This window comes from Staphylococcus sp. HMSC071G07 (genome assembly GCF_001811435.1).
Lineage (GTDB): Bacteria > Bacillota > Bacilli > Staphylococcales > Staphylococcaceae > Staphylococcus > Staphylococcus pettenkoferi.
Window position 1 is genome coordinate 1 of record NZ_KV804756.1, and the last position, 54,746, is coordinate 54,746.

At 39.5% G+C, this 54,746-nt stretch carries 72 protein-coding genes and 1 pseudogene (1 of these 73 running past the window's edge); 11 read left to right on the forward strand and 62 right to left on the reverse strand.

The window, feature by feature from the left end:
• Positions 1-41 precede the first annotated feature (41 nt).
• From HMPREF2802_RS11790 to HMPREF2802_RS02300, 6 genes and pseudogenes are all read right to left on the reverse strand, one after another.
• Positions 42-143, reverse strand: a pseudogene (locus HMPREF2802_RS11790) (family 1 glycosylhydrolase); the annotation flags it as partial.
• A gap of 18 nt (positions 144-161) precedes the next feature.
• Entirely contained in the window at positions 162-1,901 is a 1,740-nt protein-coding gene (locus tag HMPREF2802_RS02280; RefSeq protein ID WP_070502631.1) for a lactose-specific PTS transporter subunit EIIC, read from the reverse strand.
• Positions 1,902-1,906: 5 nt separating this feature from the next.
• The gene (locus HMPREF2802_RS02285) at positions 1,907-2,221 is read right to left on the reverse strand and encodes a PTS lactose/cellobiose transporter subunit IIA (protein ID WP_070502632.1); all 315 of its coding nucleotides are present in this window, start codon (positions 2,219-2,221) and stop codon (positions 1,907-1,909) included.
• 30 nt (positions 2,222-2,251) lie between these two features.
• Positions 2,252-2,767 carry a galactose-6-phosphate isomerase subunit LacB gene (lacB, locus tag HMPREF2802_RS11965; protein WP_002471312.1) on the reverse strand — a complete coding sequence of 172 codons (516 nt, stop codon included), beginning with the start codon at positions 2,765-2,767 and terminating at the stop codon, positions 2,252-2,254.
• Between the two features lie 12 nt (positions 2,768-2,779).
• The gene (lacA, locus tag HMPREF2802_RS11970) at positions 2,780-3,208 is read right to left on the reverse strand and encodes a galactose-6-phosphate isomerase subunit LacA (RefSeq protein WP_070502633.1); all 429 of its coding nucleotides are present in this window, start codon (positions 3,206-3,208) and stop codon (positions 2,780-2,782) included.
• 416 nt (positions 3,209-3,624) lie between these two features.
• A complete protein-coding gene (locus HMPREF2802_RS02300; RefSeq protein WP_070502634.1) occupies positions 3,625-4,383 on the reverse strand; it encodes a DeoR/GlpR family DNA-binding transcription regulator in 759 nt (252 codons plus the stop codon).
• Between the two features lie 157 nt (positions 4,384-4,540).
• Here HMPREF2802_RS02300 and HMPREF2802_RS02305 point away from each other — a divergent pair, with 157 nt between their 5' ends.
• On the forward strand, positions 4,541-5,275 hold the full coding sequence (locus HMPREF2802_RS02305) for an NAD-dependent protein deacylase (RefSeq protein WP_070502711.1): 735 nt from the start codon (positions 4,541-4,543) through the stop codon (positions 5,273-5,275).
• A 66-nt stretch (positions 5,276-5,341) separates the two neighbouring features.
• Here the strand turns inward: HMPREF2802_RS02305 and rpsI are convergent, their stop codons facing one another.
• The 35 genes from rpsI to rpsJ form a co-directional block, all read right to left on the reverse strand.
• On the reverse strand, positions 5,342-5,734 hold the full coding sequence (gene rpsI, locus HMPREF2802_RS02310; protein ID WP_002471323.1) for a 30S ribosomal protein S9: 393 nt from the start codon (positions 5,732-5,734) through the stop codon (positions 5,342-5,344).
• Positions 5,735-5,753: 19 nt separating this feature from the next.
• Positions 5,754-6,191, reverse strand: a complete 438-nt coding sequence (gene rplM / locus HMPREF2802_RS02315; protein ID WP_002471364.1) for a 50S ribosomal protein L13 — start codon at positions 6,189-6,191, stop codon at positions 5,754-5,756.
• A gap of 201 nt (positions 6,192-6,392) precedes the next feature.
• On the reverse strand, positions 6,393-7,196 hold the full coding sequence (truA, locus tag HMPREF2802_RS02320; protein WP_070502635.1) for a tRNA pseudouridine(38-40) synthase TruA: 804 nt from the start codon (positions 7,194-7,196) through the stop codon (positions 6,393-6,395).
• Between the two features lie 6 nt (positions 7,197-7,202).
• Positions 7,203-8,009 carry an energy-coupling factor transporter transmembrane component T family protein gene (locus HMPREF2802_RS02325; RefSeq protein ID WP_002471315.1) on the reverse strand — a complete coding sequence of 269 codons (807 nt, stop codon included), beginning with the start codon at positions 8,007-8,009 and terminating at the stop codon, positions 7,203-7,205.
• Positions 7,999-8,859 carry an energy-coupling factor transporter ATPase gene (locus tag HMPREF2802_RS02330; protein WP_002471289.1) on the reverse strand — a complete coding sequence of 287 codons (861 nt, stop codon included), beginning with the start codon at positions 8,857-8,859 and terminating at the stop codon, positions 7,999-8,001. Before HMPREF2802_RS02330 ends, HMPREF2802_RS02325 begins: the two co-directional genes overlap by 11 nt.
• Positions 8,856-9,665 (reverse strand): energy-coupling factor transporter ATPase, encoded by an 810-nt coding sequence (locus HMPREF2802_RS02335; protein ID WP_002471351.1) that lies wholly within the window; start codon positions 9,663-9,665, stop codon positions 8,856-8,858. Before HMPREF2802_RS02335 ends, HMPREF2802_RS02330 begins: the two co-directional genes overlap by 4 nt.
• A 484-nt stretch (positions 9,666-10,149) precedes the next feature.
• Positions 10,150-10,518 (reverse strand): 50S ribosomal protein L17, encoded by a 369-nt coding sequence (rplQ, locus tag HMPREF2802_RS02340; RefSeq protein WP_002471309.1) that lies wholly within the window; start codon positions 10,516-10,518, stop codon positions 10,150-10,152.
• 23 nt (positions 10,519-10,541) lie between these two features.
• A complete protein-coding gene (locus tag HMPREF2802_RS02345) occupies positions 10,542-11,486 on the reverse strand; it encodes a DNA-directed RNA polymerase subunit alpha (protein WP_049407669.1) in 945 nt (314 codons plus the stop codon).
• 76 nt (positions 11,487-11,562) lie between these two features.
• Positions 11,563-11,952, reverse strand: coding sequence for a 30S ribosomal protein S11 (rpsK, locus tag HMPREF2802_RS02350; RefSeq protein WP_002471279.1), 390 nt, complete (start codon positions 11,950-11,952; stop codon positions 11,563-11,565).
• 23 nt (positions 11,953-11,975) lie between these two features.
• Positions 11,976-12,341, reverse strand: coding sequence for a 30S ribosomal protein S13 (gene rpsM / locus HMPREF2802_RS02355; RefSeq protein ID WP_002471272.1), 366 nt, complete (start codon positions 12,339-12,341; stop codon positions 11,976-11,978).
• Positions 12,342-12,363: 22 nt separating this feature from the next.
• Positions 12,364-12,477 carry a 50S ribosomal protein L36 gene (gene rpmJ, locus HMPREF2802_RS02360; protein ID WP_002471372.1) on the reverse strand — a complete coding sequence of 38 codons (114 nt, stop codon included), beginning with the start codon at positions 12,475-12,477 and terminating at the stop codon, positions 12,364-12,366.
• Between the two features lie 31 nt (positions 12,478-12,508).
• A complete protein-coding gene (gene infA / locus HMPREF2802_RS02365) occupies positions 12,509-12,727 on the reverse strand; it encodes a translation initiation factor IF-1 (protein WP_002471350.1) in 219 nt (72 codons plus the stop codon).
• 165 nt (positions 12,728-12,892) lie between these two features.
• On the reverse strand, positions 12,893-13,543 hold the full coding sequence (locus HMPREF2802_RS02370) for an adenylate kinase (RefSeq protein WP_002471357.1): 651 nt from the start codon (positions 13,541-13,543) through the stop codon (positions 12,893-12,895).
• A gap of 17 nt (positions 13,544-13,560) precedes the next feature.
• Positions 13,561-14,853 carry a preprotein translocase subunit SecY gene (gene secY / locus HMPREF2802_RS02375; RefSeq protein ID WP_049407667.1) on the reverse strand — a complete coding sequence of 431 codons (1,293 nt, stop codon included), beginning with the start codon at positions 14,851-14,853 and terminating at the stop codon, positions 13,561-13,563.
• Positions 14,853-15,293 (reverse strand): 50S ribosomal protein L15, encoded by a 441-nt coding sequence (gene rplO, locus HMPREF2802_RS02380; protein WP_002471248.1) that lies wholly within the window; start codon positions 15,291-15,293, stop codon positions 14,853-14,855. The genes secY and rplO overlap by 1 nt, the downstream gene beginning before the upstream one ends.
• 16 nt (positions 15,294-15,309) lie before the next feature.
• Complete coding sequence (rpmD, locus tag HMPREF2802_RS02385) at positions 15,310-15,489, reverse strand: 50S ribosomal protein L30 (RefSeq protein WP_002471339.1); 180 nt, start codon at positions 15,487-15,489, stop codon at positions 15,310-15,312.
• 16 nt (positions 15,490-15,505) lie between these two features.
• Positions 15,506-16,006 carry a 30S ribosomal protein S5 gene (gene rpsE, locus HMPREF2802_RS02390; protein WP_002471257.1) on the reverse strand — a complete coding sequence of 167 codons (501 nt, stop codon included), beginning with the start codon at positions 16,004-16,006 and terminating at the stop codon, positions 15,506-15,508.
• Between the two features lie 21 nt (positions 16,007-16,027).
• Positions 16,028-16,390 (reverse strand): 50S ribosomal protein L18, encoded by a 363-nt coding sequence (gene rplR, locus HMPREF2802_RS02395; protein ID WP_002471319.1) that lies wholly within the window; start codon positions 16,388-16,390, stop codon positions 16,028-16,030.
• 31 nt (positions 16,391-16,421) lie between these two features.
• Complete coding sequence (gene rplF, locus HMPREF2802_RS02400) at positions 16,422-16,958, reverse strand: 50S ribosomal protein L6 (RefSeq protein ID WP_002471299.1); 537 nt, start codon at positions 16,956-16,958, stop codon at positions 16,422-16,424.
• Positions 16,959-16,982: 24 nt separating this feature from the next.
• The gene (rpsH, locus tag HMPREF2802_RS02405; protein ID WP_002471330.1) at positions 16,983-17,381 is read right to left on the reverse strand and encodes a 30S ribosomal protein S8; all 399 of its coding nucleotides are present in this window, start codon (positions 17,379-17,381) and stop codon (positions 16,983-16,985) included.
• A gap of 31 nt (positions 17,382-17,412) precedes the next feature.
• Entirely contained in the window at positions 17,413-17,598 is a 186-nt protein-coding gene (locus HMPREF2802_RS02410) for a type Z 30S ribosomal protein S14 (protein ID WP_002471303.1), read from the reverse strand.
• Between the two features lie 20 nt (positions 17,599-17,618).
• Positions 17,619-18,158, reverse strand: coding sequence for a 50S ribosomal protein L5 (gene rplE, locus HMPREF2802_RS02415; protein WP_002471285.1), 540 nt, complete (start codon positions 18,156-18,158; stop codon positions 17,619-17,621).
• A 24-nt stretch (positions 18,159-18,182) separates the two neighbouring features.
• Positions 18,183-18,500, reverse strand: coding sequence for a 50S ribosomal protein L24 (rplX, locus tag HMPREF2802_RS02420; RefSeq protein WP_002471259.1), 318 nt, complete (start codon positions 18,498-18,500; stop codon positions 18,183-18,185).
• A gap of 37 nt (positions 18,501-18,537) precedes the next feature.
• Positions 18,538-18,906, reverse strand: a complete 369-nt coding sequence (gene rplN, locus HMPREF2802_RS02425) for a 50S ribosomal protein L14 (protein WP_002471341.1) — start codon at positions 18,904-18,906, stop codon at positions 18,538-18,540.
• A 29-nt stretch (positions 18,907-18,935) separates the two neighbouring features.
• A complete protein-coding gene (gene rpsQ / locus HMPREF2802_RS02430) occupies positions 18,936-19,199 on the reverse strand; it encodes a 30S ribosomal protein S17 (protein ID WP_002471371.1) in 264 nt (87 codons plus the stop codon).
• Between the two features lie 25 nt (positions 19,200-19,224).
• Positions 19,225-19,434: a 50S ribosomal protein L29 gene (gene rpmC / locus HMPREF2802_RS02435; protein ID WP_000644737.1), complete on the reverse strand. Its 210-nt coding sequence runs from the start codon at positions 19,432-19,434 to the stop codon at positions 19,225-19,227.
• Positions 19,424-19,858, reverse strand: coding sequence for a 50S ribosomal protein L16 (gene rplP / locus HMPREF2802_RS02440; RefSeq protein ID WP_049407661.1), 435 nt, complete (start codon positions 19,856-19,858; stop codon positions 19,424-19,426). Before rplP ends, rpmC begins: the two co-directional genes overlap by 11 nt.
• 2 nt (positions 19,859-19,860) lie before the next feature.
• Entirely contained in the window at positions 19,861-20,514 is a 654-nt protein-coding gene (gene rpsC, locus HMPREF2802_RS02445) for a 30S ribosomal protein S3 (RefSeq protein ID WP_002471267.1), read from the reverse strand.
• A gap of 23 nt (positions 20,515-20,537) precedes the next feature.
• Positions 20,538-20,891 carry a 50S ribosomal protein L22 gene (gene rplV, locus HMPREF2802_RS02450; RefSeq protein ID WP_002471313.1) on the reverse strand — a complete coding sequence of 118 codons (354 nt, stop codon included), beginning with the start codon at positions 20,889-20,891 and terminating at the stop codon, positions 20,538-20,540.
• A gap of 28 nt (positions 20,892-20,919) precedes the next feature.
• Entirely contained in the window at positions 20,920-21,198 is a 279-nt protein-coding gene (gene rpsS, locus HMPREF2802_RS02455; RefSeq protein ID WP_002471283.1) for a 30S ribosomal protein S19, read from the reverse strand.
• Positions 21,199-21,264: 66 nt separating this feature from the next.
• Entirely contained in the window at positions 21,265-22,104 is an 840-nt protein-coding gene (gene rplB / locus HMPREF2802_RS02460; RefSeq protein WP_049407659.1) for a 50S ribosomal protein L2, read from the reverse strand.
• A gap of 31 nt (positions 22,105-22,135) precedes the next feature.
• Positions 22,136-22,411 carry a 50S ribosomal protein L23 gene (gene rplW, locus HMPREF2802_RS02465; RefSeq protein WP_070502636.1) on the reverse strand — a complete coding sequence of 92 codons (276 nt, stop codon included), beginning with the start codon at positions 22,409-22,411 and terminating at the stop codon, positions 22,136-22,138.
• Positions 22,411-23,034, reverse strand: coding sequence for a 50S ribosomal protein L4 (rplD, locus tag HMPREF2802_RS02470; protein WP_070502637.1), 624 nt, complete (start codon positions 23,032-23,034; stop codon positions 22,411-22,413). Before rplD ends, rplW begins: the two co-directional genes overlap by 1 nt.
• A gap of 26 nt (positions 23,035-23,060) precedes the next feature.
• Entirely contained in the window at positions 23,061-23,723 is a 663-nt protein-coding gene (gene rplC, locus HMPREF2802_RS02475; protein ID WP_070502638.1) for a 50S ribosomal protein L3, read from the reverse strand.
• A gap of 27 nt (positions 23,724-23,750) precedes the next feature.
• Positions 23,751-24,059 (reverse strand): 30S ribosomal protein S10, encoded by a 309-nt coding sequence (rpsJ, locus tag HMPREF2802_RS02480; protein ID WP_002471362.1) that lies wholly within the window; start codon positions 24,057-24,059, stop codon positions 23,751-23,753.
• Between the two features lie 359 nt (positions 24,060-24,418).
• Between rpsJ and HMPREF2802_RS02485 the strand changes: the two genes are divergently transcribed.
• Positions 24,419-24,799: a hypothetical protein gene (locus HMPREF2802_RS02485; RefSeq protein ID WP_070502639.1), complete on the forward strand. Its 381-nt coding sequence runs from the start codon at positions 24,419-24,421 to the stop codon at positions 24,797-24,799.
• Between the two features lie 186 nt (positions 24,800-24,985).
• Here the strand turns inward: HMPREF2802_RS02485 and HMPREF2802_RS02490 are convergent, their stop codons facing one another.
• Both HMPREF2802_RS02490 and HMPREF2802_RS02495 read right to left on the reverse strand, forming a co-directional pair.
• Positions 24,986-26,320, reverse strand: a complete 1,335-nt coding sequence (locus HMPREF2802_RS02490) for an NCS2 family permease (protein ID WP_002471265.1) — start codon at positions 26,318-26,320, stop codon at positions 24,986-24,988.
• 105 nt (positions 26,321-26,425) lie between these two features.
• On the reverse strand, positions 26,426-28,564 hold the full coding sequence (locus HMPREF2802_RS02495; protein ID WP_070502640.1) for a DNA topoisomerase III: 2,139 nt from the start codon (positions 28,562-28,564) through the stop codon (positions 26,426-26,428).
• A 131-nt stretch (positions 28,565-28,695) separates the two neighbouring features.
• On the opposite strand from HMPREF2802_RS02495, the gene HMPREF2802_RS02500 reads away from it, so the two are divergent.
• Entirely contained in the window at positions 28,696-29,571 is an 876-nt protein-coding gene (locus HMPREF2802_RS02500) for a GNAT family N-acetyltransferase (RefSeq protein ID WP_070502641.1), read from the forward strand.
• A gap of 63 nt (positions 29,572-29,634) precedes the next feature.
• Here the strand turns inward: HMPREF2802_RS02500 and HMPREF2802_RS02505 are convergent, their stop codons facing one another.
• Positions 29,635-30,543 (reverse strand): AEC family transporter, encoded by a 909-nt coding sequence (locus HMPREF2802_RS02505; protein ID WP_002471359.1) that lies wholly within the window; start codon positions 30,541-30,543, stop codon positions 29,635-29,637.
• Between the two features lie 186 nt (positions 30,544-30,729).
• Here HMPREF2802_RS02505 and HMPREF2802_RS12095 point away from each other — a divergent pair, with 186 nt between their 5' ends.
• Positions 30,730-30,900, forward strand: a complete 171-nt coding sequence (locus tag HMPREF2802_RS12095) for an SE1832 family protein (RefSeq protein WP_002471302.1) — start codon at positions 30,730-30,732, stop codon at positions 30,898-30,900.
• Between the two features lie 52 nt (positions 30,901-30,952).
• A complete protein-coding gene (gene mspA / locus HMPREF2802_RS02510; RefSeq protein ID WP_002471288.1) occupies positions 30,953-31,270 on the forward strand; it encodes a membrane stabilizing protein MspA in 318 nt (105 codons plus the stop codon).
• Positions 31,271-31,724: 454 nt separating this feature from the next.
• Here the strand turns inward: mspA and HMPREF2802_RS02515 are convergent, their stop codons facing one another.
• Positions 31,725-34,820, reverse strand: coding sequence for an efflux RND transporter permease subunit (locus HMPREF2802_RS02515; RefSeq protein WP_070502642.1), 3,096 nt, complete (start codon positions 34,818-34,820; stop codon positions 31,725-31,727).
• 416 nt (positions 34,821-35,236) lie between these two features.
• On the reverse strand, positions 35,237-36,490 hold the full coding sequence (locus tag HMPREF2802_RS02520; RefSeq protein ID WP_070502643.1) for a lipid II:glycine glycyltransferase FemX: 1,254 nt from the start codon (positions 36,488-36,490) through the stop codon (positions 35,237-35,239).
• Positions 36,491-36,615: 125 nt separating this feature from the next.
• Here HMPREF2802_RS02520 and HMPREF2802_RS02525 point away from each other — a divergent pair, with 125 nt between their 5' ends.
• Entirely contained in the window at positions 36,616-36,867 is a 252-nt protein-coding gene (locus tag HMPREF2802_RS02525; RefSeq protein ID WP_070502644.1) for a hypothetical protein, read from the forward strand.
• 3 nt (positions 36,868-36,870) lie between these two features.
• Here HMPREF2802_RS02525 and HMPREF2802_RS02530 read toward each other — a convergent pair whose 3' ends face one another.
• Positions 36,871-37,623, reverse strand: a complete 753-nt coding sequence (locus HMPREF2802_RS02530) for a VOC family protein (protein ID WP_070502645.1) — start codon at positions 37,621-37,623, stop codon at positions 36,871-36,873.
• 213 nt (positions 37,624-37,836) lie between these two features.
• Between HMPREF2802_RS02530 and HMPREF2802_RS02535 the strand changes: the two genes are divergently transcribed.
• Positions 37,837-38,274 (forward strand): MarR family winged helix-turn-helix transcriptional regulator, encoded by a 438-nt coding sequence (locus tag HMPREF2802_RS02535; protein ID WP_070502646.1) that lies wholly within the window; start codon positions 37,837-37,839, stop codon positions 38,272-38,274.
• On the forward strand, positions 38,275-39,489 hold the full coding sequence (locus tag HMPREF2802_RS02540; protein ID WP_002471262.1) for an MFS transporter: 1,215 nt from the start codon (positions 38,275-38,277) through the stop codon (positions 39,487-39,489).
• A 320-nt stretch (positions 39,490-39,809) separates the two neighbouring features.
• Here the strand turns inward: HMPREF2802_RS02540 and moaA are convergent, their stop codons facing one another.
• Genes moaA through glp form a run of 6 tightly spaced genes read right to left on the reverse strand, consistent with a single transcriptional unit; the run spans position 39,810 to position 43,865 of the window.
• The gene (moaA, locus tag HMPREF2802_RS02545) at positions 39,810-40,832 is read right to left on the reverse strand and encodes a GTP 3',8-cyclase MoaA (protein ID WP_002471338.1); all 1,023 of its coding nucleotides are present in this window, start codon (positions 40,830-40,832) and stop codon (positions 39,810-39,812) included.
• 17 nt (positions 40,833-40,849) lie between these two features.
• The gene (gene mobA / locus HMPREF2802_RS02550) at positions 40,850-41,452 is read right to left on the reverse strand and encodes a molybdenum cofactor guanylyltransferase MobA (protein ID WP_070502647.1); all 603 of its coding nucleotides are present in this window, start codon (positions 41,450-41,452) and stop codon (positions 40,850-40,852) included.
• Positions 41,453-41,455: 3 nt separating this feature from the next.
• On the reverse strand, positions 41,456-41,689 hold the full coding sequence (moaD, locus tag HMPREF2802_RS02555) for a molybdopterin converting factor subunit 1 (RefSeq protein WP_002471294.1): 234 nt from the start codon (positions 41,687-41,689) through the stop codon (positions 41,456-41,458).
• Positions 41,689-42,138 carry a molybdenum cofactor biosynthesis protein MoaE gene (locus HMPREF2802_RS02560; RefSeq protein WP_049407632.1) on the reverse strand — a complete coding sequence of 150 codons (450 nt, stop codon included), beginning with the start codon at positions 42,136-42,138 and terminating at the stop codon, positions 41,689-41,691. Before HMPREF2802_RS02560 ends, moaD begins: the two co-directional genes overlap by 1 nt.
• Positions 42,139-42,609, reverse strand: a complete 471-nt coding sequence (gene mobB / locus HMPREF2802_RS02565) for a molybdopterin-guanine dinucleotide biosynthesis protein B (protein ID WP_070502648.1) — start codon at positions 42,607-42,609, stop codon at positions 42,139-42,141. It lies immediately after the preceding gene.
• Entirely contained in the window at positions 42,606-43,865 is a 1,260-nt protein-coding gene (glp, locus tag HMPREF2802_RS02570; RefSeq protein ID WP_070502649.1) for a molybdopterin molybdotransferase MoeA, read from the reverse strand. Before glp ends, mobB begins: the two co-directional genes overlap by 4 nt.
• Positions 43,866-43,911: 46 nt before the next feature.
• Between glp and moaC the strand changes: the two genes are divergently transcribed.
• Complete coding sequence (gene moaC / locus HMPREF2802_RS02575) at positions 43,912-44,415, forward strand: cyclic pyranopterin monophosphate synthase MoaC (RefSeq protein WP_256277920.1); 504 nt, start codon at positions 43,912-43,914, stop codon at positions 44,413-44,415.
• Between the two features lie 65 nt (positions 44,416-44,480).
• Here moaC and HMPREF2802_RS02580 read toward each other — a convergent pair whose 3' ends face one another.
• Positions 44,481-44,996, reverse strand: a complete 516-nt coding sequence (locus HMPREF2802_RS02580) for a MogA/MoaB family molybdenum cofactor biosynthesis protein (protein WP_002471298.1) — start codon at positions 44,994-44,996, stop codon at positions 44,481-44,483.
• 22 nt (positions 44,997-45,018) lie between these two features.
• Positions 45,019-46,020 carry a ThiF family adenylyltransferase gene (locus HMPREF2802_RS02585; RefSeq protein ID WP_070502651.1) on the reverse strand — a complete coding sequence of 334 codons (1,002 nt, stop codon included), beginning with the start codon at positions 46,018-46,020 and terminating at the stop codon, positions 45,019-45,021.
• Positions 46,021-46,229: 209 nt separating this feature from the next.
• On the opposite strand from HMPREF2802_RS02585, the gene HMPREF2802_RS02590 reads away from it, so the two are divergent.
• Positions 46,230-46,793: a choline uptake/conversion transcriptional regulator CudC gene (locus HMPREF2802_RS02590; RefSeq protein ID WP_070502652.1), complete on the forward strand. Its 564-nt coding sequence runs from the start codon at positions 46,230-46,232 to the stop codon at positions 46,791-46,793.
• A gap of 78 nt (positions 46,794-46,871) precedes the next feature.
• On the opposite strand, the gene HMPREF2802_RS02595 is transcribed toward HMPREF2802_RS02590, so the two are convergent.
• The 7 genes from HMPREF2802_RS02595 to HMPREF2802_RS02625 form a co-directional block, all read right to left on the reverse strand.
• A complete protein-coding gene (locus tag HMPREF2802_RS02595; RefSeq protein WP_070502653.1) occupies positions 46,872-47,510 on the reverse strand; it encodes an ATP-binding cassette domain-containing protein in 639 nt (212 codons plus the stop codon).
• Positions 47,511-48,182, reverse strand: a complete 672-nt coding sequence (gene modB / locus HMPREF2802_RS02600) for a molybdate ABC transporter permease subunit (protein WP_070502654.1) — start codon at positions 48,180-48,182, stop codon at positions 47,511-47,513.
• A 12-nt stretch (positions 48,183-48,194) separates the two neighbouring features.
• A complete protein-coding gene (gene modA, locus HMPREF2802_RS02605; RefSeq protein WP_070502655.1) occupies positions 48,195-49,034 on the reverse strand; it encodes a molybdate ABC transporter substrate-binding protein in 840 nt (279 codons plus the stop codon).
• Positions 49,035-49,272: 238 nt separating this feature from the next.
• The gene (locus tag HMPREF2802_RS02610; protein ID WP_070502656.1) at positions 49,273-50,364 is read right to left on the reverse strand and encodes a helix-turn-helix domain-containing protein; all 1,092 of its coding nucleotides are present in this window, start codon (positions 50,362-50,364) and stop codon (positions 49,273-49,275) included.
• A gap of 193 nt (positions 50,365-50,557) precedes the next feature.
• Positions 50,558-52,051: a UDP-glucose--hexose-1-phosphate uridylyltransferase gene (galT, locus tag HMPREF2802_RS02615; protein WP_070502657.1), complete on the reverse strand. Its 1,494-nt coding sequence runs from the start codon at positions 52,049-52,051 to the stop codon at positions 50,558-50,560.
• Entirely contained in the window at positions 52,051-53,058 is a 1,008-nt protein-coding gene (galE, locus tag HMPREF2802_RS02620) for a UDP-glucose 4-epimerase GalE (protein WP_070502658.1), read from the reverse strand. The genes galT and galE overlap by 1 nt, the downstream gene beginning before the upstream one ends.
• Positions 53,059-53,158: 100 nt before the next feature.
• The gene (locus HMPREF2802_RS02625) at positions 53,159-54,319 is read right to left on the reverse strand and encodes a galactokinase (protein ID WP_070502659.1); all 1,161 of its coding nucleotides are present in this window, start codon (positions 54,317-54,319) and stop codon (positions 53,159-53,161) included.
• Between the two features lie 251 nt (positions 54,320-54,570).
• Here HMPREF2802_RS02625 and fdhD point away from each other — a divergent pair, with 251 nt between their 5' ends.
• Positions 54,571-54,746: the 5' end (the start) of a formate dehydrogenase accessory sulfurtransferase FdhD gene (fdhD, locus tag HMPREF2802_RS02630; RefSeq protein WP_070502660.1), read on the forward strand. The gene runs 622 nt beyond the window's last position; only the first 176 of its 798 coding nucleotides appear in the window; it begins with the start codon at positions 54,571-54,573; its stop codon lies beyond the right edge, outside the window.

Genomic DNA, 54,746 nt, shown 5'->3' on the forward strand with positions numbered 1-54,746 from the left:
CCTTTTTGTTAAAATTATACTATAAATTCAGCTTTGCAACAGAACCCGACACGTCCTTTACCGTCTATGCGAGTTGCACCCTCAGCTTGATACGCAGCTGTAGCCCCACCAAATATAAAGTCCTCTGGAAATCGTTCTATCATCTCTATCTCTCCTTTGAATTAATTAAATTGTTTTTGCACAAATTTTAGAGCTTCTTTACCGTTTCTAGTTAAATTAATGTATTCTACACCTTGCGTTTTAGCTAATTTAATACCTAAGCGATCGGTGTCGCATTTAATATCCTCATAGTTGGATGCGACTTGTGGTGCGAGAATGACAAGCTGATAGTCTTTCATAATATCCATATATGCACCGTAACTTCCTGCCGCTGCAGTGATAGGTTGATGGTATTCTGCTGCTGCTTTGTTTAAAGCATTTGTTAATAGACCACTCGTGCCCCCACCTGCACAAAGAACGAGGACATTGGTTTCTTCTTGAATAGATGAAGTGTTTGCGGCAACCGCTTCATGCTCCTCATTTAATTTCTCTGTTGCTTGTTGTTGGTTACTCATGATTTGTTCTGCTTTTGTCGTGTCAAAGTTTGCTTTCACTTTTTCTTCTAACGCTTTCGTTGAGGCATTATCAGCATTCTCTTGTTCTTCTAAATAGATACCTTTGTCGTATACTTTTAAGAAAGGATAGTAAATCGTAACGTCTACAAATATCAGAACTGCAGCAAGTACGAAGGACCATACGCCAAATCCAGTACCCATGATGATACCTAGAGGCCCTGGCGTCGTCCACGGTAAGTTCACACTAAAGCTATTCATACCTAATACGTCAACGAAGAATTTGAAAATCCAGACGTTGGCAATCGGCGCAAAGACAAAAGGTATAAAGAAAATAGGGTTTAAGACGAGTGGCGCACCAAACAGAATAGGCTCATTCACTCCGAAGAATGTAGGAACGACTGAGGCTCTTCCAATCGCCTTATTACGTTTCGATTTCGTCAACCACATAAACATGAATGGTACGACAAGTGTGGCTCCCGTACCTCCTAATGTAACGATAAACATTTGTGTACCTGAGGTAATAACTTTATCTGCATGCATGCCTGCGTGTAAAAGTTTGAAGTTCGTTTCAATATTTGCATAAGTAATCGCAGCAATAGCTGGTTCTACTATAGACGGACCATGTATACCGACGAACCAGAAGAACGCAAAGGCACCAAAGATAATTGTGATACCAATCCAGCCATCCGCAGCAGTAAAGAGTGGTTCAAATAATTTAAGAATAGCTTCAGCTACTGTAGTATGGATGAATGAGTGAATGAGTAAATCTAAACCATAGAGTATAAGGATAACGATAGAGAAAGGTATGATATCCTTAAACACTTGAGAAATATTAGGAGGTACCTCTTTAGGCATCTTTATCGTGATGTTCTTCTTCATACAGAAATTATAGACAGCTACTGTGATAAACGCTGCTAAAAATGCTGTTAATAAACCTTTCGTACCCATAAAGGCGTTTAAATACCCGCCCTCTTTAGCTTGTTCAGCAGAAAGTAGCAAAAATCCACACATAGCAGCTAACATGATGGAAATAAAGTTCAGTTGCTGGTTCGCTTTAAGCTTACGATTGTAGGAGTCTGTCAAAGACTTCGCCGTCGTTCCAGCTACCAGAATAGCTACTAACCCCATCGTGTAATTGTAGGGCTTCATCAAGATGCCTTCCATATGTTTAGACCATGTGAAACCGAAGATATTTGGTACAAAAGCGATGAGTAAGAATAAACTAGAGAATAAGATTACTGGCATCGCTGCAATAAAACCGTCTCTGATAGCTCTTAAGTAAATATTTCTTGAGATCTTCTCAAAGAATGGCTTTGCTTTCTCAATTTGTGCAATCAGTCTGTTCATGCTGTTCACCGCTCTCTTTGATATAGTTCAATAATATGCGTCATTAAATCTCGAATGGCAAGCGTCGTCATCAAGTGATCTTGACCGTGCATCATTGTTACACTATATGGAATATCATTACCTTGTGCTTCGTTCGCTAACAATTCCGTTTGTGCATTATGCGCTTTAGTGATGACTTGATTTCCTTCTTCTATGAGTGACTCAGCTCCTGCAATATCTCCAGCTTTAGCAGCTTGGAGTGCCTCCAGAAACTTAGATCTCGCTTCACCTGCATATGCGACAATTTCAAAACCTAACATTTGTACGTCTTCTTTTTGCATCTTTATCACCCTTTTAAAGTTATTCAATTGTCAATCTGTGTATTCGCCGTTGTTCCACTTTTCCAACAATGAATCAAAGACATGAGCGTCACTATTATACTCACGTACCTTATCCAATTCAGTCATCTTATCGATCAATAGCTGGTTCTCAGGCGTCGGTTGATACTCCGCTGCAATAAATGCATCAATTAAATCGAACAGCAATAATTCTCCAACGATTCGACCGCCGAAACCTATAACATTTGCATTCAGCTGTTCTTTAGAATAGCGTGCAGTCATCAGGTCTTTAACTAATCCTGCTCTCACACCAGGCACTTTATTCGCAGCATTCGTTATGCCTACACCGGTTCCACAAATACAGATTCCAAGATCCGCTTCGTGATGGACGACCGCCTCGCCGACCTTTCGACCAAATATAGGATAGTGCGTGCGCGCGAAGTCATACGTTCCTACATCGATAACTTCGTGACCTTGATCTTTCAAGTATTTAGAAACATTCATCTTCGTATCTGTGACAATATGGTCACAGCCAATCGCAATCTTCATAATCATCTTCCTTTAGCACATTTGATTTAACATATCTACTCTGATTTGGTGTCGTCCTCCATCATACCCTGCTGTTAAAAATGCTTCGACGATGTTGATGGCTAACGTATCACCCACAATTTCACTACCTAAAGTGATGAGCTGACAGTTATTATGTGCACGTGTCATATATGCTGAGCGTTCGTCTGAAACTTCAGCAGCAATAATACCCGGAATTTTAGTAGCTGTAATAAAGCTCCCTACTCCATAGGCATCGATCGCTATAGCTAAAGCATCCTTATGTTGCTTCAAAGCTTGAGTTACGGATAACGTCGCATCTACAAAATCCAGCTCTTGCTCACGCGTAGCATCCACAACTTCATAATCTTGTTGCTTTAAGTGCTTAATGAGTAAATCTTTCAATCTGACACCTGTATTGTCAGAACCAATAACTACAATCATGACGATTCCTTCCCACTTCGAATATTAATCAATGATGAAAGCGCTTTATTTGATCACTTTTAGTATAAACATAAACAAACAATAAATCAACACAAAACAACATAAATAAACATTAAATGCTTACTGCTGTTGAATGAGACTAAAACTTGAACTATTGAATTGAGTCTAGAATCTGCAACTACGTAGATTTTTATCGTGAAATTCTGGGCACTATACATATCTATGAAACATAAAAAAGTAGAACAGCAACACTTTATTTGTCACCATTCTACTTATTCATCCTTCTTAACTTTTTCATTTTATCCAGCTCGCTAGCACTATACCCATCTCTACCTATCGTCGCATCGTCGCAATAAATCCATTACTTTAAAGTTTCAGTATTTTCCGTACCATAACAGCCAACTTCAAAATAAAGCTTAATAATAAACCTTCTTATTGTAATCCATCAAATAATCAATGGCATCCTTGCGTAGCGCATCCGTATATATACCTGTTACTTCTGTAATATCACAGAACTGATTGAAATCCTCTTTGAAGACTTTAGAACTATCTACAAGCAAATACGTTTCAAGCGAATGATTTAACGCGAGTTGTTGCGTATAAGCTTCCTCGACTGAAGACGTCATCGCATAGCCATTGTTCACCGCATTACTGCTAAAGAACATCTTATTAAACTTCAGATTACTCAATATTGTATTCGTCATCTCCCCTACGAAAGATTGGGTAATGTCACGCATAGTGCCACCTAGTAGGAAGACTTTAAAATCAAGTGATTTCTTCTTATTTAGAATTTCGAATACTGGCAAGCAATTGGTAATGACGGTTAACTTCTGATGATCAATTTCTTCGGCCAGAATTTCAATCGTTGTACCCGGTCCTAAGAAGATATTGTCCCCTTCTTCAATAATCGCAGCCGCCTGATGGGCAATGGTTCTTTTTTCCGTCACATGTTCCGTATGTTTCTCCTTGTGAGAACGCTCTCTGTACTGAGTTAAATCGTTACTGCGTGCGCCTCCGTATATCTTCGTTAGCACACCTTGTTCTTCAAGTTCACTCAAATCTCGTCTCACTGTCATATCCGATACATTTAAATCCGCGACGATTTCATTTGTCGTCACAGACCCTTTTTTATTTATTAATTTCGTAATTTCTTCGAGTCGTTCAAATTTATTCACATCAATCCCTCGCTCTGCGTATCAGCGTTCATTATTGTCCTATCAATATGTCATACTATACCATACTCTAAGTCATTTTTCTTAAATAGGTAAAATGTCTCATATGTATTATAATAAAGGTAATAACTCTGATAAATATCAAATAGAGGTGTTAATGATGACAGATCAAATCACTAAATTGAAGACGATTATCGATGAATCAGAACGTATCGTGTTCTTCACAGGCGCGGGTGTGTCCGTAGCTAGCGGCATTCCGGACTTTCGTTCAATGGGTGGTTTATTCGATGAGATTTCCAAAGATGGCTACTCCCCAGAGTACTTGCTCAGCCGTGATTATTTAAATGCAGATCCAGAAGGCTATATTAACTTTACGCACAAACGCTTACTCATGTCGGATAAAGCGCCTAACCCTGTCCATGAATGGATTGCACAACTTGAAGATGAAGGACGTGCGCTAGGTGTCATTACGCAAAACATCGATGGTTTGCATAGTGATGCAGGTAGTCATAATGTCGATGAACTACATGGTACATTGAATCGTTTCTACTGTTTAAATTGTGACGCTGAATATACGAAAGAAGAAGTTATGGAGAAGACACTAAAAGCGTGTGAGCGTTGTGGTGGACCTATTCGTCCAGATATCGTACTTTATGGAGAAATGCTCAATCAGGAAACGATTAGTCGCGCATTAAACAAATTAACATCTGCTGACACACTTGTGGTATTAGGCACTTCTTTAGTGGTACAACCTGCAGCTGGACTGGTTTCCAACTTCCAAGGTGACCATTTTGTCATTATTAATCGAGATGAAACACCTTACGACAATTCAGCAGACATAGTCATCCACGATGATATAGTAGATGTCGTCGAAGCATTAAATGATAAATCATAATTTCAATATCAAGATAAAAAAACACTTCCCATCGCTTTGGGAAGTGTTTTCGTATCGAACCACAAATTAACGTTTTGAGAATTGTGGAGAACGACGTGCTTTTTTAAGACCTGGTTTTTTACGTTCTTTCATACGTGGGTCACGAGTTAAGAGACCTGCGCGTTTTAAAGAACCTCTGTATTCAGGGTCTGCTTCTAATAATGCACGAGCGATACCGTGACGGATAGCTTGTGCTTGTCCAGTGAAGCCACCACCATGAACGTTAACTAATACATCATAGTTACCTTTAGTTTCAGTTACATCAAATGGTTGACTTAAGTCTAAGATTAAAGATTCGAATGGTAAGTAATCGCGTACGTCACGTTCGTTTACTTTGATGTTACCTTCACCTGGTACTAAACGAACACGTGCTACTGAGTTTTTACGACGGCCTGTGCCTCTATATTCAACTTGTGCCAATGTAATTTCCTCCTTCTAATTAACCACGTAACTCGTAGTTTTCTGGTTGTTGTGCAGCGTGTGGATGTTCAGCGCCACCATATACAAATAATTTCTTGCCTTGTTTTTCACCTAAACGTGTGTTTGGTAACATACCTTTGATTGAAGTTTCTAATAAACGTTCAGGGTTATTTTTTCTTAATTCACCAGCAGTGATTGATTTAATACCGCCTGGGTGATTTGAGTGATGGTAGTAGACTTTATCTTTGTCCTTTCTACCAGTGAATTGAATTTCTGAAGCGTTGATGATGATGACATAGTCACCAGTGTCAACGTGTGGTGTGTAAGTTACTTTATTTTTACCGCGTAAAATAGCTGCTACTTCTGAAGAAAGACGACCAAGCGTTTGTCCAGCCGCATCAATAACATACCATTTGCGTTCAATATTTGATTCGTTAGCCATAAATGTTTGACGCATAATATTGTCCTCCTAGTAAATAAATGGTTATCTCATTAAATGTTGTTACGATTTAAAGCTTAGATTTCATTTATTAATTACTGTTAGTTCTACCTGCTTCTATATCTTGTAACACAATAAGTTTCCGGGGCTTATCGTGGGGTGATATAAAACAATACCGTTAATAATCGTATAATTTATAACCCATTTTGTCAATGTCATTCAGTCATTTTCTAATGATTTTTTTCGATGTATACGTATATCTTTGCCAAAGTCTTGTATTAAGGATTCTGGCGATAAATAGACTTTTTCTAAATACAAACCTGCTGCCGGAGCAGTAAATGGCATCTGGTTACGATCTTTAGCTTCTAATAGCCGCGGCACATCTTCAGGACGTTTCTTACCTTGCCCAACTTGGAGTAAAAATGCGACCAGTACACGGACCATATTATAAAGAAAGCCTGAACCTGTCACGACATAATCAAAGCCGTCATCAGTGACTTCTACTCGGCTTTCATAGAGTGTTCGCACTTTACTTTCGACCTCTGTCTTTTGAGAACAAAAGCCTGTGAAATCATGCGTGCCAACGAAAGCTTGTGCCGCTTCTTGCATCGACTCAATATCCAGCTGATAAGGGATGTACGTTTTTAGTCCACTTTGAAAGGGATCTTTGTGTGCGCCTTGATAGATCTTGTAGCGATACGTCTTCCCTACACAATCATAACGGCAGTGGAAGTCATCACTCACAAACTGAATATCGTGCACGTAAATATCATCTGGCAAAGCACTATTCATCGCATATTGCCACTTCTCAGGTGTGATATTTAACTCCGTATCAAAGTGAAAGTATTGATTTAACGCATGCACACCTCGATCAGTACGACTTGTCGGATGTATGCGCACATGACGCTTGTGCATACGTTTCAATATCTTTTCAAATTGTTGTTGAATCGTACAACCATTCTGTTGAATTTGAAATCCTAAATAGTCACGACCCATATACGCTATATTGACTAATACACGCATTAGTAATTACACTCCTAAGTATTTTAATCCAAATAGAATAAGTGCGATTGGAATGATCGACAGTAGGAAGCAAGTATCCTTGAATTTCCAGTGGAGTCGACGGTAGTTGGTACGTTCTCGATCAACATCATACCCTCTCACTTCCATCGCGATCGCTAAATCTTCTGCTCGCTGAAATGCCGAGATAAATAGCGGGATTAATAAAGGTACGAAAGCCCGCAACCGTGTGATGAGACTTCCTGAACTGATTTCAGATCCACGAGATTTCTGCGCAAGAATAATCTTGTCTAACTCTTCCATTAACGTCGGTATAAAGCGTAAAGCAATCGACATCATCAGACTCAACTGTTGCACGGGTACTTTGACCAACTTTAATGGCGAAAGTAGTTTATCAAAGGCATGAGTTAAATCTAACGGGCTTGTAGACAATGTTAAAATGGTTGAAATCATCATGATGAACATCAATCGCAGCACAATGTAGATTCCTTCAATAATCCCATTGGAATCAATCGATATCATGCCCACTTGAGCTAAGCGTGTACCTCCCTTAGTAAGAAAGAGGTGCATCACAAAGGTGAGCGCTAAAAATATCCACAATGGAGTTAGCCCTTTTACTATATACCATGGTCGAATCTTCGCAAGCTGCATGGCTGTAAAGATCAGCAGGAATAGCCATAGATAAGTCGCAACCGAGTGAGCGAAAAAGACGAGTATAATAAACAGAAAGACAAAGATAAACTTCGCGCGTGGATCTAAACGATGAATGAGACTGTCTAACGGTAAATAGCGGCCGAGTATAAATTTATCTTTCATGCTGCCACTCCTTATACATCGCTACAAATTCTTCTTCAGTTAAAGCTGTACGTTCAAATTTCATTTGATGACGCTGTTCAACCTCTCTCTGAAGTTGAACGATATCAGGCAACTCTAAATGGAGCGATTCAACTCTAGTTGCGTCGCTAAACAACTCACGTGGTGTCAATGTCTCAACCACTTGACCCTGTCGCATCACTTTGACCTCATCTGCATATTGAGCTACATCATTCATCTCATGTGATATCAGAATGATCGTCTTGCCTTCTTCTTTCTGTAGCCTTTTAATCAATTGCATCACTTGCAACTTACTATGTGGATCTAGGCCTGCAGTAGGTTCGTCGAGTATGATCACGTTAGGATCCATAGCTAATATTGAAGTTAATGCGATCTTGCGCATTTGACCCCCAGACATCTGGAACGGCGAGCGCGCCATAATATCTTCCTGAAAGCCAAACTCTTTGAATAAGGCTTTCGCCCGCTTGAGCACTTCTTCTTGATCCATCTTGAAGTTCTGCGGACCAAAGCGAATTTCACGTTCTACATTGTCTTCGAAGAGTTGAGATTCAGGAAATTGGAAGACCATTCCTACATGTTTGCGAATATCTCGTAAAGCTTTGTCTTTCGTCTTCGCGGTAATACGCGTGCCATTGACATCGACTGACCCTTTAGTCGGTTTCAGCAAGCCATTGATATGTTGGATAAGTGTGGACTTTCCTGAGCCTGTATGTCCGATGATCGCGTAATATTTACCTTCGTCAAACTGTGTAGTGACGTTTTTTAATGCGACAAACTCATGAGGCGTCTTTGGTTGATACACTTGCTCTACTTCTTGAAAATGAATCATCATAACATCTTCACCAACTCGTCATAGGTCACATATTGAGTCTCATGCCCTATAGCTTTATAAATACGCATCGCAAAGGGCAAATCGAGACCAATGTGTTCTAAATCATGTTGTGAATCAAAAACAGATCGAGGTGATCCTTCTGTATAAACGCGCCCTTGATCAATCACGATCATATAATCAGAATCAACGACTTCACTTAAATCATGTGTGATTGAGATGATCGTTACATTCTTCTCTGCCTGTAGCCTTTTAATCAATGAGAGAAGCTCATTGCGACCTTCAGGATCTAGCATAGAGGTTGCTTCATCTAAAATAATGACGTCCGTGTTTAGAGCAAGCACGCCTGCAATTGCGACGCGTTGCTTCTGTCCACCAGATAACGCGGAGGGTTCGCTGTCTTTGTATTGAAGCATATTCACATCTTCCAACACCTGTGGAACGATTCGGTGCATCGTTTCGTAATCTGTCGCATGATTCTCCAAACCAAACGCAACATCAAATTCAACAGTGGAGCCGACAAATTGGTTCTCAGGATTCTGAAAGACAATTCCAATATGTTTACGTAACGTTTCTAATTCCATATCGGATATCGGTTGTTGATTGAAATAGATCTGCCCTTCTTGAGGATGTTCTATTCCCATCATCAGTTTAGTCAAAGTTGACTTGCCTGATCCATTATGTCCCACTATGGACGTCCATTTGCCACGTGGGATATCAAAGTTAATATGTTCTAATATTGCGGGTCCTTCCTCTTGATATCGAAAGGAAATATCTTCAAACGCGATTACCGAATCGAAGCTTTCCATGCTTTGAACCTCCGTTTATCTTGCACTTGCTATATATTGTACACGAATTACCCTTTAGTGTATATGACTAGACGATGGACGAGTCCGTGTACGAATATGTTGGGTTACATTCTATTCTGTCAGACTAACTCACTTCCACTATCATTAAAGTTTACCAGTCTGAAACGATTTAACCCGCAGATGATGTTGTGAGTCATCCACGGGTTATGTCGATATGTTTCACTATACCTGAATTATGTATGAATAAGCTCATTAAATAGATTGATGAGCTCATTACCTGACTGCTCTATAACGATAAAAGGTTTCGTTATATATAGCTGAATATAAAAAAGCGCGCACCCCATCATGAGTTCACGCTTAGTTCAAATTTAGTTGGATGGGGTGCTCTGAGCTAGACAATATTTGTATGTGGCAAACATTATCATTGCACTCATTTGCTTTAAATATAGTAGTTAGTGTATTTAAAGAATCGTTTCTATCTTAATTATACGAGTTCGATGATTACTGATTCAGCACCATCACCACGACGAGGACCTACTTTAAGGATACGAGTGTATCCGCCTTGACGTTCAGTGTAACGTTCAGCGATTTCGCCGAATAATTTTTGAAGTGCAGTTTGAGTTGTTTCATCTTCGTTTAAGATTTTAACGTTGCGTAATGTTTTAGCAGCGTTACGACGAGATGCTAAATCACCTTTTTTACCTAAAGTGATTAATTTTTCTACGATTTTGCGTAATTCTTTTGCGCGAGCTTCTGTAGTTTCAACACGCTCACTTACGATTAATGAAGTCGCTAAGTCGCGAAGCATTGCTTTACGTTGATCAGAAGTGCGTCCTAGTTTTCTGTAAGCCATGAGTTAACCTCCTTTATTCTATATTAATCTTCTTTTCTGAGTCCAAGTCCTAAATCTTCGAGTTTGTATTTAACTTCTTCTAGAGATTTACGACCTAAGTTACGTACTTTCATCATATCTGCTTCAGATTTATCTGCTAACTCTTGAACAGTATTGATGCCTGCACGTTTAAGACAGTTATAAGAACGTACTGATAAGTCTAATTCTTCGATAGACATTTCAAGTACTTTTTCTTTTTGGTCTTCCTCTTTTTCAATCATGATTTCAGCATTTTGTGCTTCATCAGTTAATCCTACAAAGATGTTCAAGTGTTCAGTCATAATTTTTGCTGCTAATGAAACTGACTCTTGTGGCGTAATAGAACCGTTAGTCCAAACATCTAGTGTGAGTTTGTCGAAATCACTGCTTTGTCCAACACGTGTATTCTCTACTGTGTAGTTTACACGTTCAACTGGAGAATAAAGTGAATCAACAGGAATAACTCCAATTGGTAAATCACTAGTGTTGTTTTGTTCTGCTAATGCGTAACCTCTACCCTTGTTTGCAACTAGACGGATTTTTAAATGACCACCGTTAGAAACCGTTGCAATCTTAAGATCAGGATTTAGTATTTCAACATCACTATCATGTGTAATGTCGCTTGCAGTTACTTCGCCTTCATTTTTAACATCGATTTCTAGCGTCTTATCTTCTTCAGAATAGATTTTTAAAGCTAGTTTCTTGATGTTCATAATAATTGTTGAAACATCTTCAACTACATTATCGATTGCTGAGAACTCGTGTAATACGCCTTCGATTTCGATATATTTAACGGCTGCACCTGGTAATGAAGATAGTAGGATACGACGTAAGGAGTTTCCTAGTGTAGTACCGTAGCCACGTTCAAGTGGTTCAACAACGAACTTACCGAATTTAGCATCTTCACTAATTTCAATTGTTTCAATTCTAGGTTTTTCGATTTCTATCATTTAATAATATCCTCCTCGAATACGTCGACTTATTATTTACTGTTGCTCAGTGCCCTCGGACAATAACAATCAAAAATTATACGCGACGACGTTTTGGTGGACGACAACCGTTATGTGGAACTGGAGTTACGTCACGGATAGCAGTAACTTCTAAACCAGCTGATTGTAACGCACGGATAGCTGATTCACGACCAGGTCCAGGACCTTTAACAGTTACTTCTACAGTTTTTAGACCATGTTCCATTGCAGATTTTGAAGCTGTTTCTGAAGCCATTTGTGCAGCAAATGGTGTTGATTTTTTAGAACCTTTGAAACCAAGTGCACCTGCTGATGACCATGATAATGCATTACCGAATTCGTCAGTAATAGTTACGATTGTGTTATTGAATGTTGAACGGATGTGCGCTACACCGTTCTCAATATTCTTTTTGACTTTACGTTTACGAGATACTTGTTTACGTGCCATTTATATTCTGCCTCCTTTACCTATTATTTTTTCTTATTAGCTACAGTCTTAACTGGGCCTTTACGTGTACGAGCATTGTTTTTAGTCTTTTGACCACGAACTGGTAAGCCACGACGGTGACGGATACCACGGTAAGAAGAGATTTCCATTAAACGTTTAATGTTTAAGTTTTTCTCACGACGTAAGTCACCTTCAACTTTGTAACCGTCTACTACTTCACGGATACGACCTAATTCGTCATCTGTTAAATCTTTTACACGAGTATCTGCTGAAACGTTAGCTTCTTCAACAATTTTGTTAGCAGTTGAAGTACCGATACCGTATATATAAGTTAATGAAATAACAACTCGTTTTTCACGAGGAATATCGATTCCTGCAATACGTGCCATATTTGATTACACCTCTCTTTTATTATCCTTGTTTTTGTTTGTGCTTAGGATTGCTACAAATTACCATTACTTTACCTTTACGTTTAATGACTTTACATTTTTCGCAAATTGGTTTTACTGATGGTCTTACTTTCATTTTTATACCTCCCTATATTATGGAGTGACGATTATTTATAACGGTAAGTGATTCTACCTTTAGATAAATCGTACGGAGACATTTCAACAGTTACTTTGTCACCAGGTAGAATACGAATATAATTCATTCTAATTTTACCACTCACATGTGCTAAAATTTCATGACCATTTTCTAATTCTACTTTAAACATTGCATTTGGTAAAGTATCTAATACTGTACCTTCAAGTTCGATTACATCTTGTTTTGCCATCGGTTACTTCCTCCTTTTGCAATAGTTCATGATCTTGGATGGATAATACTGTGTTAATGAAATTTCTTTCATTTTAAAAGTGCTAAGTGTCAGCACTTAAACATCAAGAATGTACATATCGTCACTCTCGTAAAGATTAAATGAGTCTAACTTAACTTTCACACATTATTTTAAATCATCTAAGATTTGAATCACATCTGAAGTGACATCATCGATATCTTTAGCTCCGTCAATATTTTTCAATACACCTTTTTGATCATAGTACTCTAAGATCGGTTTAGATTGTTTAATATTGACTTTCAGACGATTTGAAACAGTTTCAGGGTTGTCATCTTCACGTTGATATAATTTACCGCCATCAAGATCACATACACCTTCAACTTTCGGAGGATTGAACACAAGATGATACGTAGTACCACATTTTTCACAAATTCTGCGACCAGTTAGGCGATTCATCAATTCCTCTTCTGGAACTTCAATGTTGATCACAGCTTCGATTTCACGATTTAAGTCACTCATAATGTCGTTGAGTGCTTCGGCTTGATCAATTGTACGAGGAAATCCATCGAGTAAGAATCCTTTCTTAGCATCGTCTTCAGAAAGTCTTTCTTTAACGATACCAACAGTCACCTCATCTGGTACTAATTCGCCACGATCCATGAATGACTTCGCTTTCTTACCAAGCTCAGTTTCTTCACGAATCGCTTTACGGAACATATCACCAGTAGATATATGAGGGATTGGATATTTCTTTACGATTTCACTCGCTTGAGTTCCTTTTCCTGCACCAGGTAAACCCATTAAAATGATATTCATAAGTGCCCTCCTACAGATTATCTACGACCAAAGCCTCGATATTCTTTCTGACTCACTTGTGCTTCTAGACTCTTCATCGTTTCAATAGCAACACCGATAACGATGAGTAAGCTTGTACCACCGACCTGGATGGATTGTGGCAAGCCCATAAGCTTCGTCGCTAGGATTGGTAATATCGCTACGACTGCTAAGAAGATAGAGCCAACGAAAGTTAAACGATACAAGACTTTAGTAATATATTTTTTAGTTTGTTCACCAGGACGAATTCCTGGAACATAACTTCCTTGTTTCTTAAGGTTGTCAGCCATCTTTTCAGGGTTAACTTGAACGAAAGCATAGAAATAAGTGAATGCGATGATCAAGATAATATAAACTATCATTCCGATATTATTTGATGGATTGGCTACACTTGAAACTTTCTGTGCCCAATCTGCATCAGGGAAGAAGAGCGTTAACGTTCTAGGAAGTAAGAAGAACGCCATCGCAAAGATTACCGGAATAACCCCTGCAGAGTTGACCTTTAAAGGTAAATACGTTGCTTGTGAACCTATTCTTTGTGCTGATTGTTTCTTCGCATACTGAATTGGCACTTTACGTAAAGCTTGTAGTACGTAAATCGCACCAATAGTTAATAGTATCAAACCGACGATAAGACCAATAACTTTCAACCATGCCATTGAGACATCTTCAGCGCCTACAAAGGCTTGTTGATAGAATTGGTTAATTGACGACGGTAATGTTGACAGGATACCGGCGAAGATAATAATTGAAATACCGTTACCAACACCAAATTGAGTGATTTGTTCACCCAACCACATAAGAAACGCAGTTCCAGTCGTTAATACTACTGCAATGAGTAGATAACTCATGATGCTTTGATCAATGAGCAAAGCACCTTTCAAATAGTTATTGAACTGGAATGCCATACCAATAGATTGAACGAAAGCAAGTATAACGGCGAAATAACGAGTTACGTTCGTTAATTTCTTCCGCCCTACATCACCTTGTTTTGCCCACTCTGAGAACTTAGGAACAATGTCCATTTGTAATAACTGCATAACGATAGAAGCAGTGATATATGGCATAATTCCCATCGCAAAGATTGAAAAGTTCTTCAAGGCGCCGCCACCGAATGTATTTAACAGATCAGTGACACCTTGAGAACCTTGTTGCTGATCAAAGGCATTAGGGTTTACGCCCGGTGCTGGTATATAAGTACCAATTTTGAAAATAACTAACATCGCGAGAGTAAAAAATATTTTATTACGAACTTCTTTAGTCTTGAAGAAGTTCACGAGCGTTTGAAACATTAAATCACCTCGTGTACTCCGCCTTTAGCATCAATTGCTTCTGCTGCAGAAGCAGAGAATTTATGAGCTTTCACTGTTAATTTTTTCTCTAGTGAACCTTTTCCTAGGATTTTAACACCTGATTTCTCGTTCTTCACTACACCAGATTCAACTAAAAGAGCAGGAGTTACTTCAGTACCATCTTCAAATTTATTGAGTTGGTCTAAGTTAACAATAGCATACTCTTTGCGGTTGATGTTAGTGAAACCACGTTTAGGTAAACGACGGAATAGAGGTAATTGGCCACCTTCGAAGCCTGGTTTGATATTACCGCCTGAACGTGCTTTTTGACCTTTTTGTCCACGACCACTTGTCTTACCATTACCTGTAGCTGCACCACGACCTACGCGGTTGCGTTCTTTACGAGAACCTTCTGCTGGTTTTAACTCATGTAATTTCATTTCGGCACCTCCTTAATTATTTTTCTTCAACAGTCAATAAGTGACTTACTTTGTCGATTTGACCACGAATTGCTGGGTTGTCTTCAACAACTACTGTAGAGTTAGTCTTTTTTAATCCAAGTGCTTCAACTGTTTTGCGTTGAGTTTCTGGACGACCAATCACACTACGACTGAGGGTAATTTGTAATTTAGCCATAACTTATATTCCCTCCTTAATTGTAAAGTTCTTCAACTGATTTGCCGCGTAATTTAGCAACATCTTCAGCGTTTTTAAGATTTTGTAAACCGTTAATTGTTGCACGCACCATGTTGATAGGTGTGTTTGAACCTAATGATTTACTTAAAATGTCAGTGATACCTGCTAATTCAAGTACGGCACGAACTGGACCACCAGCGATTACACCAGTACCAGGAGCAGCTGGTTTCATGAAGACATTTCCTGAACCATAGCGTCCTGTGATTGTGTGAGGTGTAGTACCTTCAACACGAGGAACTTCGATAAGTTCTTTCTTAGCATCTTCAACAGCTTTCTTGATCGCTTCAGGTACCTCTTTAGATTTACCAGTACCGAAACCTACGCGACCATTCTTGTCTCCGACTACAACTAATGCAGTGAAACGGAAATTACGTCCACCTTTTACAACTTTAGCAACACGGTTAATCGTTACAACGCGTTCTTCAAATTCTTTAGTTTCTTCATCTCTGCGAGCCATTTAAGTGTCCCTCCTTTTAAATTAAAATTCTAATCCGTTTTCACGTGCAGCTTCTGCTAAAGCTTTCACGCGTCCGTGATATAAGTAACCTCCACGGTCAAATACGATTGTAGAGATTCCTTTGTCTTGAGCTCTTTTAGCGACTGCTGCGCCTACTTTAGAAGCCATTTCAACTTTAGAACCTGATTCGTTAGCAAGTTCTTTATCTTTAGTTGAAGCTTGTGCTAAAGTTTCGCCTTTAACATCATCGATAACTTGAGCATAGATGTGTTTGTTTGAACGATAAACGTTTAAACGAGGCTTCTCAGCTGTACCAGATAATTTAGTACGAACACGAGCATGTCTTTTTAAACGTACTTTGTTTTTATCAATTTTGCTGATCATGTCAATACTCCTTTCTATAGAGTGTTATTTATTATTTACCAGTCTTACCTTCTTTGCGGCGAACGTATTCATCTTTGTAGCGAATACCTTTACCTTTGTAAGGTTCTGGAGGTCTTACTGAACGGATGTTTGAAGCAGTAGCTCCAACTAATTCTTTAGAAATACCAGATACCGTCACGTTTGTGTTCTTTTCAACTGAGAAGCTGATACCGTCTTCAGCTTTGATTTCTACTGGGTGAGAGTAACCAACGTTAAGTACTAAGTTCTCACCTTGCATTTGAGCACGGTAACCTACACCAACAAGTTCAAGAGACTTGCTGAAACCTTGTGATACACCAAGTACCATATTGTTGATTAAAGCACGAGTTGTACCGTGTACTGTTCTGTCTTCTTGAGAATCAGTAGGTCGGATAACTTCTAATGCGTTATCTTCTTGTTTGTAAGTCATTCTCTCACTTAATGTTTTTGATAATTCGCCTTTAGGACCTTTAACAGTCACTGTATTGTTGTCGATAGAAACTGTTACGTCATTAGGGATTTCGATTACTTTTTTACCAACACGACTCATGTTATCGCACCTCCTTGTTAATTATTACCAAACGTAAGCTAGGATTTCTCCGCCGATATTACGTTTTCTAGCTTCTTTATCTGTGATAACACCTTCTGATGTTGATACTAATGCAATACCTAAACCGTTTAATACTTTAGGAACTTCATCAGCTTTAGCGTAAACACGTAAACCAGGTTTAGAAATACGTTTTAAACCAGTGATTACACGTTCGTTGTTTTGACCATATTTTAAGAATAAACGAATAACACCTTGTTTATCGTCTTCTACAAATTCAACATTTTTGATGAAACCTTCATTTTTTAAGATTTCAGCGATTTCTTTTTTGATATTTGATGCAGGTAACTCTAATTTGTCGTGACGTACCATGTTAGCGTTACGCACGCGAGTGAGCATATCTGCAATTGGATCTTGCATTGTCATTGATTGTTGCCTCCTTTCAGACTTGTTTGTATTACCAGCTTGCTTTACGAACGCCAGGGATTTGGCCTTTGTAAGCTAATTCACGGAAACAAATACGGCATAATTTGAATTTACGATATACAGAATGTGGGCGTCCACAACGTTCACAACGTGTGTATTCACGTACTGAGAACTTCTGTTTTTTCTTTTGTTTAGCTACCATTGAACTTTTAGCCATTTAATTAGCCTCCTTTAGAGTTATTTTTGAAATGGCATACCGAATTGAGTTAATAACTCACGAGCTTCTTCGTCAGTGTTAGCAGTAGTAACGATGACGATATCCATTCCACGTACTTTGCTTACTCTATCATAATCGATCTCAGGGAAGATAAGTTGTTCTTTAACACCTAATGTGTAGTTTCCACGACCATCAAATGATTTTTTAGAAACACCGTGGAAGTCACGTACACGTGGTAATGAAACTGAGATGAGTTTATCTAGGAATTCGTACATTCTTTCACCGCGAAGTGTAACTTTCGCACCGATTGGCATACCTTCACGTAAACGGAATGTAGCGACTGATTTTTTCGCTTTAGTTACTAATGGTTTTTGACCAGTGATTTGTTCTAACTCTTCAACAGCATTGTCTAATACTTTAGAGTTTTGAACAGCGTCACCTACACCCATGTTCACTACAATTTTATCAATTTTAGGTACTTGCATTACTGAACTATAGTCGAATTTTTTCACTAAGTTCTCAGTAACTTCTGAGTTAAATTTTTCTTTTAAACGGTTCAAAGTGGATCCTCCTTTCACTAATTATTAATTATTAGATTTGATTTCTTCGCCAGATTTCTTAGCTACTCTGACTTTTTTACCATCTACAAATTTGTAACCAACACGTGTAGGTTCATTTGTTTTAGGGTCTAATAATTGTACGTTAGAAACATGGATTGCTGCCTCTGTTTCTAAGATTCCACCTTCAGGATTGAATTGAGTTGGTTTTTGGTGTTTCTTGATTACGTTCACACCTTCAACTACGACACGGTCATGTTTAGGTTGAGTTTCAAGTACTTGACCTTCTTTACCTTTGTCCTTACCTGCGATAACTTTTACGTTGTCACCTTTTTTGATATGCATGTGGGCACCTCCTTAGTGTTAATTGATTAAGTTAAAATTATAGTACTTCTGGAGCTAATGAAACGATTTTCATGAAGCTACCTTCGCGTAATTCACGTGCAACAGGTCCGAAGATACGAGTACCACGTGGGCCTTTGTCGTCACGAATGATGACACATGCATTTTCATCAAATTTGATATAAGAACCGTCTTTACGACGAACGCCTGATTTAGTACGAACTACAACCGCTTTAACAACGTCACCTTTTTTGACAACGCCACCTGGTGTAGCATTTTTAACAGTTGCAACGATAATATCGCCGATGTTCGCAGTTTTACGACCAGATCCACCTAATACTTTGATAGTTAGTACTTCACGCGCACCAGAGTTGTCTGCAACCTTTAAGCGACTCTCTTGTTGGATCATAGTTAAACCTCCTTTATCTCAATGTTTTATTAAATAATTACTGATTCTTCAATAATTTCTACTAAACGGAAACGTTTTGAAGCTGATAAAGGACGAGTTTCTTGGATTTTAACAGTGTCCCCTAATTTAGCTGAATTGTTTTCGTCATGTGTTTTATATTTTTTAGAGTATTTTACACGTTTGCCGTATAATTTGTGTGTTTTGTAAGTTTCAACAAGAACTGTGATTGTTTTATCCATTTTGTCAGAAACGACTCTTCCAACATAAACTTTACGATCATTTCTTTCGCTCACTTTTGTAACCTCCTCTTTCATTTAATTATTGATTAGCCTTACTTTGTTCAATCTCTCTTTCACGAGCGACAGTTTTTAAACGCGCAATAGTTTTTCTAACTGTGCGGATACGTGCAGTTTCTTCTAATTGACCTGTAGCTAACTGAAAGCGTAGGTTAAAAAGCTCTTCTTTGGAAGATTTGATTTGTTCTTCGATTTCTGAAGTGGTTAAGTCTCTAATTTCCTTAGCTTTCATTTGTTTCACCACCCAATTCTTCACGTTTTACAAACTTAGTTTTAACTGGAAGTTTGTGACTTGCTAAACGTAATGCTTCGCGTGCTACTTCTTCGCTAACACCTGCTACTTCGAATAAGATACGACCTGGTTTTGCAACAGCGATCCAACCATCTACTGAACCTTTACCAGCACCCATACGTACTTCTAATGGTTTAGCAGTGTATGGTGTATGAGGGAAGATTTTGATCCAAACTTTCCCGCCACGTTTCATGTAACGTGTCATAGCAATACGAGCTGATTCGATTTGACGAGAAGTAATCCAAGATGTTGTTGTCGCTTGGATACCGTACTCACCAAATGTTACATAGTTACCGCCTTTAGAACGTCCAGTTGTTTTCGGACGATGTTGACGACGATATTTTACACGTTTTGGTAGTAACATTATTATTTTCCTCCTTCACTAGTGTTCTTAGTAGGAAGAACTTCTCCACGATAGATCCATACTTTGACACCTAACTTACCGTAAGTTGTGTCTGCTTCAGCATGTGCGTAACCGATGTCAGCACGTAGTGTATGAAGTGGAACAGTTCCTTCTGAGTATTGTTCTGCACGAGCGATGTCAGCTCCGCCTAAACGACCTGAAACTTGAGTCTTAATACCTTTAGCTCCTTGTTTCATAGCTCTTGAAATCGCTTGTTTTTGTACACGACGGAATGAAGCACGATTTTCTAATTGGCGAGCGATGTTTTCAGCTACCAATTTAGCATCTAAATCGATTTTTTTAATTTCAACTACGTTGATGTGTACTTTTTTATCAGTTAAACCATTGATTTGGTTACGTAATTTTTCAATTTCTGAACCGCCTTTACCGATTACCATACCTGGTTTACCTGTATGGATAGCAATGTTAATACGGTTCGCAGCACGTTCAATATCCACGTGAGATACTGAAGCCTCTTTTAATGCTTTATCAATAAATTTACGGATTCTTAAGTCTTCATGTAATAATGAAGCAAAATCTTTCTCTGCGTACCATTTTGCTTCCCAGTCACGGATGACACCGACACGAAGTCCGATTGGATTAATTTTTTGACCCACAGTGTTCCCTCCTTAAAGTATTATTAAGCTTCTTTCGCTTCTTCTTTACCGTCACTTACGACGATTGTGATATGGCTTGTACGTTTGTTGATCGCACTTGCACGACCTTGTGCACGTGGACGGAAACGTTTAAGCGTTGGTCCTTCATTAGCATATGCTTCTTTAACTACTAATTCGTCAGTGTTCATGTCATAGTTATGCTCAGCATTTGCTAAAGCGGAATTTAATAATTTTTCTACGACTGGTGATGAAGCTTTGTTTGTTAGCTTTAAGATAGCAAGAGCTTCCCCAGCACTTTTTCCTCTAATTAGATCTAATACAAGTCTAACTTTACGAGGTGCGATTCTAATTGTTCTTGCAACCGCTTTTGCTTCCATTGGATTGTCCTCCTCTACTTGTTAGATATTATCTTCTTGTTTTTTTATCGTCTGCTGCGTGACCTTTGAAAGTACGAGTTGGTGCGAATTCACCTAATTTATGACCAACCATGTCTTCGACAACATATACAGGTACGTGTTTACGACCGTCATGTACTGCGAATGTGTGACCGATAAAGTTAGGGAAAATAGTTGAACGACGTGACCAAGTTTTGATTACTTGCTTTTTGTCATTACCGCTTTGCGCTTCAACTTTTTTCATTAAGTGATCATCGACAAAAGGTCCTTTTTTAATACTACGAGCCATTTTGGCGCCTCCCTTCTTATTATGGCGTGCAGCGATTACGCCGCACACACTAATAAGTTTTTAGAATTATTTTTTCTTCTTCTTACGTCTACGAACGATAAATTTATCTGATGATTTTTTACCGCGACGTGTTTTCTTACCAAGCGTTGGTTTACCCCAAGGTGACATTGGAGATGGCATACCGATAGGAGCACGGCCTTCACCACCACCGTGAGGGTGATCGTTAGGGTTCATTACAGAACCACGAACTGTTGGACGGATACCTTTCCATCTTGAGCGACCTGCTTTACCAACGTTAACAAGTTCGTGTTGAAGGTTACCAACTTGACCAATCGTAGCACGGCAAGTTGAAAGGATCATGCGTACTTCACCTGATTTTAAGCGGATAAGTACGTATTTACCTTCTTTACCAAGTACTTGTGCGTTTGCACCTGCTGAACGAGCAAGTTGTCCACCTTTACCTGGTTTAAGTTCGATATTGTGAATTACTGTACCTACTGGAATAAATTGAAGTGGTAATGCGTTACCTACTTTGATATCTGCATTTTCGCCACTTTCTACTTCTTGTCCTACTTTTAAGTTTCTTGGAGCAAGAATGTAGCGTTTTTCACCATCAGCGTAAACAAGTAATGCAATGTTTGCTGAACGGTTTGGATCATATTGAATTGAATCAACTTTAGCAGTGATTCCATCTTTGTTACGTTTAAAATCGATAACACGGTATTGACGTTTATGTCCGCCACCATGATGGCGTACTGTCATTTTACCTTGGTTGTTACGTCCCGCTCTTTTCGGTAGCGGCTGTAATAATGACTTTTCAGGTTTAGTCTTCGTAATTTCAGCGAAGTCTAACGTAGTCATATTACGACGACCATTTGTTATTGGCTTATATTTTTTAAGAGCCATTGTCGCTTACCTCCTTATTGGTAACTTATTTTTAGTTGAATAGATCGATTGATCCTTCTGATAATTTAACGATAGCTACACGGCGTTTGTTTGTGTAACCTTGATAACGTCCCATACGTTTTTTCTTAGGTTTATAGTTAATGATATTAACTTTGTCTACTTTTACATCGAAGATTTCTTCAACTGCAATCTTAACTTGTGTCTTGTTAGCAGTAGTCGCAACATCGAATGTATATTTATTTTCTGCCATTGCTGCAGATGATTTCTCAGTGATTACGGGGCGCTTAATAACATCTCTTGCTTCCATTATCCGAGCACCTCCTCAACTTTTTTCGCAGCTGCTTCAGTAATGATTACACTGTCAGCGCTTGAGATATCTAATACGTTTAAACCTTCAGCTGTAGTAACTTGAACGCCTGGGATGTTGCGTGCTGATAATTCAACGTTTACATCTTCGCCTTCAACTACTACTAATACTTTCTTAGGTTGTTCTAAATTAGTAAGTACGTTTTTGAATTCTTTAGTTTTTGGTGCATCAAAGTTGAATACATCTACTACTGTGAATCCATTTTCTTGTACTTTGTAAGATAATGCTGAACGTAAAGCTAAACGACGCATTTTCTTAGGCATCTTGTAACTATAACTTCTTGGTGTTGGTCCGAATACGATACCGCCACCGCGCCATTGTGGAGCTCTGATAGTACCTTGACGTGCACGTCCTGTACCTTTTTGTCTCCATGGTTTACGGCCACCGCCTCTTACTTCAGAACGATTCTTTACAGAGTGCGTACCTTGGCGTAATGAAGCGCGTTGTAAATTGATAGCTTCGAAAAGAACATCGTTGTTTGGTTCGATTGCAAATACTGCATCATTTAATTCAACTGAACCTGATTTAGATCCGTCTACTTTTACTACATCATAATTAGCCATTATGCATTTCCTCCTTTCGTCCGTTATTATTTATTACCTTTTTTAATTGAAGTTGTGATTTCTACGAATCCTTTTTTAGGTCCTGGTACGTTACCTTTAACTAGGATTACGTTATTGTCAGTATCAACTTGAACTACTTCTAAGTTTTGTACTGTTACTGTATTGCCGCCCATGCGACCTGGCATTTTTTGACCTTTGAATACTTTAGATGCGTCAGATGCCATACCTACTGAACCAGGTGATCTGTGGAAGTGAGAACCGTGTGAACTTGGTCCACATCCTTGGTTATGGCGTTTGATAGCACCTTGGAAACCTTTACCTTTAGATACGCCTGTTACATCAATTACATCGCCAGTTTCAAATGTATCTACTGAGACTTCTTGACCTACTTCGTATTCATCAACGTTAACGTTTCTGAATTCACGAATGAAGCGCTTAGGTGCTGTGTCAGCTTTTTTAGCGTGACCTTCAGCTGGTTTGTTCGCAAATTTGTTTGATTTACGTCCTTTTTTGTATCCTTGTTTATCTTCGAAACCTACTTGGATTGCGTTGTAACCGTCAACCTCTTCAGTTTTCTTTTGAAGGACAACGTTTTGTCCTGCTTCTACTACTGTTACTGGGATTAAGTCACCGTTTTCTCCGAATACTTGTGTCATCCCAATCTTTCTTCCTAAGATTCCTTTGGTCATCGAAAGTCCACCTCCTATAGTTATCTATTATAATTTAATTTCGATGTCTACACCTGATGGTAAGTTTAAGCCCATAAGAGCGTCTACTGTTTTTGGTGTAGGGTTTACAATGTCGATTAAACGTTTGTGTGTACGTTGTTCGAATTGTTCACGAGAATCTTTGTACTTATGCACCGCACGGATGATTGTATAAACTGATCTTTCAGTTGGTAATGGGATCGGTCCAGAAACATCTGCACCAGAACGTTTAGCTGTTTCAACAATCTTTTCTGCTGATTGATCAATAACTCGGTGATCATAAGCTTTTAATCTGATTCTGATTTTTTGTTTTGCCATAATTTACCCTCCTTATTCGTCTACATTTAAGTGATAGACTTCTCCACGAAAACTATCTCACACAACGCCATGGCAAAGCGGCCGGGTGTGTCAGTAACCTTTCGCTTCATCGCGTTTTCTAAAAGTCCAACATTAGATATAATACACGAAATGCGTTGATTTATCAAGCTTTCGCTTACCTTTAATTAAACTTTTTGTCTAACACATACCCTGTTATTGTACTGTATATTAGAGCGCACTTCAACACCTTTTCCAGGATTTTTTCTAAGATTCACCTTATCAGACTTCGTATCGCTCTAATATTCTTTTTTAATATGGTATATTATATGTAAGAATATTACAAAGGTGGTTAATCATTAATGAGAAATGGTGTGCGATTAACACTAATTATACTCAGTATTATCCTTATTATAGATGAATGCGTGTACGGTATCCCATTTTTAGGAGGACTCATTATCGTTCACGGTGGCTGGTCCCCACTCTTCTTTAACGCATTCTTGTATGCAGTCGTTCTTATTATATTACTTGCTGATCGTCAGAATTCAATAAAACCTATGGCAATCATTCCATTTATTGGTCTTATCGGTTCGATTATTGCGATTATCCCTATCGTAGGGCTGATTACACACTGGATTCTATTCTTCTTGATGATTTTCTTCCTATTTATTGTGTTCTCAGCACCTGTTTATATTCCGAACCGTCATGCTAAGACAATTTATAATGATGAAAAGCATCATTAATTAAGATTATCAGCTCTTAAGATTTGAACTTTAAGATGAAAGTCACTCATTCAAAACATAAAGTTAGAGGCTAAGATAAAGTTAAAGAGATTTTGTTCACATATACTATTCTCTTTTACTGTCTCAGACGAAAAAAAATAGGGTTTAGGTTCAACAACAAAGTTGTTAGACCTAAACCCTTTTTATTTATCCATGCACAAACACGAAATAAAGAATAAAGAGAATCATGAGTACATACATAATCGGATGAATTTGCTTATGTTTTTTAGTGATCAACATCGTGATCGGATAGAAGATAAAGCCACATGCGATCCCTGTCGCAATGGAATATGAGAGTGGCATCATGATAATCGTCACAAATGCTGGCACTGCAATCTCAAACTGTTTCCAATTGATTTCAGCAAAGTTAGCTGCCATAAGCACACCTACCACTACAAGTGCAGGTGTCGTTACTGCACTCGTAACGACGGCCATTAATGGACTAAAGAAGATCGCTAACAAGAAACAGAATCCCGTAACTACACTTGCGAAACCTGTACGTGCACCTACTGCTACACCTGAACTTGACTCAATATAAGAAGTCGTTGTTGTAGTACCAAAGATAGCACCTACGATAGTCGCTAATGAGTCAGAGAACAATGCACGTCCTGCACGTGGCAGTTTGTTGTCTTTCATTATGCCTGCTTGCGTTGCTACTGCTACGAGCGTACCTGCTGTATCAAAGAAATCAATAAATAAGAACGTCAGGATGACTATTAAGAATTGGACTGAGAACAATTGTCCTGGATCCTTAAATGCATCAAATGCCGCACCAAAGGTAGGTTCGATACTAGGAATTTTACCTACGATACTCGTTGGTGTATGTATCTGACCTGTGATCATTCCTGCAATCGAAGTAATGACCATACCGATGAATATCGCACCAGGTACTTTCAAGGCATATAGAATGACCGTAATGATAATCCCAAAAATCGCTAGTAGGACGGCTCCATCTGTAAGTTGCCCTAAAGTAACGAGTGTGGAATCGTTCTTAGTGATAATCCCAGAACTCTGTAAACCGACGAAAGTAATAAATAAACCTATACCTGCCGATACCGCCATCTTCATCTGATAAGGGATGGCATTGATAATAATCTCACGCAAACCGGTCACTGTCAGTATCGCAAAGAAGATACCGGAGCAAAGCACGCCAGTCAAGCCGACTTGCCAAGGAATGCCCATCGTTAAGACTACGGTAAAAGCAAAAAAGGCGTTCAGCCCCATACCAGGAGCTAGACCTATTGGATACCTAGCAATTAGCCCCATAAATAAAGAACCGACAAAGGCAGCTAAGGCTGTCGCCACGAAAATAGCGCCTTGGTCCATCTTCATGCTGTCAGATACACCTTTAACGCCAGCAAGGCTCAACACTTGTGGGTTCACCGCTAAGATGTAAGCCATGCTGAGAAAGGTCGTTAATCCACCGAGAATTTCTCTTTTGAAGTTCGTCCCATGTTCTTGAAAACCAAAGTATTTTTTCACTGTAAGTTCTCCTTTTATTACACAAATACTCTAACAGTTTAATACTAAAATATTGATATTACAATAACCGTCAGCAATTTTTCTAAGATTTTAAACTGCTTCTAACTATAATTTCAAATCTTTGAGCGCATCTGCGAACGGGTTATTCTGCATCGATTCATCTTTCCCCATATATTTCTTCATATCTTTCTTAGATACTCGGTCTGTTTTTTTATTTTTATGACGTTGATCCATCTGTGCTTGTGTTTCACTATGACCACAGACACAACGATAAACGGCTTGCTTCCCTCTACCAAAGCGCGTCAATTTCTTCTTACAGTTCGGACAACGCGCATTCGTCTTCTGTTGCACATTCTTCTTCGTCTTACAAGCCGGATCTGGGCACGCTAACATCTGACCATGTTTCGTCTTCACTTTAATCATAAACTTCCCACATGTCGGACATTCAGTGGTAGTTAGATTATCGTGTTTATATTTTTGCTCGCTGGCCTTAATCTCAGCAACGATCTCTTGAGTGAAAGCTTTCATTTCCTTCATGAACTGACCTGCATTGTAATGACCACGCTCAATTTGGCTCAACTTATCCTCCCACTCCGCTGTCATAATCGGAGAAGTTAACTGTTGAGGTGCCAATTCAAGAATTTGTTTTCCTTTGCTAGTAACCTTAATTTTTCCATTATTTTGCGTAATGGCATTCATGTTAAATAATTTCTCTATAATATCTGCACGCGTCGCTACTGTACCGATACCTCCAGTAGATTTCAACGTTTCAGCATGCTTCTTGTTCTGTACATCAATATATTTCTGAGGATTCTCCATCGCTTTTAACAAACTACCTTCGTTAAAGTATTCAGGCGGCTCAGTATGATGGGTGTGAATATTATAGTCTGTGACAGAATAATCTTTCCCCTGAGTAAAATGCACAGTGGACGACGAAACCGCTTTATCTCCCTGACTGACTGCTTTATACCCTAACTCCTGAGTCACACGCTCTTTGAAAACGAAAGGATGCTCACCAATTTGTGCAGTAACTGTAAGCTGGCTATAGCGCTCTGGTGGAAGTAAGTTCTCAACGAAACGTTCAGCCACGAGCATATAAAGCTTCTGTTCTCTCGCCGACAAAGCATTCAGATCTACACGCACTTCAGTAGGAATAATCGCGTGGTGATCTGACACCTTGCTGTTATTAATAAAACGGCTCTTCTGAGTGTAATGCGTTTGACGACAAACTTTCGCATGCGGTTTCAGCGACGTTGGCATCACCGCTTCTAAACGCTCCTTTAACGTACCCAGCATATCATCCGTTAAATAATTTGAATCTGAACGAGGGTATGTGACTAGTTTGTGACGCTCATAGAGATTCTGAAGCGTATTCAATGTTTCTTTAGCTGTGAAACGATAACGTTTGTACGCTGCTTCTTGTAAATCCGTTAAACTAAATAAATGTTGCGGATAAGACTTCTTCTGTTTCTCATTCACTTTGACAACCTTCGCCTGCTGCCCTTTCAATTGTTGAATGAGTGATTGCAACTGCTTTTTATCCGAAACGTTGCGCGGTTGTTCACATTTGAAGTCTGCTCCGTTAATGCGCGCGCTTAACGTGAAATATTCTTGAGGTTGAAAGTGATTAATCTGTTCTTGTCGTGTTTGAATGAGTTGAATCGTAGGTGTCTGAACACGACCGAGTGAAAGTTGTGCATCGTATTTCGTAGTCAGTGCACGTGTCGCATTGATACCTACAATCCAATCCGCTTCGCTACGAGCAAGTGCCGCACGATACAATGAATTATATTTGCGCCCATTCTGTAAATGTTTGAACCCCTCTTGAATAGCTTTACGTGTTACAGAACTTACCCATAGACGTTTGATCGGCTTTTTATTGTTAACTTTATCCAGAATTAAACGTGCTACAAGTTCTCCTTCACGTCCTGCATCTGTCGCGATAATAATCTCTTTCACATCTTTACGCGTCAGCAAAGATTTCACCGTGTTAAATTGGTGTTTCGTCTTCGGTATAACGACAGATTTCATATGCTTAGGGATGATAGGTAAATCTTGTAAACGCCATTCTTTCCAACTCTTATCGTACTGTTCTGGTGTAGCATTCGTCACAAGATGCCCTAGCGCCCATGTAACGATATAATGTTTATTCTCGAAGTAACCTTTACGCTGTTGATCGATATGTAAAGCCTGTGCAATATCTTTACCTACAGAAGGCTTTTCTGCTAATATTAATGATTTCATAACTCTTTCCTTTCTCGTCTAGTTAGTCTATTGTAACACGTCGATTTGATACGTTAGCCGTTTCTACATATAATAAGGTTAAGTAAGAACCCAAGATTACGCAATATCAAACTCATACGGAGGCCATTGATATGAATATAATTCAACTCACTGATACTCAGACCATACTCAACTTTATTGAACATGCAGATTATAACAAGACGTCATACCTTTATAAACTTCCTCAAGAACATGCGCACATCAATCAAATGCTTGAACAAGCGATAGACAATCCAGGTGTCTTTGCGTTAGTCGAAGATGATGACATCAAAGCCGTCCTCTTTGCTTTTACATATGATACCCAACGCTTTAAAGTCATCGGCCCTATCGTTCAAACAGGTTACACTTTGTCGATTGAAGATCAAGATGCTCTGTTTAAGCACATGTATCAAGCGCAACCACCTGAAGCGAATTTCAATTTCTCTTATGAAGCGCAAACACAAACGTATGCACGTGAAATGAAAGCGATGGACGTCGCTTACAACTTTACGGATTATTACTTAGAAGCTTACCCTGAACAATCCGAAGCACTCGCATCATCTCATCCTACAATTACTGAATATCACAAGGCTTACTTTAGAGCGTTTCGCAAACTACATGACAAAGCTTTTAAGCGAGCAGAAATGAGTGCAGAAGACATCGTAGACGCATTGGATGAACATAATCGCTTGTTTATCTATATGTCTGAAGGTTTGTTAAAAGGGTACGTTTATCTTCAAGTGAATCCTAACAATCGCATCGCAGAGATCAAATATTTCACGAGTCATCGTGATTACCGTTTTAAAGGTATTGCGTTTGACTTATTGAAATATGTCTTACATTTTGCTTTTACACACTATGAGCTGAAAAAAGTCTACTTTAAAATTCGGAGTAAAAATAGTAAGCTGGTCGAACGCTTTAACGAACTTGGTTTCGTGGTTAATAACGAGTATAAAAAATTTAAATTCGTCGCTAACAATCTTCAATAACGACGTAGAAAAGGTCGGAAGCAGGACGCCTACACCTGTACTTCCGACCTTTATTTTTAACCGTCAAACTGCGATGGCCTGATAGAGATAGAGGATAATAATGCTGATTAATATCGTACTATTCGACGCCATACCGATTAACGGCAAAGTCTTGTATCTAAACTGAAGTGCATATGGGATAATTGCTACGCCAACAGGTAACAACCAAGCCACTTGTAGCGTCGATTTAATCATCGGATCGCTCACTGGTAAGAAGAAGTGAATGAGCAGTCCTGCGATAACCCCGAGTGCATAATGGCAAAGGATATACTTCCAGGCAAGCGGTAAGAAATGTTTCTCGATATTAAAGTTCAACATTAAGCCTAATAATATCATTGAAAGTGGCATGTTGGCCTTTCCTAGTACATCAAAGAACTGAATCATCGCGGAAGGCAAATGGATGTTACACATATTTAAGATAAACATCACCACGTAAGTTACGAGTGGAACAGATTTAACTAAGCTGATCACGAGTTGTTTAAAGCTAAACGGCTGACCATTGCTACTGTAATGACTGCCCACGAGATACGTGATACCAAACATCACAATGGCGCCACCAATATCAGCCATACCGAAGTAAATGAGCCCTTTGTCAGGCCAAATCGCTTCCACTAATGGATAAGCAAAGATACCAATGTTGAGTGATGCAATCATCATCCCCATCGTTCCTCGCACCTGCTTATTATGTTTCATGAACAGCCAGAGCATAATCCCTTTCGCGATCACACCATAAAGAATCATCATAATAGGCAGAATAGATAGTGAAATATCTAAATCGGCGCTATTCAGATTAACGATAACGAGTGAAGGCAAGGTCACATTGATTACGAGTGTGGCAAGCACTTGACTATCGTTCGCTTTAAAGAAATTCATGCGTTTCAAGAAATAGCCGAGTGCAATTAAGACGATGATTATAATAAACTGAAGCGTCACACTATCCCTTCTTTCAGACATCAGAAATTACCATACTGATTTACTTTAACACAGATGACAGTTAGTTTAGAAGCAATCTATTTCATGTTATAATCATGGAGAAATGCTTAGTCTCAAATGATTAGCAATTAGCGTTACAAGTTATATGAGAATGATTTAATTATCACTGAGTAAAGGAGTATCTTTATGGATTTAAATTCACAATTAGAAGAATTGAAATACGATTACGTTCGTTTGCAGAACGATTTAGATAAACGTGAATCTGTCGGACTTGAAACAGATCCACTCATCAAACAGTTAGAGGACATTGAGCAACAAATTTCAGATGTACGTGCTAAGATGAGAGAAGAACAATAATCTTCAAACGTCGATTCTAACGTTTGCATCACTTAAGAAAGGATATCACCCCATGCAACTTTACTTGATTCTATTACCTATTTTATATTTAATCGTTGCTTACATTAGCATCTTTAAGATGAAGACCATCTTCACTACAATATTGCGCATTATTATGGCTTTATTATTACTATTTGTCGTTGCGCTCACGACGGTTTCATTCCCAGCGGCCAACTGGTGGGTCTTCGTCGTCTTATTCTTACTAGTGGCGAATGTGGAAATCACTGGTTTCAAACATAGTAAACACGATAAAAAGGGTGTGCGTTTACTCAACACTCTCACTGTCATCCTTTTCGTGATTTACTTGATCTTAACGATTGTAATGTATTAAAAATGAGTGACAGCAATTGGACTCACTCGTGCTTAGTGAAATCACATTCAACAAGAGCCTGGGACAACATTGAAACTTATTAATTTTCAATGTTAAAACACAGATAAAATAGATAAATCACTAAGAAACCCATTAGCTACCATATATTTTTACAATAAATCTTAATATATTATCTCATTAGCTTCTTGTTAGCTTCGAGATTGTGGGTAATTTTTAGTCAATCACTCACAATTCGTTCTAGCAAGGAGCTTTTTTAGTCCTCTTTTTTTAAAACCTCAAATTCAACTTCAATCTATCACTCCTTTTAAAAAACCGTCCACCACTCGGACAGTGGGTGCTCAACGTCACCACGGCTGTTGATAATAACCGCTGGCGTCACACACTACTCCGAGCAATGAGCGGTAATGATTTGTCATATGAAATTGTTCTTCAACTAGTTCGTGACCACAATCACTTATTTATCACGAGGTTTCACTATCTTGTCTTTTAATGTGAACAGAATTTCATAAATAACTGGTACTACTATTAAAGTTAATAGTGTAGATGAAATGAGTCCACCAACGACTGCAGCTGCTAAGCCTTTAGAAATCAATACGGAACTGTCTTGACCGAATAATAGTGGTACTAACGCTCCGATTGTGGCTAAAGCAGTCATTAAGATTGGACGAATACGTGTGCCACCCGCTTCTAATAACGCTTCTTCTGTCGTCATACCTCGTTGTTGATTGTTCACTACACGATCGATTAACACAATCGCATTAGTAACAACAATACCAATCAGCATCAACATACCAATCATCGTGGATACTGAGAATGTCTCACCTGTAATGAGTAACGCGATAATCACACCGATAATCGTATATGGTAATGAGAAGAGAATCGTAAACGGTGCAAGTGCCCCTTTAAATGTGAGGACGAGCACAAGATAAACGATGATAATTGCTGCAATCATTGCAATAGAAAGTTGCGTAATCGCATCTGTAATATCATCCGTTGACCCACCAACGTCTATGCTGACATCTTTCGGCTTATCAATCTTATTAACTTTCTGAATGATATCATTCGATACGCCACCCACGTCTTTATTCGTTATCTTACCAGTCACAGAAGTCATGTAATCGCCTGACTCTGTTTCAAGTTTATTTGGTGTCTTACCTTTTTCTAACGTCGCAATATCACTCAATTTCACGACTTTACCTGTAGGTGTAGGAAGACTGATGTTCTCAAGTTTCTCTTTAGTCCAATGTGTTTCTTTGTCTTGTTTGACTTTGACATTGATAGACTTGCCACCATCTTTAACAGTTGTTAGCGTCTCTTCTGGCGCATTCTCGTTCAGTGCGAGCGCAAGTTGTTTCGCTTTGATGCCGTTATCAGCTGCTTTGTTGTGATCGACCTTCACCTGATACTGTTCGTACGTTTGAGATAAGTCTGATTTCACATTAGCGAGCGATTTCTGTTGTTTCATCAATTTCTCAACTTTAGCTGACGTCGCTTTAATTTTATCTAAAGATTCACCTTTAACTTTAACCTCTAAACTGTTGTTGTCGCCGCCAGTTCCCAAATCTTGGTTCTTCCACGTACCTGGTTGTTTAAAATGCTCGATGTGTTTCAACACTTTATCAGGTTCTTCATCAAAGTGAGGGGTATTCTTATCGTACTCAACCATGATCGCTAAGCTGTTGGTACTTCCCGTCGGATCAGTTGGTGTTGCTCCTCCTACTGAGTACTGTACCGTCTTCACTTTATCTTTGTTATTTAAGTATTTCTGAACTTGTTCTGCATGATCAAGCACACCCTCTTCGGTTTCACCGGGTTCAGGAGTATAAGTTAAAGCAAGGTATTTATCTTCGCCTGTAGAAATAAAGCTCGTTCCAATCCGTGTGCCACCGAATGCAATTGTTAATACTAATACAAGTGTACTTACAATAATCACAATCCATTTATGGCTGAGAGACCAAGAAAGCACTCGACGATAACCTTTACTTACTGAGCCTAGGGAAGATTCAAATGCTTGCTTACGCACACCTTTTTTAAATAAAGTCGCACCTAAAGCTGGCACAATCGTAATTGATACGAGCAGTGACGCCAATAAACTGAACGCGATCGCAATCGCGAACGGTCGGAACATCTCTCCAACTGAACCCGTCACAAAGGCTAAAGGTAAGAACACGACAATCGTCACAAATGTTGACGACATAATCGGTTTAAACACTTGTCGTGTCGCATCAATTATCAGATGCTCTCCTCGTGCTTCCTCATCTGGTTTCGTCAACCGTCGATAAATATTCTCGACGACCACGATGGAGTCATCTATCACACGACCAATTGCAACAGTTAAAGCACCAAGCGTAAGGATGTTAAGCGAGATATTGCATAGTTTCATCGCTACAAGTGCTATTAACAAGGACATCGGAATAGACACGATAGAGATGGCTGTCGTACGAATATTTCTCAAGAATAAGAGAATAACGATAATCGCGACAATTGTACCTATCGCAGCCTTTTCAACCATCGTATAGATAGAATCTTGAATCGGTTTCGCTGTGTCCATGACTTTCGTTGCTTTCAAGCCAGGATTATCTTTCGTAAATTGTTCAATCTTCGCTCTGACATCAGATGCGACTTGTACAGTATTCGCATCTTGTGCTTTCGTTACTTGAACGTTCACTGCATCTTTACCATTCGTTCGAGAAATGGAATCACGCACGTCGCCCTCTTTGACATCCGCTATTTCAGACAACGGCACAGTAGAAGTCTCACTCTTCTTAGAAGCGCTAGAGCTTTGCTCGTCAGAACTTTGTCCTACATCTAAAGGAATCTTCAATTGCTTGAGATCATCGACTGAACGGAACTGCCCGTCGATTACGATGGACTTCTCTTTCTTATCAAACTGGAAGAGTCCAAGAGGTGTTTCATCGGACGAATCTTTGATATAGTCTTGAACGCTTTGTGCATCGAGCCCTTTCTCTTGAAGTGCTTTGTTTTTAAATTTAATCGCAACTTCGCGTTGAGTTTGACCATTCGTTTGCGCGTTCTGAACACCACTCACAGTCTGTAACTTCGGAATCAAATTCTCTTTCACTTTCTTAGTCACATCGTTGAGATCGTTATCTTTATTTGTAAAAGAGTAAGCTACAACCGGGAATGTATCCATGTTGTTACGGACGAGCTCAGGTTCTTTGACCTCGTCTTTAAATTTAATCTTATCTATTTCTTTCTTGAGATCATTCTCTGCCTTGTCCATATCAGTGCCATTCTCATATTCTACCGTAACCATTGAGGCATTGGCTGTTGACTGTGCACTGACGTTAGATACTTTCGACATTGACCTCACTTGTTCATCAATCTTATCACTGATATCTGTCTTAATCGTCTCTGGCGTTGCACCTGGTTCCGTCGTTTGAACTGTGATCATCGGTTGTTCAACGTCTGGAATCAGCTCTAGTTTCATCTTCACACTAGCGTACACGCCGCCTAATATGACGAGCAACACCATTAGGAAGATTGCAAATTTGTTTCCTAATGAGAACTGCAGTAATTTCTTGATCATCCGTTATGTAACCTCCAACTTCTATGTATTACTTTAAATTTACCACAACTCCGCGTTAAAGAGTATAGCGGTTATACAATTGCATACGCGTGTTCATATTTATTTTTGTTAAGGGCTCCTTTTGTGTAAAAGTGGTTATAGCTTGGCTTTTCTAACATATTAAAAAGAGCTAGCTAAGAGATGGCTAAGTCGATCTCTTGGCTAGCTCAGTAAAGTGTGTAGTTATGAGTGAATTTAATGTTTGAAAATGGATTTAATATCTAAAGAATCATTTTTCAATGTTATGACTCTCGCTTGGGAGAAGTTTCGAAAACGTAGCGTTTCCCCGTGTATGAAGAGCTAGAGTTCAAGAAAGCGATAATCATCTCGAACTCAGACAACTATTGCGTAAAGCTACACCCTATTATCAACCGCAATTATTTCTTACGTTTTAATTTACGTGATAATTTAATCTTCGCGTTTGTGAGTTTCGGTTTAAGGTTCTCAATTGCAAGATATAGTGGTTTATTTAAGACGTAGTCAAATTCACCAATCTTCTCGCTTAAGTACGTACCCCAAACCTTTTTAAACGCCCACAGGCCATAATGATCTGAATCTTTATCAGGATTGTTGTCTGTACCGCCGAAATCATATGTTGTTGCACCATGTTCACGTGCATATTGCATCATTGCGAATTGCATGTGATGATTCGGCAAGAAATCGCGATAGTCGTTGGAAGAAGCACCGTAAAGATAGTAAGATTTCTCACCACAGAACATGAGTAGCGCACCAGAAAGGTAAACACCTTCAGGATGTTGCACCTCTAGCTCTTGCATATCCTTATACAAGTCTTCTGTCTTCGCAGTCTTGTTCTGATTGTCGTTCAATTTATTCTGCGTCTTCTTGTCTTGTTTCTTATTCTGTAACTTCTCGCGCTCTTGACGAAGTTTCTCTAATTCCTCACCTAACTCTTGTAGTACAGGTTTAGGTTCGAGTTTAACGAGGAACAGTTCTGCATCGCCATCTGGGTGTAAGGCATCATAGATATTCTCGAAATAACTGACATCACGTGTAAGGAAACCATCACGTTCACCCGTAATCTTCATCAATTCAGCGAACGTCTTTAAGCCGTCGCGACTCGCACGTTCTACTTTCGTGCCGCGTTTCAATGACGTACGCACTTTAGAACGGTTACGACCTTCAAAGCTTTGGATAAGCTCTTTGTCAGACTTGTCAATTGGCGTAATCATCGTCATTCGCGGTTGAATATAGTCTTTAGATAATCCTTCTTTAAAGCCTTTATGTTTAAAGCCAAGTGCTCTCAGATGACGTAAAGCTTCAATGCCGTTATTGACTTCTACATCTGGGTCAATCTTAATCGCATACGCTTTCTCACGTTTCGCAACTTTAATCGCTTCATCACGGAGCGCTTGTAGAGCTGATTTATTCGTATAGTCTGTTACGAAACCACGCGAAACGTAACATAACGTGTAGGGCAGTTTAGGTATCTTTTTAAACAATAGCTGACCTACCCCTTTAACTTCTCCATTCTCACCTACAGCGATACGTTTCGAATACCAACCTGTTAATTTCTTCGTCTCACCCCATTGTGTGAGCTGCAGTAAGTCGCCATTGGGATGAGATTTCACGAACGCATCATGTTCTTGATTTGTGATATTCATTCTTTCCATCAATTTAAATGTCTCCTTTGTATCTGAACCAGTAACTATTATTATACTTAAAAAAGCCTGCGCTTTCACGTACGAGGTTGTGATTTGTTATTCTAAATATAACATGTTAGACAGAGGAGTAAATTATGCGAATCATCATACTTTCTATCTTAGCCATCATCAATATGATCTTTGTCGTGCAAGCCTTCACGCATCCATTAACGATTAATAACTTTAGTTTAAAAGTCATGCTCGTCGTATTCTCACTCGTCATGACCATCGTCTTTCTCCTTATTCGCACAACGCGTTTGACGACTTGGTTGAGCGTCATCATTCTTATTATCACATTAGTTCATACAGGGATCATCGCTCACACAGCTTATACCTATATCTATTGACGACTAGACGAAGCGATACTCTGCTCCACGTATAATAAAGGAATACGGTGAAGTCGTCTCTTCATCACGTATCACTATGGATTTGTATGACGAACGCTCTCCATCAAAGATACGATAGACGACCTCATCGTCACCTATCTTCAATTCAGTGAAGTCTTCGTTATCTTCTGAGACCTCCATCTGGTACCATTTCTGCCAACGTGCCACCGTCACAGCTCGATCCGTACTTTCAATATTTATAGATTCGATAGTAAAATGATCCTGTCTTAACGGCGCGAGTTGTTCTGCTCGCTTATCCGCATCTTGATCCCACTGAATAAAGAACGGCGGTTTAACCAAGTAATCATTGTCAGCAATATACAATAACCGCCAAGTCTTCTTATCACCTTTCTTATTCTCTCTGTCCATCTTGATAGGACCTATCACCTCAACGCCATTCGCTTCCAAGCGTTGCTTTTCTTTCTCGATGTCATCCGTTTCAAATGCGAGTGTTTTAAAGCCTTGTCTAAACCCATCTTGTACAATTTTAGACGGGAAAGACACACGACCTTCTTCTGATTTAACGATTTTTTGTAACTGTTCAATTTTATAAATATCTAACAACTCAATATAAGCATTTGATAAGTAAACCAAGCGATTGTGTGTACCTAGTCGTTCATGTTTACCCCCTGAGTGAATCTTCAATACATCTCCAGGGAAATTAAAGTTTTTCAGACGTTGCACATAGTGGATCATGTGATCTAACTTTAAAGTCATCCTACCCCTCCATCCTATTTCCTGCTCTCTTAACTTTATTGTACGCTAACTTGTCATCTAGCATAACAGAAACCGCTCTATATTGCTTTCTAGATGGTGTTGTATTAAAAAAATTACTGCTAGCCTATTGAAATTCCTCTTTTTACGTCGTATACTATATAAGTCGATTTTAGTTAGCAAAGCTAACCATTTTAAAAATATAAGGAGTGCGTTATGAACAATTCAGACTTATTTAATAGCATCACGTCAATCTATCGTCCGTATGTTAAATTCTGTCGCCCTATCTTTGAAAAGCATGAACTTTATAACGGTCAATGGCTCGTCCTGAAAGATATTGCATTGCATGCGCCGACAACGCTCGTTCAGATTTCTCAGCGTAGAGCAATTGAAAAGCCAACTGCGCGTAAGATCCTTAAGGTATTAGCAGAGAAATCCTTATTGGAAGTTACGCCAGGTACCGATCGTCGTCAAAAATGGCTGACACTTTCTGACAAAGGTCAGGCACTCTTTGATGAAATTTATGGCGAAATTGCTCAAATACAAGAACGTCTCATTAAAGAAACAAATTTACCGACAGAAGATATCGAAACGACGATGCGCACGTTAACTACGATATACGAACAAATACATTCAATAGAGGAGGAATCTTAATTGCAACCAACCGATCAACTTAAGACACCTATTTGGACTAAGAGTTTCAACATCAACTTCTTAACTAACTTCTTAGTCTATCTCAGCATGTATTTACTCATCGTTATCGTCGCAAGCTATACAGTTGATGTTTATCATGCGTCAACGAGTATCGCTGGACTGGTAACAGGACTCTTTATCATCGGTTCACTTATCGGCCGATTCGCTACAGGTAAATACGTCAATCAATTGGGGCCGAAGAAGACACTCTTAATCGGTCTAGGATTCTTGCTCATTACGCAACTCTGTTACTTTATTGAAGGTTCACTCACTTTCCTTATGTTCACCCGTCTTATCAACGGTATCGCTACAGGTGTGACTACTACAGCGACAGGTACAATCGCTGCTTACGTGACTCCGCCTGAGCGTAAAAGTGAAGGTATCAGCATGTTCTCACTCAGTTTAGTTATCGGAACTGCTGTCGGACCATTCTGTGGACTCTTCTTATCTAATCTTTATCCAATTGAAGTCTTGTTTGGTCTTTGTCTTGCATGTGGTATCGTAAGTTTCGTCACTTCATTCTTTATTAAAGTTGAATTCGATACAACATCTAAAGAAGAAGACAAAGAGGACAAACAACCAGCCAAGAAAGGCTTTAGCTTAAGTCACTTTATTGCGAAAGAAGCAGTGCCAGTGGCGATTTTAATGGTACTTTCAGGTTTGACTTACTCATCTATTTTATCTTTCATCAAAGATTACGCGCAGGAAATTAATCTTGTAACGATTTCAAGTTACTTCTTTATCTTCTACGCAATTTCATCTCTTGTTACTCGTCCTCTCGCTGGTCGTATGATGGACGAATATAACGAGAATGTCGTGGCTTACCCGTCATTCATCTGCTTGATCTTAACGTATGTATGTCTGTACTTTACTTCAAGCAGTTGGTTACTCGTAGTAGCTGGACTTCTCTTAGGTGCCGGTTACGGAACTATTTCTTCTATTATGCAAGCTGTAGCGATCAAAGTGTCACCACCTGAGAAATACGGTGTAGCGACATCCACTTACTTTATCGGCTTGGACCTTGGTTTAGGTATTGGACCTTACTTGCTTGGTTTCTTAATCAACGTTATGTCCTATGCACAACTATACGGTCTTATGGCTATCGTCGCATTATTCACTACTGTGCTTTATTTCCTCTTACATGGACGTAAAGCTAAACAATATGAGGTCGAATAAGCTTTCGATTTAGTTAAAATAATAAAAACAACCCGCGAATGATTGAGATATAATCTTTCTTCTCGTAATCATTCGCGGGTTCTTTAATTTATACTATAAGTAAACTCCATTAAGGTTCCAGTTTCGTTGAATGTAGCCCCCTAGGCAAACGAAAGTCGTTCAACTAAAACAAAGGTATAACCACTTTTTATCTTATTCATATATCATAATTTAATCAACTACGCGGTAGCTGTCTGAATTCATAAAGGCTTTCGCTTGTATGAACTCTAGTCAGCCTCGCTGAGGCAGAACAACGAAATCATAGATTTCTGTTCTGCTCCCTATCCACCTATATAATTCATATTAATCTTCTTACGTTTACGGTTCGCAACAGTCTGTTCTGTTCGCTCATCAGAATAACGATTATCACGAATATGCCACAACGCTTTAAACTGATCCTCCAACTCTTGATCAGTAGCACCATTACGCATCAATGCTTTCACGTTAAAACCATCGACTTCACTAAAGAGACAGCCATAGAATTTACCGTCAGAAGACAAGCGAGCACGCGTACAAGTTGAACAGAAAGATTCTGAGACACTCGTAATCAAACCGAATTTCGCTCCATTATCATTGTGACGGTAGTATTTCGCTACTTCGCCATAATACTTCGGTGGGACAGGTGAGATATCAAATTCAGACTCAATCATCTGCAACATTTCATCTTTCGAAACCACTTTACTAAAGTCCCAGCCGTTATCATTGCCGACGTCCATAAACTCAATAAAGCGGATCTCTATATCTTTATCTTTAAAATATTGCACCATAGGCAAGATTTGATCATCGTTCACACCTTTTTGAATGACCACATTGACTTTTACATGGAAACCAATACTTACTGCATAGTCAATTTGTTGCAATATGGTAGATGCTTTAATGTTACGATTATTAATCGCTTGAAAGACTTCATCTTCGATCGCATCTAAGCTGACGTTAATTCGACGTAAACCAGCGTCATACAGTTTTTGTCCATGTTTTTTCAATAATAAGCCATTGGTCGTTAAACCAATATCTTCAATTCCATCAATATGATTTAACCGCTCAATCAGTTGATACAGATTCCGTCTGAGTAAAGGCTCACCGCCTGTAATGCGGACTTTCTTCACACCTAACTTAGTATAAATCCGTGTGATTCGTTCCATCTCTTCAAACGTGAGAAGCTCATTCTTAGGTAGAAAGACATAGTCATCACCAAATATTTCTTTTGGCATGCAGTAATCACAACGGAAATTACACCGATCCGTTACTGATAATCTCAAATCTCGTATCGGTCTGCCTAACTTATCTGTGATTTGTGCTACCATGCGTCTCCCTCCTCTTCTTAATCTAATGCTTCTCGTAACTGTTCCAAATCTTGTTGATAATTAATATTCCAAAACCAATATGGTGGTTGAGGTATCTCTTCAACATCCATCCATGCCGTTGAAACCTGTTTGTATAGATGTTTCATACTGAAATCGTCTGATTCCAATACCTCTTGCAACTGCGGCTGCACACTAGAATGATAGAACGCCAGTGTAGGAATCGCGTACTTATCATCCTGATATCCGACTATGTCAACGCCATCATTTTTAACATGCTGTTCAAATGACTCGTAAAGATGTTGAATCGCTTCAACCGTCACCATAGGCGTATCGACAGACACAACAAACAACGCGTCAGGCTGTGAACCATACTGAAACGCTGAGTAGATACCGGCTAACGGCCCTTTATCTTTGTGCGCGTCTATATCTGTCACCACATGTTCCGCCTCAAACTCATGAGCTAACTGTGCGTTCGTACTGATGAGGATATCATCAAAGCATTCCGTCTTCTTCAACGTTTGTATGAGCCTTTGGTAAAATGTGTCTCCATTAATCTTCGCAAAGGCTTTAGGCGAACCGAAACGCTCTGAATGGCCTCCTGCTAGAATGACTGCTCGCATACATCAACCTCCACTTACTGGTGGTATCAGTGCCACTGTATCATTTGGTTGTACAACGTCATCATCTCGTACAAATTCTTCATTTACCGCAATTTGAAAGGCTTTATCTTGAATTTCAGGATGACGGTCACTTAAATCCTTTTTAAAATCACTAACCGTTAAGTCATAACTTAAATCGATATCTTCATGATCCATATTTAATATTTCTTTAATTTCAGCAAAGTATAAGATTCTCATTATTGATCACCCCTCGTCGCGTCGTCATGATAACCACGTTGGTGCCCTTGCCATTCTGCACCGTCTTCCCAAATTTCTTTCTTCCAAATCGGTACAACTTCTTTGATGCGATCGATTGCATATTCATTTGCCGCATACGCATCTTTACGATGTGGCGAAGAAACACTGATTAATACTGCAATGTCTGAGATTTGTAATGGACCTATACGATGAACGATGGCTGTAATCGTTCCTGGCCAACGTTCTTCGATTTCTTTCCCAACTTGCGCGAGTTTCTTCTCTGCCATCGGAACGTAAGCCTCGTACTCTAAATACTCCGTCTTCACACCTTTCGTCCACTCGCGGACATGACCTGTAAAGACCACTACTGCACCTTGGTGTGGTGTCACTACGAAATCGCGATATTGTTCTGTTTGGATAGGCTCAGTCACCACTTCATATTGTTTCATTTACTTCAATCCCTCTAATTCCTTTAATAACCATTGGTCAAAGTGTTGTAATTCTGGATCTGTATCCCAATTGAGTTGATATTTCACTTCTGTTAATTGACTCAATTCTTCCATATCTGCCGCTTCACGTGCGACGATAATCTTTGGATACGCTGCTTGTTTAAATCCTTCGACTAGGATGAGTTGACAATTTATTGTAACAGATTGATTGATGATTTCTGAAAGATTTTGTTTCGTACTGCGCGTAACTGTTTGTTGATAATCGTTACCTTGTACGATACTTTGATCTGCCCCTGCACGAAAATGTTTCATGTGATCTACATTCGCTTCTTGAAGTGCTATATCTTCTCCTTGGTGACCATGATGTTTAACCGTTGCGACAGCTAGTCCTAGTGACTTAGCTTGTTTCACGATATGTTGCATCAAAGTCGTTTTTCCAGAATTTTTATAACCAACGACTTGAAGAATCATAAACTAAGGTCCTCTTCATAAGCGTGAGATTCAGTTAAAATCACGTTGACAGTATAGCCTTTCTTGAAACCTCTCGTACCTTTCGGCAACACAATCATCGCGTTGCTATGCGCGATGGATACGACCGCACCTGATTTATTGAAACCAGCAGGAGTGACTGTCATCTGTTGACCATCAAGTGTTGCTTCTGCTCGGATAAAGCGGGTAAATGGATTCGGTTTGCCAAAGTCTTCCATCAATGTTGCTTGAATCACTTGAGGATAATACGCTTTCGCACCCATCATCTTATTCACAGCAGGTTTGACGTAAAGTTGGAAACCAGTGAAGCATGCAGACGGATTACCTGAAAGTCCGAAGAGATATTGACCGTTCGCCACAGCGACTGTCGTTACACTTCCTGGACGCATGGCAATTTTATTAAATAAGACCTCTGCGTCAATCGCTTTATAAATTTCTGGTAGGTAATCGAAATCACCGACAGATACGCCCCCTGTCGTAATGATAATATTGTGCTGTTTCATCGCACCTTTCACCGCTTCAATACTACTTTCGAGATCATCCTCTTGAATTTGATACGTCTCAACTTCCAAACCAAGTTGCTGACTCAGTGAGGCAATCATTGGTCCATTAGAGTTACGAATCTTGCCTTCTTCAAGTTCGTCATCTACATTAAGCAATTCACTACCTGTCGCTATCACACCAACGCTTGGCTTCTCATAGACAGGCACTTCACTATAGCCATACGTAGCAAGCACTGCAATCGCACCTGGATTAATACGTTGACCACGTTCGAGCACTACGTCACCGATTTGGGTTTCTTCACCTTTTCGCGCGATATTGTCTCCTGCTTGGAATGGCTTACGAATTGTGAAACTTCCTTCGCTTTCCACTGTTTGTTCCAGCATAACGATAGCGTCCGCACCTTCAGGAACTTGCGCCCCTGTCATGATACGTACAGCTTCTCGTTCTCCAACGACTTTCGAAGATACTGAACCCGCACCGATGTGATCGATAACTTTAAATTCAAGGCGGTTATCCCCACTCGCGCCTTCTGTATCTTGTGCTCGCAATGCATAACCATCATACGGAGATTTATCGAAGCGTGGAATTTCATATGTGGCTACGATATCTTCTGCTAAAATGTACCCCGTACTATCTGCTAATTTCACTTGGCGTGTCGGCATCGTGATATCTTGTTGAACGACACGGTGAATCGCTTCACTTACTGGAATCGGTGTTCTTTTTTCTACTGACATTTGAATCAGCTCCTTCTCTTTTCAATTCGTGATATACTAAACTCGCATAAGGAGGTATAACACGTCTGATTTTACACATCTTAATGACCAAGGACGTGCAAAGATGGTCGACGTCTCACAGAAAGACGTGACGAAACGCACAGCAACTGCACACTCAAGTATTACAGTGAATCATGAAATTTATCATCAAATCGTTAACAACACTGCTAGCAAAGGAAATGTACTCAACACCGCACAAATTGCGGGTATCATGGTTGCCAAGAATACAGCAGATATCATCCCGATGTGCCACCCACTACCACTCACTGGCATCGACATTCACTTCAACTGGCTTACAGATAACGATCAATATATCTTAAATATTGAAGCTACCGTTAAGACGACAGGTAAGACGGGTGTTGAAATGGAAGCACTTACTGCCGCTTCCGTTACAGCACTCACAATTTATGATATGACGAAAGCCGTCGATAAAGGAATGATTATCGGCGAAACCTATCTTGAAGCTAAATCTGGCGGTAAGAGTGGAGATTACACGCGTTCAGATTCATAATATAGAACGAAAGCCCAGCTTGCATGAAGCGATGTCACTCATGAGCTGGGCTTAACTTATACATGCTAAGATTTCGTAGCTTCAGATACGAAATGATTCAATTCAGGTTTAATAAGTCTGTCCATAGCTAATTTCACTGCTCCAGTAGAGCCAGGCAAACTGAAGATAAGTTGGTGTCCACGTTCACCAATTGTACCTGCTAACGCTCGAGATAACATCGCGCGTGTACCTACATCTTCTGTGTAACTCAAGTATCTAAAGAGCTCTCCAAAGCCTTCAATTTCTTTGTGTAACAACGGTCGAACCGCTTCAATCGTCACATCACGTTTAGCTATACCTGTACCTCCTGTAACGATGATGGCATCGATATCCGTATCTTCCCATGCTTTAATTTGTGCTTGAATTTGTTCAATATCATCTTTTACGATTTGATAATTCTTTTTAACTACACGTACATCACTCGTACCCAATGCCTCAAGGACTTGTTTACCGCCCTTGTCTGTCTCAAAATCACGTGTATCTGAAACTGTGAGCACTGCACATTCAATCGTGCGCTCGAGTTGTTCATGTTGATGTGTCATATCAATCACTCCCCTTTGTTGATTAACCAAACAACTGTCCAATCAGTGTCGCTGCTTGGTTTGGATCTCTCATGCCATGTATGAGCATTCGGCCACCTGTAAAACTAATGATGCGATGACCTTTAAACTCAAACATGAGCATGTAATCATTCTGTTTATATTTTATACCTTTGGTTCCCAGAAATTGCGCAATCATTTCCTGGGAAATATGTTGGTTGTAATATTGGACGGTATCTCTACCGCAAAGGACTGCATATTGACGTTCAGCTTGTTTGAGATAAGGGTACGTAGGGTTGGAACCACACGTTTGACAATTCTCGCGATGCATTCGGCTGAAACCAATCGTATGATGACTGCCTTCCCAAATATCTCCAAAGGTCAATTGTGGTGCTACTTCTTTATTTGTGAGCAACTTCAATGCATCACGAATTTGTAAACTCGTCGTCATCGTCACAGCGGGTTGAATCACTCCTACCGTGTCACATGTCATACTAATCGAAGGAAGGTTCGGCATCACACAGTTGAAACATGGTGTCTGGCCTGGAATAAATGCAGCTTCTGTATATGTGCTTTGCACTACTGCACCATAAATCCACGGTATGGATTGTTGATAAGCAAAGTCGTTCAAGCGCTGTCTCGTTTCAAAGTTATCTGTCGCATCAATAATCAAATCCACCTCTTTGCCATGCTTATCTAAGAAGATTTGATCTACATGCGCGATATAACTGTGAATTTGAATATCACTTCGAATTGCATCTAATGCTTTCTGAGCTGCAACGACTTTCGGCAGTGCAGACTGAGCGTCCAATTCAGTGAACAGCGTTTGTCTTTGCAAGTTACTATATTCGATATAGTCTCTGTCCACTATCGTTAGCTCACCCACACCTGAACGAGTTAAACCTTCAGCTACATGTGTGCCTAAAGCCCCCATACCTACGATGAGCACATGCGATTGAGCCAGTTGTTCTTGACCTTCGCTCCCTATATTTTTATACAAGATTTGTCTAGAATAACGCGTCTCCATTACTCCTTACCCTTTCTACATCACTTACTGTTCTTATTATAGGTGTTCGAACGTGAACTCACAAAGGATTGACTTAACTTTCTCATTGTAAAATGATTCAGTTAATATTGTTAGGTTTGTTCAATAAAAATTTAATTAATTTTACAAATGGATATATAATCGTGCGTGTTCATGGTACAATGAAAGTAATCGTATTTGGAGGTGTAGGTATGCCACGTTCTACAAATTATCAACAAAAGCTGGCCCATGCGAAAGATCATGTCATTAACTCAATCGGTGAGACGATGGACCTTTACGGAATGAACCGTAGTGTCGGTAATCTCTACGGTACTATGGTGTTTGGTCAACAAGCCATGACGCTCGACGAAATGCGTACTGAGTTACAAATGAGCAAGCCAAGTATGAGTACCGGTGTGAAGAAACTACAAGAGTTTGATGCTGTGAAACAACAATTTATACGTGGTAGTCGCAAACAACACTTTGTAGCTGAGAAGGACTTTTTTACTTTCTTCGCTAACTATTTCTCTATGAAATGGAATCGTGAAATCAAGCTTAATATGGAAGCGATACGTAAATCTGAAGATGAAATCGAGACGATTCTCGAAGCAAATGATGTCGATGAAGACACGAAAGAACAAGCGCAAATCATCTATGACCAAATGGAACACTCTAAGCGCTATTATGAGTGGTTAAGCGACTTAAGTGAAGCACTCACTTCAGGTAAGATCTTCGACTACTTCCCTATTCCTGAAGAGGAAGAGCACGATAAATAAGCGATGTTTAAATTAATAGATAATCATGATGACCTACAGATGAACAAACCGTTCATCTGTAGGTTTTCTAATGATCAATTAATTCCTTTTGATATTTGATTTATCGTTCATTTCGCTTATTGTTAGCACTTCATCTGCTAAGCTTTCTGCTTCGTAATTGGAATGTGTCACGAAGATAATTGGGATATGCCACTCATGAAAGATACGTTTCACTAGTGCTATGCCCTCTTCTTTCGTCTGATCATCTAGACTAGAAAAGGGTTCATCTAACAATATGAGATCTGGTTTCGTACTCAAAGCACGTGCCAAAGCTACACGTTGAGATTCCCCACCTGATAAGGTCATCGGATATTTATCTTTCAAATGTTCAATATTTAACTCTTTCATCAACTTACGTATGTGATCATTCATATCAGAAATAAAGGTCAAGTTACGATGCACCGTCATATTAGGAAACAATTGATAGTCTTGGAAGAGATAACCTAAATTACGCTTTTGAATCTTCACATTCACACCTTGCTCAGTATCTGTGAGCACGCGGTTATTAATTTGTATCTTCGCTTTGTCAGGATGCTTCAAACCTGCAATAAAGTTAAGCGCAGTTGTCTTCCCTATTCCTGACGGCCCTTTTAACGCATAAATCTTCGGTTCTTCATCATCGATATTAATATCGATTAAAGCGCGATCAAGTTGGTGTTGTAATTGAATCTTCAGCATCTATTCCACCTCCCGGTAACGGTCGCGATTGAGCAAGTTGATGGTACTGATGACCACTACAGCAAAGGCGACTAAGACGAGCACCCATAGCCATGCTTGATTCTCCTTGCCCTGTTCAACGAGGAAATATATTTCGAGTGGTAACGTATTCGTTTTATTAGGGATATAACCTGCAACCATTAATGTTGCACCAAACTCACCAATCGCTCTCGCGAAACTCATCATAATCCCAGAGAGAATAGAGCGTTTAGATAACGGTACGACGAGACGATAGAATATCTTACGTTCGCTTGCTCCCATCGTACGTGCAGTGTTCAACATCTTGCTATCTATACCTCGAAAGCCTTGCACCGTATGTTGGTACATAAGCGGAAAACTAACAATGACAGATGCAATTACTGCACCTGTCATCGTGAATACTACCGGGATGTGTAAGACATTCGAGAAGAATCGTCCCACTACGCTATGAGGCGAGAAGATGATAAGTAAGATGAAACCCATAACAGTAGGGGGTAACACAATAGGTAGTACAATAATACTTTCGAGAATTCTAGCAATGATGCCCTTTCTTTCATATAACCATTTAGAAACGAGGACACCGATAATTGTTACGATAACTGTACTGATTAACGCAACTTTAATCGAAATCCAGAATGGTGTGAAGTCAGGCATTGCTACAACCTCCTAAGCTTCAAATTCGTATTTTTTCAAGATTTCTTTTGCTTTGTCTGATTTTAAGAAGTCCATCCACTCTTTCGCAAGTTTCTTATCAGAAGTTGCACCTGCTTCATAAGTGATTGGTTTGTCTAGTTTCGCTTCGTTAATTTCTTTAACGTTGCTCTCACCATTTTTTTGGTCTTGCGCTAAGTCTGTTTTGTAAACATAACCGAGTTGCGCATTACCTTTTTTCACGTAATTTAATACTTGGCGAACGTCTTTCGCATACACTAAGTTAGATTTAACATCGTCGTATAAGTTGTTAGCTTTCAAGTATTTTTCCGCATATTTACCAGCTGGTACAGATTTCGCTTCACCAACCGCTAATTTGTCATCTTTTTTAAGGTCTTTAACTGATTTGTAGTTACTATCTTTGTCTCCGATTAAGACAAGTTTATTTTTCGCATAATTGTATGTATCATGCGCTTTATCTTTATCTTTCAACATATCTACGTCTTTCGTGTTCGCTGACATGATAACGTCAGTTGGTGCACCTTTTTCAATTTGTTGTCTTAAGGCACCTGAACCACCGTAGTTAAATGTAATGTTTGCGTCTTTGTGATCTTTCTTAAATTCTTTCTCTAAATCTTTAGACGCGTCAGTTAAACTAGCTGCAGCTGCAATTTGCAATGCATTCTCGTCATTTTTGTCTTTCTTGTCTTTATCATCTTTCTTATCTTTATGTGATGATGTTTGGTGTGAGTCATTTGAACTCTTTGAATTTTTTGAGCTATCGCCTGAGCCAGAACAGCCCGCAAGTACTAGGCATAGCGCAAGTAGTGAAACTACTAGAAATCTAAGTTTCATGCATATCCCTCCTCGCAAGCTATTATATACCTATTTGACACAAGATAAAAGTACTATCGCACAATATTTTCTGAAAATAGACCATATTAGGATAATGGATTATAAAACGCTAACAAATCCCCTTACTTCAGTAGTTAAGAGACTTTAAATTATTCTTATTCATTAGGGATATGACTAATATATTAAGTATACTTAACATATTTCCCACATGATTAACTACACATGAACATCACTTTGATTACTTACTTTTACGATAAATCCGCTTTAATTGACTCACTATCTCTGCGTAGTTCTTAAGACTTTGAAATTGAGGACAGTCAATAATTATATTCATATAATGTTCTATCGTCTCCTCATAATCTAAAGATAACTGTCGCCCCACAGGAAAATGCTCGAACCAAGGTTCAACAGCATCAAAAAAAGAATCCGTTCGAAAAACGAAATGTTCAACTAATTGCTCGTAACAATTGATATAGCACTTTAAAAAGCGTTGCGCTTCTTTCGGGTTAGTGTCTATATAATATTGTGCAAAGTGATGATATAGTGGCATGGCAAAAAATGGAAATAGTTTATCGATATTGAAGGCGATATTTAAATGTTCATATTTGCGCGCTAACTCCTCGACTGATAAATGATGTAATTCTTGAGTCACAAGTAGTAGAAATTCTTGTACCATCAAATTTAAATTCTGATACATATCCGATTGGAGTACACTTGTGGCCTTCTCATTATTTTCTTGAACTAAATAGGCACTCCCTAATAACAAGTTCTCTCCCAAATTCACTTCATAGTCGGAGAGATGCTCAATGATTTGATTGAAGTCTCCGTTAACATACCAAAACGTAACTTTATAGCCATACGTTTTACGCAATAGAGAAGTACTCGTGCAATTTGTTTCAATAATATGCACAATTTCAAAAGCAAGCGCAATCGCTTTCTCGCGTATGTTATCTTCCTTAAGACGTTGTATATTACTACTCATCACACCTAATAACGCAACGAGAAAGTCATAATCGTGACTCGCGGTATGAAAGTGTGCTTCAATCGATGAAACAAAGTCTTCTTTACTACGGCTCAATTTATCTATCAAATCAGAAATAATCGCTCGCGTTTCCTCACGTGAGTACTTGGATGTGACATTGAGCATCTCATCAACACTTGTGTTAAACAATCTCGCGAGTATAGGTAGGTGTGTAATATCGGGCAGTAAGTGACCTGTTTCCCACTTTGAAATTGTCGTTTTCGTTGTCTTTAAATGATGCGCTAATTGTGTTTGATTCCAACCTAGTCGCCGTCTTTCTTGTCTAATTCGTTTAGCCAGATGTTGCATGTCTAACCCTCCTCAAACACCATATTAACTCACTCTAACGGTTAAGCGAAGTTCTTATTTAGCAACTTTAAGAAACAAAGTTTCCGAACAAGAAACATCTCTTAATTTCATTTTTCAACATGCCCTCTTTAACATAAAACAAGCTCCCCACGCACAGTCTCCAACCGCACGTGAGGAGCGCTACTCACTCTACCTATAATTGATCGATAAAACGTTGAAATGCTGCTTGTCCTTCTTCCGTATTTTTAAACACACCAGCGTCTTCTAACACACGCGTAAATTTACGCCCTACCTCATCGCGAATAATCTCATCTACATTCGCCTCACTAATATCATAATGCTGAGCCATGTCACGTGCCCATGCTTCATGAACACCTAAGTCTTGCTGTGCTGAAGTATCGCCTAACAAATAGCGTTTCACGACTTGCAGTTCTTCTTTCAATCTCGCTGGAAGAATGGCCGTCCCCATCACTTCGATGAGCCCGATATTCTCTTTCTTAATATGTTGCACATCCGGATGTGGGTGGAAGATGCCGTCTGGATAACGTTCAGAAGTTTGATTATCACGCAAGACAACGTCCATCTCATACTGCCCATTGCGATAACGTGCAATCGGTGTCACTGTATGGTGGCGTTCGCCTGAAGCGCTATACGCACGAATACTTACCGCTTCATCTGAGTATGCATTCCACTCATCAAGAATGTGCGTCGCCGCTTCGATGACCTCATTCGACGACTTGCCACGCAGACGAATAACACTCATTGGCCAGAACAGTTTACTGCAAGAAACGTTAGGATGCCCTTGCATAGTAAAAGGCTGGCGCTCTTCAGCATGATCCATCGGAAACGTATGTCGCCCTGCTTGATAATGATTGTGAGATAAAATAGATCCGCCTACCAATGGAATATCAGCATTCGAACCGATAAAGTAATGAGGCAACTGGTCAATAAACGCAAAGAGATTGCGAAACGTTTGACGATTCATCATCATCGGCGTATGTGTTTCTGAGAGTACAATACTATGTTCTCTAAAGTACGCATACGGTGAATATTGAAAGCCCCAAGTCGCACCGTCTAAATTCATTCTTACAACACGATGGTTCGTTCTCGCCGCTTGTGTTGCGGAACCTAAGTAACCCTCATTCTCTATACAGAGCGCACATTTCGGATACGACGTTACCATCGCTTGTTTCGCCAACGCGATGTCTTTCGCACTCTTTTCTGGTTTTGACAAATTAATCGTCACTTCTATCGGTCCATAAGGAGTTGGACTCGTATATGCAATATTTTTACGAATCGCATCTTCTTTAACGTAGTGGCTACGCTTCGACAATGCGTAGAAGTAATCTGTAGCCGCTTTAGGATCTTCTGCTAACTTATCATGAAACGTACGATTGACGAGTGACGGGCGTGGCGTAATCAAATCGAGTAGTTGCGCTTCGAGAATTTCTCTTGCCGCCAAAGTATCTTCAATTTGACCTTCAGCGACTGCCTCATTAATCCAATGCTGAACATAGTCGTTTGGTTCCCACTGTGCATCATCTCGCTCACCTTCAGCCGTCACATCTGCAGCTTGTAGTAATCGTAATAACTGATTCTGAAGATATAGCCTATCGAGTTCTTCGTATTCATTATATTGAATAATATAATCAATATAATGATTGACTAACGTTTGATTAAGTAACACTATGATTCACGCTCCGATTGATCTTGATAGCCATGTGGATGTTGGCTGTGCCAGTTCCATGCTGAACGAATAATCTCGTGGATATCGTCATGTTGCGGTTGCCACCCTAACATTGATTTCGCCTTATCACTTGCAGCGACTAACTTACTTGGATCGCCAGCACGTCTCGGTCCGACTTGTGCAGGAATCTCTTTACCTGTCACTTTACGCGCTGCTTCGAGAATTTCAAACACGGAATAACCTTGACTACTTCCGAGGTTAAATGCGCCTGATTCTCCACCGTTGCGTAAGTATTGATATGCTAAAATGTGTGCATCAATTAGATCGACAACATGTAAGTAGTCACGAATACAAGAACCGTCTTCTGTATCATAGTCATCGCCGAAGATCGTCAGAGCATCCCTTTGACCTAACGCAACTTCTAACACGATAGGAATGAGATGTGTTTCTGGATGATGATCTTCACCAATTGAACCTTCAACATGCGCGCCTGCCACGTTAAAATAACGTAACGCCGTATAGTTCACACCATAAGCTTCGTGACACCATTTCATCATTTTCTCCATCATCAATTTACTTTCACCATACGGATTCGTTGGTGCTTGTGTATCTGTCTCATGAATTGGGACAGTATCTGGTTCACCGTATACTGCAGCGGTAGATGAGAAGACGATATGGTTCACATCATGGTCTTTCATCACTTCGAGTAAGACTTGCAAACCATAGACATTGTTATTAAAGTACTGTAGCGGAATTTCTACTGACTCTCCCACGAGCGAGAACGCACAGAAATGAAAGACTCCCTCTACATCTTCTTGTTCGAAGACGCGATTGAGAAATGCTTTATCACGAATATCCCCTTCGTAGAATTTCGCTTGGGAATGTACTGCTTCAGGATGCCCTTTTACTAAATTATCTACGACAACGACATCGTAATTTGCGTCGATGAGTTGAGCAACTGCGTGACTTCCAATATATCCTGCGCCACCTAAGACGAGTACTGACATAGTTATACTTCCTTTCTTTCTCTAGCTATTATAGTTCACTTTTTTAGATAAAAGTCATTTAACACAATCTCTAGAAAATGTGCGATTTCCAACCTATACTTTAAAGACTTTTAACACCATCACCAATTGAGACATGGTAGAATGACGGCTCGTAACCGATACGCTCGACATAAGCTGCAGTCACGTCACTTTCAAGCTGTTCAATACTATCTTTATGAACGAGCGCGATAGCACAACCTGCAAAACCGGCTCCTGTCATGCGTGCACCTAAAACGCCGTCAACTTGTTGCGCTGTTTCTGCCAACGTATCGAGTTCCTGACCTGTCACCTCGTAATCTCCTTTGAGGGACTGATGAGAAGCGTTAAGTAACTGACCAAACGCGGCGAAATCATCGTGTTGCAACGCTTGGTATGCATCCTTAGTACGTTGGTTCTCAGTCACAGCATGACGTGCACGACGTCGATTTGTCTCATTAGTAATGTAGTGCGCATTCGCTTCAAACGTATCGACACTTAATTCACCGAGTGATTGGATATCTAAATGTTGTTGGAGTTCTTCTAGCGCCGTTTCACATTCAGCACGACGTTCATTGTATTTGGATTCGGTCAACGATCTACGTTTATTGGTATTCATAATTGAAATGACGTAATCGCCAAATTGTGCTGGAACTTCGTGATATTCTAACGTCGCAGTATCGAGAAGTAAGGCATGATCTTTCGCGCCCATCCCTACGATAAACTGATCCATAATACCTGAGTTCACGCCGATAAAGTGGTTCTCTACGCGTTGACCTAGGTGGATTAACTGTAAACGGTCCACAGATAAGTCAAAAAGTGATTTCACTAACCAACCACTTAACATCTCTAGTGAAGCTGAAGATGACAAGCTGGCACCATTCGGAATATTACCTTCAATCAGTATGTTCATCCCTGTATTGATATCAGGATAATCCTCAATTAAATAGGCAATCATTCCTTTGACATAGTTACCCCAATCATGATCAGCATTGAAGCTCAAATCATCAAGTGAGAAGACAAGTTCTCCTACTGATTCGAAATTATTGGAATATAAATGTACCTCTTTATCTTGACGTTTGCTTGCCACACCATACGTACCCAAAGCAATTGCTGCTGGAAAGACGTAACCCCCATTGTAATCAGTATGTTCTCCGATTAAATTAATACGTCCTGGCGCGAAAGCACGCGCTTCTGGCTGAGTGTCGTATCGTTCTTTAAATTGTGCTGTTAATTGATTAATCATCGTCTCACACCTTCGTCAGTCTTTGTTGTCGAGGAAATTTCTACGACGAGTTATTCCATCCGCAACAAAGTCCACTTTTTCTTTACTTATCTTTAGTTTACTCCATTGTCTTAACGAAATAAATCATCTCTCTTACATTTTACCTATGTAGGTGGAAAAATCATTCAAGTTATACACCGTAATAACGTAGATATTTCAATTCATGAACTGAATAGTATACAATAGACGTTAAGTGTAAATGGGGGGTTACTATGGACAAAGATGTACTCAATAACCAGAAGATCGTGCGCTATCAATCTGGCAAGCTTTATGAAACCAAAGATAGTTATGCCACAGAATTTCCATTGACGATCATGGTTAACAACGAAGAATTTGCAACGGTAATATGTAGTCCGAATCATCTTAAAGAGTTAACGATTGGTTTCTT

What these genes read in the sequence shown, in the direction of transcription:
- HMPREF2802_RS02280 (WP_070502631.1), bottom strand. Translation starts at nt 1,901, where the DNA reads ATGAACAGACTGATTGCACAAATTGAGAAAGCAAAGCCATTCTTTGAG.
- HMPREF2802_RS02285 (WP_070502632.1), bottom strand. Translation starts at nt 2,221, where the DNA reads ATGCAAAAAGAAGACGTACAAATGTTAGGTTTTGAAATTGTCGCATAT.
- lacB (WP_002471312.1), bottom strand. Translation starts at nt 2,767, where the DNA reads ATGAAGATTGCGATTGGCTGTGACCATATTGTCACAGATACGAAGATG.
- lacA (WP_070502633.1), bottom strand. Translation starts at nt 3,208, where the DNA reads ATGATTGTAGTTATTGGTTCTGACAATACAGGTGTCAGATTGAAAGAT.
- HMPREF2802_RS02305 (WP_070502711.1), top strand. Translation starts at nt 4,541, where the DNA reads ATGACAGATCAAATCACTAAATTGAAGACGATTATCGATGAATCAGAA.
- rplM (WP_002471364.1), bottom strand. Translation starts at nt 6,191, where the DNA reads ATGCGTCAAACATTTATGGCTAACGAATCAAATATTGAACGCAAATGG.
- truA (WP_070502635.1), bottom strand. Translation starts at nt 7,196, where the DNA reads ATGCGTGTATTAGTCAATATAGCGTATATGGGTCGTGACTATTTAGGA.
- HMPREF2802_RS02325 (WP_002471315.1), bottom strand. Translation starts at nt 8,009, where the DNA reads ATGAAAGATAAATTTATACTCGGCCGCTATTTACCGTTAGACAGTCTC.
- HMPREF2802_RS02330 (WP_002471289.1), bottom strand. Translation starts at nt 8,859, where the DNA reads ATGATGATTCATTTTCAAGAAGTAGAGCAAGTGTATCAACCAAAGACG.
- HMPREF2802_RS02335 (WP_002471351.1), bottom strand. Translation starts at nt 9,665, where the DNA reads ATGGAAAGCTTCGATTCGGTAATCGCGTTTGAAGATATTTCCTTTCGA.
- rplQ (WP_002471309.1), bottom strand. Translation starts at nt 10,518, where the DNA reads ATGGCTTACAGAAAACTAGGACGCACTTCTGATCAACGTAAAGCAATG.
- HMPREF2802_RS02345 (WP_049407669.1), bottom strand. Translation starts at nt 11,486, where the DNA reads ATGATAGAAATCGAAAAACCTAGAATTGAAACAATTGAAATTAGTGAA.
- rpsK (WP_002471279.1), bottom strand. Translation starts at nt 11,952, where the DNA reads ATGGCACGTAAACAAGTATCTCGTAAACGTAAAGTCAAAAAGAATATT.
- rpsM (WP_002471272.1), bottom strand. Translation starts at nt 12,341, where the DNA reads ATGGCACGTATTGCAGGAATCGATATTCCTCGTGAAAAACGAGTTGTT.
- rpmJ (WP_002471372.1), bottom strand. Translation starts at nt 12,477, where the DNA reads ATGAAAGTAAGACCATCAGTAAAACCAATTTGCGAAAAATGTAAAGTC.
- infA (WP_002471350.1), bottom strand. Translation starts at nt 12,727, where the DNA reads ATGGCAAAACAAGATGTAATCGAACTTGAAGGTACAGTATTAGATACT.
- HMPREF2802_RS02370 (WP_002471357.1), bottom strand. Translation starts at nt 13,543, where the DNA reads ATGAATATCATTTTAATGGGTTTACCTGGTGCAGGAAAAGGAACTCAA.
- secY (WP_049407667.1), bottom strand. Translation starts at nt 14,853, where the DNA reads ATGTTTCAAACGCTCGTGAACTTCTTCAAGACTAAAGAAGTTCGTAAT.
- rplO (WP_002471248.1), bottom strand. Translation starts at nt 15,293, where the DNA reads ATGAAATTACATGAGTTAAAACCAGCAGAAGGTTCTCGTAAAGAACGC.
- rpmD (WP_002471339.1), bottom strand. Translation starts at nt 15,489, where the DNA reads ATGGCTAAATTACAAATTACCCTCAGTCGTAGTGTGATTGGTCGTCCA.
- rpsE (WP_002471257.1), bottom strand. Translation starts at nt 16,006, where the DNA reads ATGGCTCGCAGAGATGAAGAAACTAAAGAATTTGAAGAACGCGTTGTA.
- rplR (WP_002471319.1), bottom strand. Translation starts at nt 16,390, where the DNA reads ATGATCAGCAAAATTGATAAAAACAAAGTACGTTTAAAAAGACATGCT.
- rplF (WP_002471299.1), bottom strand. Translation starts at nt 16,958, where the DNA reads ATGAGTCGTGTTGGTAAAAAAGTAATCGAAATCCCTAATGACGTAACA.
- rpsH (WP_002471330.1), bottom strand. Translation starts at nt 17,381, where the DNA reads ATGACAATGCAAGATCCAATTGCAGATATGCTCACTCGCGTGCGTAAC.
- HMPREF2802_RS02410 (WP_002471303.1), bottom strand. Translation starts at nt 17,598, where the DNA reads ATGGCTAAAAGTTCAATGGTAGCTAAACAAAAGAAAAAACAGAAGTTC.
- rplX (WP_002471259.1), bottom strand. Translation starts at nt 18,500, where the DNA reads ATGCATATCAAAAAAGGTGACAACGTAAAAGTTATCGCAGGTAAGGAC.
- rplN (WP_002471341.1), bottom strand. Translation starts at nt 18,906, where the DNA reads ATGATCCAACAAGAGAGTCGCTTAAAGGTTGCAGACAACTCTGGTGCG.
- rpmC (WP_000644737.1), bottom strand. Translation starts at nt 19,434, where the DNA reads ATGAAAGCTAAGGAAATTAGAGACTTAACCACTTCAGAAATCGAAGAA.
- rplP (WP_049407661.1), bottom strand. Translation starts at nt 19,858, where the DNA reads ATGTTACTACCAAAACGTGTAAAATATCGTCGTCAACATCGTCCGAAA.
- rplV (WP_002471313.1), bottom strand. Translation starts at nt 20,891, where the DNA reads ATGGAAGCAAAAGCGGTTGCAAGAACAATTAGAATCGCACCTCGTAAA.
- rpsS (WP_002471283.1), bottom strand. Translation starts at nt 21,198, where the DNA reads ATGGCTCGTAGTATTAAAAAAGGACCTTTTGTCGATGATCACTTAATG.
- rplB (WP_049407659.1), bottom strand. Translation starts at nt 22,104, where the DNA reads ATGGCTCTTAAAAAATATAAGCCAATAACAAATGGTCGTCGTAATATG.
- rplW (WP_070502636.1), bottom strand. Translation starts at nt 22,411, where the DNA reads ATGGAAGCAAGAGATGTTATTAAGCGCCCCGTAATCACTGAGAAATCA.
- rplD (WP_070502637.1), bottom strand. Translation starts at nt 23,034, where the DNA reads ATGGCTAATTATGATGTAGTAAAAGTAGACGGATCTAAATCAGGTTCA.
- rplC (WP_070502638.1), bottom strand. Translation starts at nt 23,723, where the DNA reads ATGACCAAAGGAATCTTAGGAAGAAAGATTGGGATGACACAAGTATTC.
- rpsJ (WP_002471362.1), bottom strand. Translation starts at nt 24,059, where the DNA reads ATGGCAAAACAAAAAATCAGAATCAGATTAAAAGCTTATGATCACCGA.
- HMPREF2802_RS02485 (WP_070502639.1), top strand. Translation starts at nt 24,419, where the DNA reads ATGAGAAATGGTGTGCGATTAACACTAATTATACTCAGTATTATCCTT.
- HMPREF2802_RS02495 (WP_070502640.1), bottom strand. Translation starts at nt 28,564, where the DNA reads ATGAAATCATTAATATTAGCAGAAAAGCCTTCTGTAGGTAAAGATATT.
- HMPREF2802_RS02500 (WP_070502641.1), top strand. Translation starts at nt 28,696, where the DNA reads ATGAATATAATTCAACTCACTGATACTCAGACCATACTCAACTTTATT.
- HMPREF2802_RS12095 (WP_002471302.1), top strand. Translation starts at nt 30,730, where the DNA reads ATGGATTTAAATTCACAATTAGAAGAATTGAAATACGATTACGTTCGT.
- mspA (WP_002471288.1), top strand. Translation starts at nt 30,953, where the DNA reads ATGCAACTTTACTTGATTCTATTACCTATTTTATATTTAATCGTTGCT.
- HMPREF2802_RS02515 (WP_070502642.1), bottom strand. Translation starts at nt 34,820, where the DNA reads ATGATCAAGAAATTACTGCAGTTCTCATTAGGAAACAAATTTGCAATC.
- HMPREF2802_RS02520 (WP_070502643.1), bottom strand. Translation starts at nt 36,490, where the DNA reads ATGGAAAGAATGAATATCACAAATCAAGAACATGATGCGTTCGTGAAA.
- HMPREF2802_RS02525 (WP_070502644.1), top strand. Translation starts at nt 36,616, where the DNA reads ATGCGAATCATCATACTTTCTATCTTAGCCATCATCAATATGATCTTT.
- HMPREF2802_RS02530 (WP_070502645.1), bottom strand. Translation starts at nt 37,623, where the DNA reads ATGACTTTAAAGTTAGATCACATGATCCACTATGTGCAACGTCTGAAA.
- HMPREF2802_RS02535 (WP_070502646.1), top strand. Translation starts at nt 37,837, where the DNA reads ATGAACAATTCAGACTTATTTAATAGCATCACGTCAATCTATCGTCCG.
- moaA (WP_002471338.1), bottom strand. Translation starts at nt 40,832, where the DNA reads ATGGTAGCACAAATCACAGATAAGTTAGGCAGACCGATACGAGATTTG.
- mobA (WP_070502647.1), bottom strand. Translation starts at nt 41,452, where the DNA reads ATGCGAGCAGTCATTCTAGCAGGAGGCCATTCAGAGCGTTTCGGTTCG.
- moaD (WP_002471294.1), bottom strand. Translation starts at nt 41,689, where the DNA reads ATGAGAATCTTATACTTTGCTGAAATTAAAGAAATATTAAATATGGAT.
- HMPREF2802_RS02560 (WP_049407632.1), bottom strand. Translation starts at nt 42,138, where the DNA reads ATGAAACAATATGAAGTGGTGACTGAGCCTATCCAAACAGAACAATAT.
- mobB (WP_070502648.1), bottom strand. Translation starts at nt 42,609, where the DNA reads ATGATTCTTCAAGTCGTTGGTTATAAAAATTCTGGAAAAACGACTTTG.
- glp (WP_070502649.1), bottom strand. Translation starts at nt 43,865, where the DNA reads ATGTCAGTAGAAAAAAGAACACCGATTCCAGTAAGTGAAGCGATTCAC.
- HMPREF2802_RS02580 (WP_002471298.1), bottom strand. Translation starts at nt 44,996, where the DNA reads ATGACACATCAACATGAACAACTCGAGCGCACGATTGAATGTGCAGTG.
- HMPREF2802_RS02585 (WP_070502651.1), bottom strand. Translation starts at nt 46,020, where the DNA reads ATGGAGACGCGTTATTCTAGACAAATCTTGTATAAAAATATAGGGAGC.
- HMPREF2802_RS02590 (WP_070502652.1), top strand. Translation starts at nt 46,230, where the DNA reads ATGCCACGTTCTACAAATTATCAACAAAAGCTGGCCCATGCGAAAGAT.
- HMPREF2802_RS02595 (WP_070502653.1), bottom strand. Translation starts at nt 47,510, where the DNA reads ATGCTGAAGATTCAATTACAACACCAACTTGATCGCGCTTTAATCGAT.
- modB (WP_070502654.1), bottom strand. Translation starts at nt 48,182, where the DNA reads ATGCCTGACTTCACACCATTCTGGATTTCGATTAAAGTTGCGTTAATC.
- modA (WP_070502655.1), bottom strand. Translation starts at nt 49,034, where the DNA reads ATGAAACTTAGATTTCTAGTAGTTTCACTACTTGCGCTATGCCTAGTA.
- HMPREF2802_RS02610 (WP_070502656.1), bottom strand. Translation starts at nt 50,364, where the DNA reads ATGCAACATCTGGCTAAACGAATTAGACAAGAAAGACGGCGACTAGGT.
- galE (WP_070502658.1), bottom strand. Translation starts at nt 53,058, where the DNA reads ATGTCAGTACTCGTCTTAGGTGGCGCAGGATATATTGGAAGTCACGCA.
- HMPREF2802_RS02625 (WP_070502659.1), bottom strand. Translation starts at nt 54,319, where the DNA reads ATGATTAATCAATTAACAGCACAATTTAAAGAACGATACGACACTCAG.